Origin of the sequence: Nocardia wallacei (assembly GCF_029868745.1) — a bacterium.
GTDB lineage: Bacteria > Actinomycetota > Actinomycetes > Mycobacteriales > Mycobacteriaceae > Nocardia > Nocardia wallacei_B.
The window spans coordinates 1-56852 of the sequence record NZ_JARWOP010000293.1 but is presented as its reverse complement, the minus strand read 5'-3'; the positions used below and the strand labels follow the sequence as shown (position 1 = coordinate 56852).

Sequence of the window (56852 nt, the reverse complement as noted above, 5' to 3'; positions counted from 1 at the left end):
GCGAACACGGCGCCAGAGCAGCAGAACGCGACAGTCGCGACCAGACTGACGACGACTGAACCGCTGCCGGAATCGAGCGGTTCCGCAGAGCTGAACACTGTTCAGTCGGGTCCTTTCCGAACGCACTATGCCGCTGGGTGGGTTTCCGGTCGTGAGCGTCGGATGTGATCGGACCGGTGATTGCTGAATCTGTTTTCTTGCAGCATGTTTCAGCGGACGAGTGTGTTGGCGGCCCGTATCTCGGTCGGTTTGTTCGGTGCGGCCGGAAGCATCGGTCAGTGTCCGTTCCTATGTTCGATGTGCCCTGTAGGGCACGTAGGGGGAACGCTATCTGACCTGGGATTGGCCTGTCCCCACTGAATGAGACCGCTCGGTATTAGAGTCCTGTTGGCCCTGATGAGGGGCTGGAAGGGATACTGAGTGACATGGCAGGACGCAAGCGGCATTCCGCGGAGGAGATCGTGCGGAAGTTGCGCCGTGCCGATGAGCTGGCCGCGGCGGGCCGCTCGGGTGAGGAGATCGCCGCCGAGCTGGAGGTCTCGGCGGCCACGTTGTACAACTGGCGACGCCAGTACGGTGGCATGGACACCGACGCGGCGCGCGAGCTCAGGGAGCTGCGGGAGCAGAACGCGCGATTGAAGCGGTTGCTGGCCGATCCCGAGCTTGAGAAGGACGCGCTGCGGGAGATCGCGAAGGACGCTCCTATAGATGTCAAGCCGTCATCGCGCGGTAGTCGTTGCGTAAGGCGCGGAACACTTCTCGTGCGAGATAGCGTTTGAGGCAGCGCAGGATTTCGGGGGTGGTTTTGCCGTCGTGTTTGCGGCGCGCGGCGTATGCCTTGGTGTTCTCGTGGTAGCGCAGGCGGACGATGACGGCGGTGTGCAAGGCCTGGTTGGCTTGCCTGTCGCCGCCGCGGTGCAGCCGGTGCCGGGTGGTCTTGCCCGATGAGGCGGGGATCGGCGCGACGCCGCACAGGCGGGCGAACGCGGACTCGGAGGTGAGCCGGTCTGGGTTGTCGCCTATCGAGATGACAAGGGCCGCAGCGGTATCCGGGCCGAGTGCGAACACGCCAATGGTGCTTGGGGCGACCTGTTCGAGCAGCTTACCGAGTTGCTGTTTGAGCTGATCGGCGTGTACCTGCGAATCGGTGATGCGCTGCGCGAGTGACCGCAGTGCCAGTTTGGTCGCCTCGACCGGATCGGTCAGCCGGGCAAGGTCGGGGTCGAACGCGGCGCAGGCGGCGATCAGCCGGGCGCGGGGCATCTTACGCAGCTGGCTGCGTAGTTCTTCGGGGCTGGTGCCGATCAGGGCCCGTAACGTGTTGAGGGCGTTGGACAGTGCCTTGACCGCATTGTTGCGGGCCACGCGCAGGGCGCGGACGGCTTCGATGGCGCCGTCACGGTTCTTCGACGCGGTGACCTCCGAGCCGTCGAGCAGCCGGCGCGCGGCAGAGTAGGCGTCGATCGCGTCGGACTTGCCCTGGGCGCGGCGCAGCCGTCGGTTCGGCCGTGGCACTTCGGCGACATCGTAGCCGTGCCGGCGCAGCTGTCGGGCCAATTCCCGCTGGCGCGGATCCATTCCTCGATGCCCGTGTAACCGGTTGCGGTTGTGGGAAATTCGCGGTCGTCGAGCTTCTTGCCGTGCTCGTTGACGAGTGCGACGTGATGGGTATCGGCGTGGGTATCGACCCCGACGAAGATCGTCGGCAGCTCGGGGGTGGTCGTCAACTCGGTTGTGTCCTTCCTGATTGTCCTGGTGTCTGCCGCTTCCGAAGCCGGGAGCGGGATCGGACAGGCCAGTCAGGGGTCAGCGATCGTGCCGCGACATGCTCTTATCAGGTCACAACCCCGTGCAGGGCATCGGAGCTCTGCGCGGTCGGCGCTCCGCCACCGGCTCCGGTGGATCGACGGGTCCCTCGAAAGACGCGGCGTGATGCCGGTCAGGAAAATTCAGAGTCAGGTCCGTCGGGCCGGTGGCGGAACGCCCTCATGATCATGACTGGAAAATTCTGAGCCCGGCTACCAAGCGCCGCGCCGTGGACATGCTCAAACAGGTGAAGGGCTTGTCGGAGCGGTTCGCGTGCAAGGTAGTTGGGCTGCATCGTGGCACGTATCGTCGGCTGCCGGCGGCGCAGACCCCGGCCGATCCGGATGCCGGCCTGCGGGCCTGGCTGCGTTCGTATGCGACGAAACACCCGAACCACGGGTTCCGGCGCGCCTGGGCGGCACTGCGGTTCGACGAGGGCTCGCAGGTGAATCTGAAGAAGGTGCACCGGCTCTGGCGCGAGGAGAGTCTACAGGTGCGCGAGCATCACCCGCGCAAGCGGGCCGGTGTCTCGTCGATGCCGCCGATCGACGCGGATGCGCCGAAGGTGGTGTGGGCGTTGGACTTCCAGTTCGACTCCACCGTCGACGGCCGCGTGGTGAAGATCGCGTCGATGATCGACGAACACACCCGCGAATCGCTGCTGCATCTGGTGGAACGCTCGATCACCGCCGAGCGGCTCGTCGCCGAGCTGCAGCGCGTGTTCGCCGCCCGCGGCGGTCCGCCGAGGGTGCTGCGAATGGACAACGGGCCGGAAATGATTTCCCAAGCGCTGCAACAGTTTTGCGCCGGAAAAACTGGACTGGTCTACATTCCGCCGGGCACGCCGTGGAACAACGGATTCGTCGAGTCGTTCAACCGGCGGCTGCGCACCGAATGCTTGAACCGCAATCACTGGACCAGCCTGCTCGAAGCGCGCGTGGTGATCGGGGATTTCAAGGAGGAACACAATCGGCGGCATCGGCATTCGGCGCTGGGCTATCTGACCCCGGCCGAGTACTCTGCCCGCTGCAGCCACACCCACCACCCCGTGGCCTGCAGCATCAACTGAATCCGGACGAAACAACCCGGACTCCATTACCGGGTGGTCCCGTCATCGGGGACCGGTCAGGATTTCTCGAACTGGGAAACTTTGGGCTCAACTAAGAAATGCGCTGACCTGCGCAAATGCTGGCGCAGGTTTGTGCCCTCGGCGGGGCACTATAAGGATGGGACCGGCGCTGAACAGCGGTTTTCTTGGGGGACGCTGACAATTCAGGCTGGATTCGGTTTTCGGAAGGGGGAGTGATCCGGTTGGGTTGCTGCGGAGATGGGTATCGAAGATTGGATGATGTTGATTGTGGTACCTGCCTTTGAGCGCTCGATGGAGCGCGTTGGTGTTTCCTGGTGCGCTCTGGGGCAGACGAAGAAGTGGAGTGCGGCCTAGTTTGCTGTCGGAATCAGTCTCGAAGCGTGGGCTGAAATTCGCTCATGATGTCTTTCGCGGTTTTGGCTAGGTGTGGTCGGCCGTAGCGCTGGGGCGAGGAACACCACAGGGATCGGGATACCGTTGTGGCGCGCCACCACCATCCAATCATGGGTCGCTCGGTCCGGCGGCGCTGTTGCTCAGGGTGCTCGTCTGCTGGCGGTTGCCCGATGGACATGTTGTTGTCGCTGTCGTCGGTTACCGTTGCGCGGGTCTGGAGTGGCGGATTCGGGGAAGGGGGAGTGGGGATGGGGTTGATGCGGGCAAGCAGGTGGTTGGTCGTGTCGGTCGCTGTGGTGGCCGTGCTGGTGCTGCCGGTGGGTGCACATGCCGAGCCACCGGGCGTCCCGAGTCCAGGCGAGGCGCGCGCCATGCTGGGTGGGCTTGTGGTGGCTGCGGAAGGCGGCGCAAGCGGCTATTCCAGGCAGAAGTTCCCGCACTGGAGCACCACCTCGGGCGAGTGCACGACCCGGGAGACCGTGCTGCGGCGCGACGGTAGCGGTGTAGAGGTCGATGCGCTATGCCGCCCGACCGCCGGCAGTTGGCGCTCGCTCTACGACGACACGACGGTCACCGACCCGTCCAAGATTGACATCGATCATGTGGTGCCGTTGGCCGAGGCGTGGCGCTCCGGTGCCGACACGTGGTCGACCGAGGAGCGGGAACGGTTCGCCAACGACCTCGGCCATCCCCAGTTGGTGGCTGTCACCGCCGCGGTAAATCGGGCGAAGGGTGATCAGGATCCGGCGCAGTGGCTTCCGCCGAGCCTCACCTACCGGTGCACCTACGTGCGGATGTGGATCGCCGTGAAAGCGGTCTGGCGTCTGTCTGTCCAGCAGGCCGAGAAGGACGCTCTCGTAGAGGTTTTGGATGGTTGCTGATAGACATCGCCCGGGGGGCCTGCCGAGTCCTCGACATGTGAACCGGGCGGGTCAGGACGCCTTTGCGTGAGCAAAGTGAATAGATTCCCGGGCGTGTCGCGGTAACGTAGCAGGTCAGAAAGTGTGCTCCCCGCGTATGCGGGGATGATCCGTTCGCGCCCGGTCGGGACTCGCTGAAATAGCCGTGCTCCCCGCGTATGCGGGGATGATCCGGCCCGCGACTGCTGTTCGACCCGGATATCCACGTGCTCCCCGCGTATGCGGGGATGATCCGACCTCTGGTCGGTCGCCCACACCCAAGCCGCCGTGCTCCCCGCGTATGCGGGGATGATCCGCTGTGGCAGATGCCGCACCGGTATTCGAGTTCGTGCTCCCCGCGTATGCGGGGATGATCCGTATTTTGCTCCCGACCGGCGGAGGCTGGCGTCGTGCTCCCCGCGTATGCGGGGATGATCCGAACACCATCGAGCCCGAGCGGGTGCTGTCGTCGTGCTCCCCGCGTATGCGGGGATGATCCGCAATCCGCGCTCACTGTGGATGCCGCTGCGAAGTGCTCCCCGCGTATGCGGGGGATGATCCGTCGGGGAACTGGACGCTCACCGGAATCCGCCCGTGCTCCCCGCGTATGCGGGGATGATCCCAGCGCGGACCTCAAGTACGTGATGAACTCCGGGTGCTCCCCGCGTATGCGGGGATGATCCGCGACCGCACTCGCGGTCGAGGTCGCTGGTTCGGTGCTCCCCGCGTATGCGGGGATGATCCGCCCGCCGGTCTCACCCAGGACCAGTGGGAAGAGTGCTCCCCGCGTATGCGGGGATGATCCTTCGTGAACGCGCAGCCAGAGGGGCCGGATGCCGTGCTCCCCGCGTATGCGGGGATGATTCGGCCACCCGTATCCCGAAATGCGCCGAGCGACAGTGCTCCCCGTGTATGCGGGGATAATTTCCTACGGGTCGCAACGGTGCCGGACGAGCGATGCGTGCTTGGTCCGGGCCGTGGCGCGCCGGTCGGGCATGTTGTGCTTGTGTGGGGTCGAGCTGCGACGGAACGAGTTTCTGTTGGTCGGTCTGGGCATATAGTTCGAAGGCCAGGCTGGGTGCCGTTTGTTCGAGGGGAAGTCGATGATGTCTGATCTGCTTCGTGTTGATCCGGTCCGGTTGCGGGAGGCGGCGCGGTTCGCGGCCGATAAGGCACAGGCGATGCGGGACCGGTTGGGGCAGCTCGATGACACGATCGGTAAGCGCCTGCTGGCGGAGGGCTGGGACGGCACGGCGGCGGTGAAGTACGACGGCTCGTGGACGGAGTGGAAACAGGGCGCCGAGGCAATCATCGGCGCACTGGACGAGTCGGCGACGAAGCTGGTCGAGGCCGCGAATCTGTATGAGGCGCAGGAACAGTCGAACACGGCGGCGGTCGGTCAGGTGCGGTTGAACATGGATTCGTAGGGGGCGTGATGGCAGACGGGAACGAACGGTTCCGGGTCGATCTGGATCTGCTGGACGAGGCCGTGACGGCGATGCAGACCTTCGCCACGGACGTCGAAACCTGGCTCGGGGAGATCGACACCCATATCGCTGATCTGCATCTGTCGTGGGACAGCCAGGCCGCCGCCGAACAGCGCACGGTCCACGACGAGTGGATGGCCGGCGTCACGGAGATGCGCGAGAACCTGGACGATCTGCGTCGGATCGCTCGGCAGGCGCATGCGAACTACACGACCGCGGTGGACACCAACACGCGTATGTGGCCGAAATGACCGCGCCGCTGATCGTCGACCCGGGCGGGTTCACCCAGGCCGCCGAGGTCTACGCCCAGGTGCATCGCAACAGCCTGCTCCCGGCCATCACCGACCTGTCCAACGTCCTGAAGGACTGCGGCGGGTCGGCGGGTTCGGATAACGCCGGTCTGAAGTGGTCGAGTGACTACGATCCGGTCGCGTACGACACCGTCGACGCGCTCGCTGACCTCGCGCTGGCGGTCGGGCAGATGCATGATCTGCTGCAGGCTACCGCGGCCAATCACAGTAACGCGAATGTGCAGTCTGCGCCGGAGGCGAACCCGAACGCGTTGGTGTTTCCGCCGGGCTCGCTCACGGTGTGCAATCCGCCGGAGCCGCCGCCGACGTTCGGTGGCAGCGATCCCGAGCCGACGGGCTGGGATTGGGTGAAAGGCGCTGTCCAAGGCGAACTGTGGCCGAACGGTCACCCGAGCAAACTGCGGGGCGCCGCGGGCGCCTGGCGGCTGATGGCCACCAAACTCCGCATGGCCACCATCACTTTGCCCGGCGCCCGGCAGCTGATCGAATCACAGCAGACCCCCGAGACCCAGCAAGCCCTCGAGCAAGCCGATCTGGTCAAAGCTCAGTTCGACACCCTGGCCGGGGTGTGTGACGAGTTGGCGAAATCCTGTGACGCCTATGCGGATTCGGTCAGCCACACCAAAGGCCAGATCACGCAAGCCCTGATCGAACTGGCCGCGATCGTGGTGGTCGACCAAGCCTTCGGCTGGCTCGGGGCCGCGATGACCGGCGGCGGATCCGCCGCCGCGGCCCAAGGCGGCATGGCCCTAGCCATCTCGATCTACGGTGCCCGGATCGCGGCCATGATCCGCGCCCTAGTCGGCCTGACCGAAGCAGCGCGGGTGCCGATCGCGGTGTCGCAGGCCATTTCTCGTAGCACGGAAGCGTTGATCCCGCTGCTGCGGGCTCGCCCGGCCTTGGCGGGTGCCGATGGGGCGGTGGCGCCGGGCCCGTTCACGTCGTTCGCGGACTTGCGGCGGCCGAAGTTGACGCAGCAGACCAAAGACGCGATCGAAGCGAAGACCAAGAAATGGGGGCCGTCTGGGAAGCAGGAGGAGTTCTATGAGGTGGAGTCCGAGCCTGCGGTCAAGGTCCCGATCAACAAATCCTACGACGACAAGCCGTGGGTGACACAGCTGGAGAAATCCGACGACGGGAAGTACTACCTCGACCCCGCGAACCGTGCCCGGTACCCGGTCAATCCGAATTGGGAATACGGTCACCTGGGCGGGTTCGAGCACCGTCGCCTGCTGGCCGAGGCGCAAGGCAAAGGCATGAACCAGCAGGAATTCAACGACTACGTCAACAGCCACCCCGACTACTTCCACATCGAGGACCAGTACGGTAACCGCAGCCACAGACGGGAGCAGAAGTAAATGAGCGAACTGGACGAATTCGGCCGCTCACCACTGCATTACGCCGCGGTCGACGGCGACTTGGCCGCCGTGGAACGGCTACTGAACACCGAAGATGTCAACCTCGCTGATGCCGAGGGCTGGACACCGTTGCACTTCGCCGCTCGTTCGGCCGCCGCGCCGGTGGTGGAACGCCTGCTCGACGCCGGAGCAGACATCGACGCGGTCACCGAGAAGGGCATGCCCGCGATCTACTGGGCCGCCGTCGCCCGCAGTGGTGACCCGGTCCAGACGATCCGTGTGCTACGCGCCCGGGGAGCAGACCCGAGCCGCAAGACGATCAAGGACGACTACTTCCCGCCCGAAAGCCCGCTGTACTTCATCAGCCAATCGGGCACCGCACCCGAGATCCGCGCCGAGTTCGCCGACCTCCTCGACCAGGAACCGTCATGACCAGACTCGACGAATCCGGCCGCACCGCACTGCATTACGCAGCCCGCGACGGCGAACCGACGGCCGTCAACAGACGGCTCGACACCGAAGACGTCACCCTCACCGACCACAGCCGCTGGACTCCGCTGCATTTCGACTCCCAGGCAGCCGTACCCGAAGTCGTCACACAACTGCTCGACGCCGGCACCGACCTCGACGCCTCAACCGAGAAAGGCCATCCAGCGATGTACTGGGCGGCGGTCACCAGAATGGGAAGCCCGCAGGAACAATCCGCGTGCTGCGAGCACGAGGCGCCGACCCCACCCGGACACGACCATCGACCGGTACGGCCTGTTCCCCGCCAAAATTGTCCTCGACATCCTGCACTGCACCTGGCCGCCGCCGCGGCCCCGAAATCCTTGCCGAATTCCCGGATGTGATCAATGAGTGAATACCCCGACGTCGACGCGGGTCTCGCCGAAGTTCAGGCGAAAGCCGCACGCGTCCAAGCGAAGCTGAAGAAGGTCCGCGGCACAGGTACCGCCGCCAACGGCACGATCGTCGCCACCGTCGACTCCGCCGGACACCTGCGCGACCTCACACTCCCGCCGAACACTACAAGGTCCGGTAGCCAGCTCAGCCAACTCATCCTCGAGGCCACGGCCGCCGCAGAGAAGGACGCCGCCAGAAAATCCGCCCACGCCGTGCGCCCCCTCACCGCAGACGACCGTGTCCAGGCCGGCCTCACCGCTATCCGGGCAACGCTCAACCAGCACGACCGGGTTACGCAGCAACCCCGTGCTTTGACCGAGGACGAGATCCAGGCTGCCGACGACGCCTACTTCGAAAAGATGAACGGAAACGAATGGCTGCGACGGTAGACAAACCCGTCGCTACAGTACGACAACGAGAGCACGCGGCAGGCAGCCTGGACACGATTCAAAGCGTGAGCAAACCGAATCGATTCCCGGGCGTGTCGCGATAACACGCCAGATCAGCAAGTGTGCTCCCCGCGCACGCGGGGATGATCCGACCGCTGCCCCCGAGCGCCCGGCGCTGGCATCGTGCTCCCCGCGCACGCGGGGATGATCCGACCTCGGTGCCGCTTGCGCCGCTGGTGCGGTAGTGCTCCCCGCGCACGCGGGGATGATCCGTGGTCGCGGCAGGCCCGCGCGGTGGTGCGGGCGTGCTCCCCGCGCACGCGGGGATGATCCGTCGCCGAGGATGATCGCGGGCGCGCCGGAGCGGTGCTCCCCGCGCACGCGGGGATGATCCACTGATCGACGTTTCGACGCCGGATTCGCTCGCGTGCTCCCCGCGCACGCGGGGATGATCCGCCGTGCCGGTTGATCACCTCGGCGCCGTTACGGTGCTCCCCGCGCACGCGGGGATGATCCGCAAGAATCTGAATTCGGGACAGATGTCGCTTGCCAGCGTTAAGGGACCACCAGATTGCCAATCGTGGGACCACTGCCAGTACGCGATCCGGCGAGCGAACGTGTTCCAGATTTGCTGGTGCGGGTCAGCCATGGCGGCGGCAGCCGACGGCACTGCAAGTAGGCCGATGAGCGCGCAGCTCGCTTCTTAGGCGCAACCGAATTTCGCTATACAGATTCAAGGCATGCTCCACGCCGTCGCCCGCGCGGCGACACGTAACGCGCGCGAAAAGAGCCGCACGCGGCACGTCGACGTGTCGGCACCGCACACGAGGGCTTGGGGCCCAAGCCAGCCAGTCTGTAGGGCCTGTAGTCACCTTCAATCGTTGAGCAGTACTTCATCCACATGAACCAGCGGGGCACGACGCAGTTTGTCACGCAATTTAGTACCAACGAGCTTTTCCTTCGACCCAGCCTTCCCTGTTAGTCTTGAGAACCAGGCTCCTGCCTCAAGGTCTAGAACCTCGAGGCTTCGTTTTAGTCTGACGCCAGCATATTCACTTAGGTCGAGAATGTACGCCTCATACTTAACACCAGCCTTACTCTGATCGGAGAGGCTTGACTGGATCAAGTGCATGAAACGAAGATCTACCAATTGGGCAAGTAGTTTATATCCTGACCGGTTATTCTCTGCTATATCAACCCTGAAGTACGCATATCCCTCTCCTTTTACGAAGCTGGATACCCGTTCCAGCGCTGCGAGCAGAAGACCCGAAGCTTCCGAAGAGACATCTTGCTCCAGATCTCGCTTTTTGCTCTGAGACGATTCGTTGGCCGCCTTGGCAACATCTTCGCGCCCGATCTCCCTTGCTTGTGGACGCGATCCTCTTGCCACAACTATCGATGAGGCGAAGAGATTTAGATAGTCGCGTGGAACGCCACCAGAAGCGATCACTAACCGACTTAGCGCTTCTGGCTTTGCAATTGAAGATGGCTGCTTCACACCTGCTGTGGCGGTGTAGCTAGCTAGCACTGACTCAAGAAAATGCTGAGCAGCCCTCGGATCTTCCAACGTAATGTCAAGGTCTATTCGAGACGCATCATGTGGTATTTCCAAACCTGTCTTTGTCGAGGGTTCAAATGGTCGAGTAAGTCGTTCAATGCTAGCTACCTTTATCCACCCATCAGCATCTCGAAGCATGCCAAAAACATAATCCAAGAATTGTGGCTGAACGTCGGCTGGCAAGAGGTAAAAGTCATCCACAAACAGGTACAGGCGCAACACATCATAGGCAAGAACTCTGCGCAACCCCCGGTTGATGCTAGGAATAGCTCCAGCAATGTCGCCAGCAGTTAGCGACTCACCGCTTAGTTCTCGCAGCTTCGATCGCAAATTGCTTAGATCTTGAAATGCGGGAGAATTCGACGATCCTCCATGGTTAATCAGCGCCTCTAATACTGAGGCCGCAACCTCTATAAAGCTGCGAGTTGCGTCAAGCCGACGAAGGACGTGAGCGTTGATCCACACTGAAATATGTCCCGAATTTTCCGCAATGCGCTTCGCTTCTAGTAGCAAAGTGGTCTTTCCTACGCCGCGTCGACCATAGATCAAATGGTGACGAGACGCGACGACCGCTGCAAGACTGACTCTCGGATCTTCCACAAACGACAAACTTGGTAGAGCGTCTGATGTTCGTGAACGCGCCTCAAGAAGTTGAATTAACCGCGTCACGTCTTCACGGGCGAGACGCCCTCCATCGACCGCATTTTCTATGTTCTGGGCGATATCTGAAGGAACTCGGAAAACAACCGTAAATAGACTTGAGTCATTTGAAAATAGACTATTCAAGTGCTGCTCGATCGTGCCAGCCAGACTCTGGGCAACCGTAAGCGACTCCATTGGGACAAAGACAATGAGCCAGCGCTCGCCCGGAAACCTACGTTCGTCAACACGAATGACTTCGATATCGGCGTCACGAAGAAGTCGCCGCGTTTCATCTTCGATATCGGCGTCACGAAGAAGTCGCCGCGTTTCATCTGCGGGATCCGGCGTTGGCATTAAACATGTCCATTCGTGAGTGCGAAGTGTTCGAACGCGTTGACGAACTGAGCGGCCGTAACCGCCAGGGAGCGAGCTTCGACTTCCCAGCCCGCTTCATTTACTGGGTAGATATCGTAATCGGCTTGATTACGAAGCAGTCTGGCGTCGGTCAACTCGTTCTCGTATTGACTTACGTTTGACATACTCGGCGGTAAGTGCCGAGGCAAGACGCTATGTTTCTCGTAGTCGTCACCCTTTTCCTCGGCGAACACAACTGCTCGGGCTGCATGGTACATCGCGTAGTAGTGCCGACTGATCGCCGATCGATAGTTCCTACCAAGAATTAGTCGATCACCGTCCCTGAGACGATCCCCTGCCAGGATCAGTCTGTCTGAGACTACCTGCTTGATCAGGACCGCTAGGGGGAAAGGGTGACGGCTGCCACTGCTACTGTAGATCTGCAACTGCGCACTCTTCAGGGTGGAGATGTGCAGGCCAACCTGATCAGCTGGCGTCAAGGTCGGCACGGATAACTCCTTCGGCGGCAAACGAACACGACATCGTCTCACGCGACATGGGAATCCTTACCTCGGCACGCCGGTCATGTTCGCATCGGGCAGGCCGCGGCATCGCCATCGCTATGCGGGTTGCCGTTGGAATGACCGCCACCCAGACACGCTTGCTCGACGCTTTAGCTGAACGCGAAGGAGCCTGGCCCCCGCAGTGCACGCTCATGCCGCATTCCGGGTCGTTCGGGCGGGGGCTGTCAGCTAGTCAGCCGCGCGAGAACTGGTTCTACTTCTGCACTCCCGACAGTGGTCCCACGACTGGCAACGCGGTGGTCCCCCGACGCTGGCGATCGACAACAGATAAAGGAGAGTGCTCCCCGCGCACGCGGGGATGATCCGTGTCCACCAAGTCGTCCAGTTCACGCTTGGTGGTGCTCCCCGCGCACGCGGGGATGATCCGGAGGTAACCCCGTGTCCGATCCCATCGCCGTCGTGCTCCCCGCGCACGCGGGGATGATCCGAGGTTGCCGCGCTGATGAACGACCTGCTCAAGGGTGCTCCCGCGCACGCGGGGATGATGCGACGACTTGCTGGATGGGCCTGCTGCCACGCGGTGCTCGCTGAGGCCGGGGGGTGAACCCCGGCGATACAGGATGCCTCGCGAGGCGAGTGGACCGCCGGTGGGAGCGGAGGCGTTTCGTGGTGTGGTCGCGGTAATCGCTGGCCCGTAGGTGCTCTCGCGCAGTCATGGCAGCTGGGTCCATGCGCATGTGGGCTCGTTGGCGGCTGCAAGTTTTGTGTCAGGGATCAGTCCGCTATCAAGATCGAAAAATGTTGCTGTCGTAGCGATTTGGCGGCAGTCAGGTGTCGTGTCGTCTGTAACGTGTCGGTGGGTCGTGCGATAGTTCGGGCATTCTGCTGATCTGCGTCGGCATCGGGAGGGGGTTGCTTGTGGGGTTGAGTGGCGCTGCGCGTTCGGTGTGGGCGAAGTCGCCGAATGGCGATGGGGATTGGCTTCCTTTGTGGCAGCACATGGATGATGCGGCGGATGTGGCGGGGTGGTTGTTCGATCGGTGGTTGCCGGGGTCGGTGGTGGAGTTGCTGGCGCGGGATTTCGGGGGTGATGTGGTGGCTGCGCGGGCGGCGTTGCGGTTTCTGGCGGGGGTTCATGATCTGGGTAAGGCGACTCCGGCATTCGCGGTGCAGCACGATTTGCTGGCGCAGCGGATGCGCGAGTTCGGGTTGAGTATGCCGACGGGTAAGCGTGAGTTGCCGGACCGGGATCAGGCCCATCACACCGTGACTGGGCATCATTTGCTGGTGGCGTGGCTGGGTGAGCGGGGGTGGCGCCGGTCGGCGGCGCGGTCGTGGGGTGTGGTGGTGGGCGGGCATCACGGTGTGCCGTTGGAGTCGGACCCGGCTGATACGGCGCAGGTGTATCCCTATTTGTTCGGGCAGGGGTTGTGGCGGTCGGTGCAGTGGGAGCTGGCTGATCGTGTCGCGACGCGCACGGGTGCGGCGGGGTTTCTCGATCGGTGGCGAGATGTCAAGCTGTCGCCCGGTTTTCAGGTCGTGGCGACCGGCGCGGTGATCATGGCGGATTGGATCGCGAGCAGTGAGGAGTTGCTGCCGTTCCTGCCCGGCGCGCTGCCCGCAGTGAATGACGGCGACGGTGAGGGTCGGGCCGTGCGTGGGTTGCGGCGGTTGTCTCTTCCGGGCCCGTGGCGGCCGGATTCGGTGAATGTGTCTGTGGCGCAGTTGTTTGCGTCGCGTTTCCGGTTGCCGGAAGGCAGTGTGGTGCGTCCGGTGCAGGTGGCGGCGTGTGAGGCCGTGGAGGAGATGGCGGAGCCGGGGCTGCTGGTGGTGGAGGCGCCGATGGGGGAGGGGAAGACCGAGGCGGCGTTGGCGGCGGCGGAGTTGATGGCTGCCCGGTGGGGTGCGGGGGGTGTGCAGGTGGCGTTGCCGACGCAGGCAACGACGAACGCGATGTTCGATCGCGTGCTGGCGTGGCTGGACGCGATGGGCGCTGACGGCCAGCAGGTGGGCGCGGTGACCCTCAGCCACGGAAAAGCCCGGCTGCACCGGGAGTTCGACGGACTGGTACGCGAAGGCTGGTTGCCGCGGACCGGAATCGGTTGCGACGAAGAAGATTCCGCGAATCCGCGGCGTCGGGGGCGACACGCGGTGGTCGCGCATGCGTGGCTGGCGGGACGGAAGAAGGCGCCGTTGGCGAATTTCGTCGTCGGCACGATCGACCAGTTGTTGTTCGCGGCGTTGAAAGCGCGGCATGTGATGCTGCGGCACCTCGGGTTGGCGGGCAAGGTGGTGATCCTCGACGAGGTCCACGCCTACGACGCCTACATGAACTCCTATCTGTTGAAGGCGTTGACGTGGCTGGGCGCGTACCGGGTGCCGGTGATCGCGCTCTCGGCGACGCTGCCGGCAGATCGCCGCGCCGAGCTGCTGCAGGCGTATCAACGCGGACGCCTCGGCGCAGCACCGGCGCCGGTGGCGGTGGATGTGGGATATCCGTTGCTGTCGTGGACAGCGGGCGGCGAGGTCGGCAGCCGGGTCATCGAGCCTTCCGGCCGCACGACCAGCGTCGTGGTACAGGCGCTGGGCGGAGCGGTCGATGACGACCTCGATGAACTCACCGCCGTACTGAAGGACCAACTGTCCGAGGGCGGTTGCGCGCTGGTGGTCCGCAACACCGTGCGCCGCGTGCTCGCGACCGCCGAGAGATTGGAGGCGGAGTTTCCCGGCGAGGTGACCGTGACCCACGCCCGATTCATCGCCGCGGACCGGGCACGCAAGGACGCCGAACTGCTGGAGGATTTCGGCCGCGACAGCGGCCTGCCACAGCGGCTGCGGCGGCGGATCGTGGTCGCCTCCCAGGTGGTCGAGCAGTCCCTGGACGTCGACTTCGATGTCCTGATCACCGACCTCGCGCCCATCGATCTGATCCTGCAACGCATGGGGCGGCTGCATCGCCACCAGCGCGGCGACGGCCAATCGCAGCGCCCCGCGAAACTGCGACAAGCCCGCACTTACCTTGCCGGCGTGGACTTCTCAACAGCGCCACCGACGCTCGAAACTTCCGCGGCACGGTATGTGTACCGGGCGTATCCGCTGCTGCGGGCCGCGGCTGTCCTGCTGCCTCATCTGGGGTCGACGGTTTCGCTGCCCGACGACATCGCACCACTGGTGCAAGACGCCTACGGACCAGAACCGATCGGCCCCGACAGCTGGCAGGCAGCGATGGCCGAGGCCCGGCAACAATGGCACAGCGACATCGCGCGCCGTACCGACCGAGCGACAGCTCATCAGCTCGCTGACCCCGGCCGTCCCGGTAAGCCGATCATCGGCTGGTTGTCGGCCAACGTCGGCGACGCCGACGACGCCGCCGAAGGACAAGGCCAGGTACGCGACGGCGCCCCCAGCCTCGAAGTCGTCCTGATCCAAGCCATCGGCACCGGGGAATGGCAGACGCCGTCGTGGCTGCCCGACGGGGACGGCGCCCTCCCCATCCCGCGCGAGGTCGCCCCGGAGGATTCGACCGCCCGCGTGGTCGCCACCTGTGCGTTGCGGCTACCTCTGGAGTTCAGTACAGCGGACGCCGAAGAAGAACTGTGGCAGGCCACCCCGCCTGCCTGGGAATCCTCCCCGGTCATCTACCGCCTCCCGGTCCTGGCTGTTGACCAGGCCGGCGAGGGGACCCTCGCTGGCAAAACCATCCGCTACACACCACAGGTTGGATTGAGCGTTGCCGAATAGTGAGTCACCACAACATGTTCCGTCGTCGCCCATCCTGCGCGACGTCGCACCGACGCACATGTCCACCCCTGCGGCGGCCACAACTGTGTTCCTCCCAACGAGGCAACAGCTGTCGACACGGCAGCGCAAGGCGGATGACGAAACCCGAAGGTGCTCGTACGTTGTCAGTGCATCGATCCTTTCCAGACCATCGATCCTTGCTCAAAAGTCAAGCGCGCGCTACTGTCTCACTCGTTGCGGCACTCCTGCTTTCTCCCGGCGTCAGGCTGGGTTGACCCCGATCGTTGGACCGGAAAGGTACGCCGTCGCGAGTGATCCCCGCCTTCCGCGGGGCCGACCCGTGCCGCAGTCACGGCATGGGTCACGAAGAGGGGCGGTATGCCCGGCCGCAGAAATGTGTACCCGGGCATCCGCTGCGACAGCAGCCCGGCCTTCTTCCCCGGCCGACAACTGCTACCTCAGGGAAGACCGTGTCCACAGCACCGGAGCAGAATCGCGACGCCGCAGGCGACGCCCGCTCGCAGATACCGTTGCGTCTCATGGCGATTGCTGTCCCTTCTGCGGTGATCGCCGTCCTCGCTGGGCTACTAGCAGGTGCCAGCGTCTGGTCCGCAGCACCCGCAAGCCCCACTGCCGGGCTGATGTCTGTCTGTGCTGGCCTGCTGACCGCATTCTTCACAGGGCTCAAGGCATACAAAGAACTCAACCGACTCGTCGGCTAGGAATCGGCTACCCACCGGTGGCCTACGGAGGGGCGACACGATGAAGAAAGCTGATTCCGCAATGTTCAGTTTGCTGGATGAGCCGTGGATCGTGGTGCTGGGCCGGGATGGCCATGAACACGTGATGTCGATTCTCGAAATATTCGAGAGGTCAACGGAATTCATCGCAGTCGGTGGGGAGGTGCCGACGCAAGGGTTCGCGATCATGCGGTTGCTGCTGGCGTTCGCGCATCGTGCGTTGGCTGGACCGGTCGACAGCGACCAGTGGCAGGAGCTCTGGGAGCAGCCGGAGTTCCCAGTCGATGCGATCGTCAAGTACGGAGAACAGGTGCGGGATCGGTTCGATCTGTTCGATCCGGTAGCCCCGTTTTTCCAGGTCGCTGATTTGCGGACGGCGAAGGGGGAGGTGTCGGGGCTGGAGAGAATCGTGGCGGATGTGCCCAACGGGGAGCCGTTTTTCACCACGCGGTCGCGGCGTAACCTGCGGAGGATCACGGCGGCCGAGGCCGCGCGCTGGCTGGTCCACACCCACGCGTTCGATCCATCCGGGATCAAGTCCGGTGCGGTGGACGATCCCACAGTAAAGGCTGGCAAGGGGTATCCGATCGGGCCGGGCTGGTCCGGACAGATCGGGGGAGTGCTCCCGCAGGGCGCAAACCTACGAGAAACCTTGCTGCTGAACATGATCGCGTCCGAGGAACAGCGGTTCGCGCGGTTGGGCGCAGACGGGGATGTGCCGGTGTGGGAGCGTGATCCGGACGGGCCGGTGTGGTCGGAGCGGCCACCGGCGGGCACGGTGGAGCTGTATACGTGGCAGACGCGGCGGATCCGGCTGGTCGGGGACCGGTCGGGCGTGACGGGGGTGGTACTGGCCAACGGTGACCGGATCCAGCCGCAGAACCGGCACACCCTGGACCCGCACACCGCGTGGCGGTATTCCGAGCCGCAGACCAAGAAGGCCAAGACGGTGGTGTACATGCCGGTCATGCACACTGCGGAGCGGTCGATGTGGCGCGGCCTGAACGCTCTGCTGCCCTCGGCCGCAGCCCGCCCGGGACCCAATGGTGCGCCGCAGCGGTACCGCGCGCCGGGGGTGCTGGGGTGGATCGGCGAATTGTGCGCGGCGGGCGTGTTGCCGGGTTCCTACCGACCAGCGATCGGCGTGGTGGGTGTCGAATACGGTGCGCAGAATGCGACCTACGCCGAGATCGTGGAGGACGCCCTGCCGATGTCGGTGATCTTGTTGCGCGAGGACGATCCGGCGGCGGGGCAGGCCGCAGTCAACGCTGTCACTGACGCCGACCAGGCCGCGAGTGCTGTGTGGCGGCTGGCGGAGAACATCGCCCGTGCCGCGGGCGCAGAGCCGAAGGCCGGCGCGGGCGAGCGCGCGCAGGAGCAGGTGTACGCGGCGCTCGACGCACCGTATCGGCGCTGGCTCGCGGCCCTGGCCCCCGGCACTGATCTGATCGTCGCGCGCACCGAGTGGCAGCACACCGTTCGCCGTAGCGTCGTGGCCATCGCCCGTGACGTCGTGACGGCCGCGCCACCGGCAGCTTGGACCGGCCGTGAGGTCGACGACCGCATGATGACTGTGGCAGCGGCCCAAGCACGATTCGACGCCAGTCTCAGTGCGGCACTGCCATTGGCGCACAACATATCCCGAATGACTGACGCCGAGGCGACCGAGGGAGCATTGGCATGACGACATCCACCCGCGAGACCACCAAGGTCCAGCGCCGGTATCGCCTCGGCGATTTGGGCCGGTTCCTCGACCCGCGCCTGACGCAGCTACAGGACAACCTGTTCCGGGGTGTGCCGGCGGCGCGGGCGGATCTGGCGCGGTTGCGCCGCGGTGTCGGTAAGCCGGTCGGTGACGTTCCCGAGATCTGGAACCTCACCGTCGGAGACATGCCCGACCACATCCGCTGGAGCCGCGGCGAGTCCTACGCGGCCGTGCGAGATGACGCGACCCGCACCGAGCAGGCCGCCCATGCCGCGATGACGTTGTTCGCGGTGCACCAGCAGTCGATGACGGCTCGCGCGCACAAGCCGGGGACCACGTTCGGCACGGCTGTCGCCCAGCTGAAATCCCGCAAAACCGCCAACACCGAGGCGGTCACGCGGCGGTTCACCGCCCTGGCTACCGCCGAGACGGTCGAGGAATTCCTCACCCATGCCCGCGGCCTGATCACCCAGCTCCGCGGTGAAGGGCTGGGGTTCGACTACGCCCGTTTCGCCGACGATGTGGTCGCACTGCTGACGCCTGGCAGGCAGGTCACTGTCCGGCTGGCATGGGGCCGCGACTTCCACCGCACCACCACCGAATCCATCCCGAAAACCACCACCGAGGACTGAAACAGTATGGGCCGCACCATTTTCGACATCCACATCCTGCACACCGTGCCGCCGAGCAATCTCAACCGCGACGACACCGGCAGCCCGAAGACCGCGCTATACGGCGGGGTCCGCCGTGCCCGGGTGTCGAGCCAAGCCTGGAAACGCGCCACCCGCGTCGCGTTCGACGACTGCTTCGACCGCACCGAACTCGGCGTGCGGACCCGACGCGTCGTCGAACTTATCGCAGGCGAAATCACCAGCCGGGCACCAGAACTGGCGGAACGGGCTACCGAGCTGGCGAGCGAGACGATCAAGGCCGTCGGGATCACGGTGAAGCCACCGAAGAAGGACGCCACCGAGGAAGCGGGCTATCTGGTATTCCTGTCGCGGCGCCAGGTGGAGGCCCTGGCGCAGGCCGCGATCGACGCCGCGGGCGCCGAAGACACCGCGCAGGCGTTGAAGAACGCCAAGGTGAAAGACCTTGCCGATCAAGCGCATTCGGTGGATGTCGCGTTGTTCGGGCGGATGGTCGCCGATCAGGCCGACCTGAACGTCGATGCCGCGGTTCAGGTGGCGCACGCGATCAGCGTGCACCCGGCCGAGACCGAGTTCGACTACTTCACCGCGGTCGACGATTTCCTCGGCGACCACGAGAAGGGGGCGGGCATGATCGGGACGGTCGAGTTCAACTCCGCCACCCTGTACCGGTACGCGACCGTCGATGTCGACCGGCTCGCCGACAACCTCGGCGACCCGGTCGCCGCGCGGCGTGCGGTCGAGGCGTTCGTCGAATGCTTCGTGCGGTCGATGCCCACCGGTAAACAGAACACCTTCGCCAACCGCACCCTGCCCGAAGCCGTCGTCGTGCTGGCCCGCGATTCCCAGCCGATCAATCTCGTCGGCGCGTTCGAGCACCCGGTCCGCGAATCCGACCAGACCGGCCGGGTCAAACGTGCCGCCGACGCCTTGCGCGACGAGGCCCGCGAAGTCGAACGCGCCTACACCGAAACCCCCGTCGCGGCGTGGGTGACCCGCCTCGGTGCCGACACCGGCAGCCTCGACGACCTGGGCCGCAACGTCACCCTCGCCGAGCTGGTCACCGGGGTCGGTGAACTGGCCGCCCAGCGGCTGGCAGACCCGTCGTGAGCGTCCTCGCACTGCGCCTGGCCGGACCACTGCAATCGTGGGGCTCACGCAGCCGGTTCGTCCGCCGTGACACCGAAGACGCCCCCACCAAAAGCGGCGTCCTGGGCCTGATCGCCGCCGCCGAAGGCCGGCGCCGCAGCGACCCGGTCGAGGACCTGCTCGACCTGAGGTTCGGGGTGCGGATCGACCAGCCCGGCCGTCTGGTGCGCGACTTCCAGACCGCGCAACGCCCTCGCACCGAACGCGACGGCACCACCCGCTGGCAGTCCCTGCCGCTGTCCTATCGCTACTACCTCGCCGACGCGGTCTACCTCGCTGTCCTCGAAGGCGACCGCGCCCTGCTCGACGGCATCGACCACGCCCTGCACCACCCCCACTTCCCCCTCTATCTCGGGCGGCGGGCCTGCCCACCCGCCGGGCCCGTCGCCTGCGGCGTCTTCGGCGACACCCTCGACACCCGGCTCGCCACCCATCCTTGGCTGGTCAGCGAACGCACCCAGAAACGCACCCGCGCCACACAGGTAGAGCTGGCGACTGTCCGCGACGCCCGGCCCGGCGACACCGGTGCGGAGATGCTGCGCGACAACCCGGTCAGCTACGACCCGAACCATCGCGAGTACGCCTGGCGCCAGGTCGTGCGCGCGACCGTGCGCATCCACAACCCGCACGGCACCACCGATCCGGTCGACGAGCACGACCCGATGACCATCCTGGAGGCATGACCGGTGTTCCTCACCAGAATGGCGCTCAACCCCCGCCGCCGCGGCGCCCGCCCCTTGCTGTCCTCCCCGCAAGCCATGCACGCCGCCGTCATGAGCGGATTCGCCGACGCCGACCCCACCCGCCACGGGCGCGTGCTGTGGCGAGTGGACACTCACGCCAGCCACCGCGTCCTGCTCTACACCGCCAGCCCCGGCAAACCCGACTACACCCACCTCGTCGAACAAGCCGGCTGGCCCACCACCCACACCTGGGACACCCGCAGCTACGACACCCTCCTCGACACCCTCGCCCCCGGGCAACGCTGGCAGTTCCGGGTCACCGCCAACCCCGTGCACTCCGTGCGGCTGCGCGACTGGACCGACACCAAACCTGTCGGCCACGTCACCGCCGACCAGCAACGGCACTGGCTCCTCCAACGCGCCGCCCGCGCCGGATTCGACATCCTCCCGCTGTCCAACGCCCCCGGCGAGTACCAGCTCACCCTCGCCGAACGCCGCACCCACCGCTTCCGCCGCGGCCCCCATCCCGTCACCCTCACCACCGCCACCTACGAAGGCATCCTCCAAGTCACCGACCCGGACCTGTTGCGCCACACCCTCACCCACGGCCTCGGGCGCGCGAAATCCTACGGTTGCGGCCTGCTCACCCTCGCCCCGCCCCGGCCCGCGCACCAGCCATGAGCACGATCGGGCGCCGCCCCACCCGCGCGCAAGAACTCGTCCGCATCTCCGACCGGGTCTCGTTCCTCTACCTGGACCGATGCGTGGTCAACCGCGACTTCAACGCCATCACCGCCACCGACGAACGCGGCACCGTCCACATCCCCGCCGCGTCCGTCGGTGTGCTGCTGCTCGGCCCCGGCACCACCATCACCCACCAAGCCATCACCCTCATGTCCGACAGCGGATCCACCGTCGTCTGGGTCGGCGAACGCGGCGTCCGCTACTACGCCCACGGCACCACCACCGCACGCTCCGCGCGGCTGCTCGAACGACAAGCACACTGCGTCACCAACACCCGCACCCGCCTGCAAGTCGCCCGCGCCATGTACGCCATGCGCTTCCCCGACGACGACGTCTCCGAACTGACCATGCAACAACTACGCGGCCGAGAAGGTGCCCGCGTACGCCAGATCTACCGCCACCACTCCACCCGCACCGGCGTGGAATGGAAACACCGCCGCTACGACCTCGACGACTGGGACAGCGGCGACCCCGTCAACCAAGCCCTCTCCGCCGCCAACTCCGCACTGTACGGGGTCGTCCACTCCGTCATCGTCGCCCTGGGCTGCTCACCTGCGCTCGGCTTCGTCCACACCGGCCACCACCGATCCTTCGTCTACGACATCGCCGACCTCTACAAAGCCGACATCACCATCCCCCTCGCCTTCGACATCGCCGCCGACTAACCAGACGACATCGCCGCCACCACACGCCGCCGACTACGCGACACCATCTACAACGGCAAACTCCTCACCCGCTGCGCCACCGACATCCAACACCTCCTCCGCGACAGCGACGAACCCCCCGAACTCGACAGCCCAGAATTCGACATCATCACGCTCTGGGACGAACGCAACAACACCGTCCCCGGCGGAGTCGGCTACGGAGACGAATTTTGACCGTCATCGTCCTCACCGCGGTCCCACCAGGACTACGCGGCCACCTCACCCGATGGCTCCTGGAAATCAGCCCCGGCGTATTCATCGGTCACATATCCACCAGAATCCGGCAACTCACCTGGGACCGCGTCATCGAATACGTCGCCGACGGCCGCGCCATCATGGTCTACACCGCACACAATGAACAACGACTCGAATTCAAAGTCCACGGCCACGACTGGACCCCCGTCGACTACGACGGACTCACCCTCATGCAACGACGAACCGTCCCCGACTACACACCTGCACCTCGAAAAACCCGTACCACGCAAGACACACGCAGTAGCAGCGCACCACAACTGTCCGACGACACAGTGTGGCGCAGACGCGCCACCCGCCGGAAATTCAAACCCAAACAAACCGAATGAAATTCGCCCGCCACCTCCGCAAAGCCCCAGGTCAACAAGTGTGCTCCCCGCGCACGCGGGGATGATCCCGGATCGCGCAGCGTCTTCACCCCGATCCCGCGGTGCTCCCCGCGCACGCGGGGATGATCCGACTTTCCAGGACCCCGACGCCGACCCGATCGAGTGCTCCCCGCGCACGCGGGGATGATCCGGCCACAACCTCGTCATCCAGGCCGGAGCCGGTGTGCTCCCCGCGCACGCGGGGATGATCCGGCAGAGGTCGACCAGCTCGGCGAACCACACCCGTGCTCCCCGCGCACGCGGGGATGATCCGCCTGATCGGTCGTTCGGCACCAAGGACATGGTGTGCTCCCCGCGCACGCGGGGATGATCCGACAGCACCGCGGTGGTGGCCTCGGTGGTCGACGTGCTCCCCGCGCACGCGGGGATGATCCGGGCTGGGGCAAGGACCCGGTAGCGGCCACCCTGTGCTCCCCCCGCACGCGGGGATGATCCTCGGCCGAGCGCGGACGCGGTGCGTTCCTCGAGGTGCTCCCCGCGCACGCGGGGATGATCCGGCCCGTCATTACGAGACCCGCTGGGGCATTAGGTGCTCCCCGCGCACGCGGGGATGATCCGCTGGGTGGTCGGCAGATCCACCCACCCCACCGGTGCTCCCCGCGCACGCGGGGATGATCCGACCCCGGGCTGCGTGCATCCGCCGACGCACGGGTGCTCCCCGCGCACGCGGGGATGATCCGGCCAGGAAGTCCGCCGCTACCGCGACGCTCGCGGTGCTCCCCGCGCACGCGGGGATGATCCTCCCGGTGAGCTGTCCTGCTTGTTGGTCCACAACGTGCTCCCCGCGCACGCGGGGATGATCCCCCGCACGCGGGGATGATCCTTTGTCGGTACCACGCGCGACAATTCATCACGAGTGCTCCCCGCGCACGCGGGGATGATCCGACCGCCGCGCCCGAGATCGCGCGTGAGATCAGGTGCTCCCCGCGCACGCGGGGATGATCCGAACGCCTTGAAGATGGCCGAGGCTGTCGAGTCGTGCTCCCCGCGCACGCGGGGATGATCCGGCTACGTAGGTATAGGCAAGAGTCCCTGTACGGTGCTCCCCGCGCACGCGGGGATGATCCGCCCCGGGCCTCGCTCGCGGTCAGCCCCAGCAGGTGCTCCCCGCGCACGCGGGGATGATCCTTCGGATCCGGTAGGGGAGCGCTGGGCCGTAGCGTGCTCCCCGCGCACGCGGGGATGATCCGACACCAGGCCTCGCTCACGGATCTCGACCGCCGTGCTCCCCGCGCACGCGGGGATGATCCGCACTACTCCCGCTGGTACCGCACCGGTGATCCGTGCTCCCGCGCACGCGGGGATGATCCTCGAACAATTGCTGTCCGCGAGCGTCGAAATCCGTGCTCCCCGCGCACGCGGGGATGATCCGCCGAAAAGGTTGATGACCTCGCGAGTCTCGAAGTGCTCCCCGCGCACGCGGGGATGATCCGGGGCCAGAATAGTGGAACATTTGACGGCGGCGGTGCTCCCCGCGCACGCGGGGATGATCCGGCGTTGGGGTTGGACGTGATCAGCGTGCGGTAGTGCTCCCGCGCACGCGGGGATGATCCGCCGCAGTGTCTCGTCGATGATCCTGCGGAGGTGTGCTCCCCGCGCACGCGGGGATGATCCGGCCACGACGGCATCGAGCGGCGCCCGGTGGGCGTGCTCCCCGCGCACGCGGGGATGATCCCGGACTCCGCACGACCACGCCCACCACGATCCCGTGCTCCCGCGCACGCGGGGTGATCCGCACACCAACCGGCCCGAACTGGTCGACCGATAGTGCTCCCCGCGCACGCGGGGATGTCCGTAGTGCAGCACCTCGCCGCCGTATGCCGGGTGCTCCCCGCGCAGGCGGGATCTGGCCCAGCCGGAACATCACCGATCCCCGAGTGGCGGGTGCACCGCTCCCGGGGATGCGCGCATAGCGTGTTGCTGGTCGTCGAGTGCTCGCACGCTGTAGGCCAGCTTGCCGGCCATCCGTTCCAGCTGGTCGGGCGTGATGTGCTTGCCGAATGCTGCGGCGTCGAGGAGTTGTCGGCGGACGTCCTCGATCTGCTGCCTCGCGAACGTGATCGTCGGGCGTGCGGGCATGACCGGACTCTAACATTCCTCGAATGGGTGTTCGAATCGATGTTACGGTGCGTGGCATGGCTTGGGTGAGCGAGGAGCTGAAGGCGCTGGTGGCAGTCGCGATACGCGACGCGAAGCACTCCCACAACCCTGCCTACGGGCGCGCGCTGGTCATCGAGGAGCTGTTGCAGGCCGTCGAGGGCGAGCTGGCGGGCCTGCGGTACTCGAAACAGGAACGACGCAGCGCCCGGCAGGTCACCCTGGAAGCGATGAACCACGCCCGGCGCATGGTCCCGTAGCCAGGACCTCAGCCGAGCGCGCCTAGCCGAGGCGCGCCGAGGGAGTGGTTGCGGAACCGTTGCCGGACGGGTGGCGTCCAATCCGGGTATGACGCATGCGCACCGGCGCTCTGCTTCACCTCTGGCGCCCGCTCCCGACGACAGCTGCCACACCTACCACCGCCGCCACGACCACCAGTTCCATGCCGATCATGTTGCGGAGGTGGCGGCGTGGCGGGAGTGGGTGGCGCGGCGGCCGGGGCGGTGGCGTCGTGCGGGGATCCGGCGGTGGCCGGGCTAGGCGGTGAGGTCGACGACCTCGGCGGTGGGGGCGTTCTTCTTGATCGACTCGATGCCCTTGGCCGCGGCGGCTTTGGATTCGTAGGCTTCGCCGACGGCGATGACTTCACCGTTTCCGGCCTTGAGCCGGAACCTCACCTTGCCGGCCTTGTCCGTGTACAGCTCGAACTTCCCTGCCATGTCGGTACCTCCGGTTCTCACTTGAACGGGATAACACCTGATCAGAGAAGACTAAGCCGCAGAGCCGCAACATCCGGCCCGCCACGCACACGACCAAGCGGGCCGCGCGGCCCGACAGGTCGTCGAGCGGACCGCGGCGCGCGAGGCGGTGGAGCTATGGGCGGGCGCTGTCTGTCCGGTTACGTGTTCGGGTGTTCACACCTGTCCGGGCGGGGCGTCATTGGTCGTCTTTGAGCCAGCGCAGGACCGTGCCGAGTTTGCCGACGGCGGCAGCGTGGTCGACGCGCCCGTCGGCATGGGTTCTGGTGGCTTTGGTGATGCTGCCGCTGGCGGTGGAGTACCGCAGGTCGATGGCGATCTGGCCGCGGGTGAGACGGAGGCGGCCGTGGTCGTCGTCGCGTACCTGCCAGCCTCGGAAACCGGCCTCGGCGGCGATGCGCTGTGCGGGAGTCGCGCCGGCGGTGACCGGTCTGTCGGTGCGCAGAACGACGACCAGGTCGCTGCCGCCGTTCCACAGGCTGTCCGAGGAGATCCCGCCTCGGCCGATGGTGTGGCTGTGCCACTGTCCGTCGTCGCCGCGCTGGAACGGTCGGGGGCGGCCGGACTCGGTGATGGGGGCCTGGATGACGACCGAATCCGCTCCCAGGGCCTTCAGCTCGTCGACAGTGGACAACGACGTGGCTTCGCTCGCTGAGGCAGGCGCCGGTTGCGGCTCGGCCCGCTGCGCGACGAGTGGTGCTGTCGCTTCCGCCAGCGCCTTGCTCAGCACCGTCGAGTCCGCTGTTGTCCGCCCGATGGCGACGGTCGTCGACAAGCGGATCAGGCTGCTGTGGACACTGATCAGTCTCTCGCCCAGGGCTGTCGCCTGTTGTTCGAGAGGTTCCGTGGCACCTTGTTCGAGTAGCGCGTCGACCTGCGCCAGCTGCTCGGTCAGCCGGTGACGGGCTGCGAGGTAGTCGTGCACGGCAGCCTGTACCGGCTCGGCGGCTTGCCGGGCGGTGGTGCCGAGGCGGGTCGGCAATCGGGTCACATTGTTCTTCTTGGCCATCGCCGGGCTCGCTTCCAGACAGGTCCGGGCATACAGCGATGCAGAAGCAACGGGAGGGCGCACTCGCACTGTCGGCCGCACCACTCGTCGCCTTACCAGCAACCGATAGGTTACCTCCGCGTCTCGGTGTGCTGTTAGCGCTGGGACCGGCTTGGGCCGGTGTTCGGGGAAGAACGCGTTCGGGTAGGTGCCGGGTATCAGACCGTGCGCGGTGCGCGCTCGAGTGTCGAGCTGGTCGTACTGCTGGAGTAGTTGCACTCCGCGAATCGCGGTCTCGCGGTGGACGGTCAACAGGTCGGCGAAAGTGACTGTGGGATCATCGTTTCCGAGTATCTTCGCAGTGGCGTGTATCGCGTTGTTGCGGCTCGTGGACCATGCCTGGATGTCTTCGAGAACGGCACGGAACCGTGGATCTTGCTCGATCCCGGGGTTGGATTTCTTGTTATATCCCCTCAACAGGGCTCCGCCGATGGGCGCGGATGCCCGCCGATCGGACCAGACGATGCGCGCGAGAGCTGTGTCGCCATCAACGAAGTCGCCGAGATCAGTCCCGGGTGCGTTCGATTCCGCGTTCTCTTCCGCGGTCTTCGCGTCCGCCGCGGGTGGATCCGGCTTGTGGCGGCTCGCGGTGGGGAGGCGCGGCGCCTGGTGTGGCTCGTCCGACGATGAGCAGGTCGGCGATTTCGGGTCCGCCTCGGACCACCCGGCCTGCCGCGGTCGCTTCGCGTGTTTGCTGACGGAATGCAGCGAGCCGCTCGGTGGCCTCCCGCTGGCGTTGGCGTTCGGCTTTGTCGGCTGCTTCCCGTGCGCGCCGCGCCTCGGCGGCGTCGGCTGCTTCTCGCGCTTGTGCCCGTTCGGCGTCTCTGTTCTCGCGGTCGCGGCGCAGCACCTCCGGCAGGCGGAACTCGCGGGCAACCCGGTCGGCTACTTCGCGTTGTATTCGTTCCCGTGCTTCGCGTGTTTCCCGTTCGGTTCTGGCGCGGTCTTCTTTCGCTTTTGCTTCTCGCTTGCGCACGATCTCACGGATGTTGGCGAGTCGTTTGCGTGCGCGGTCGGCGCGGGTCAGCTGGTAGCTGCGGATCAGTTCCAGCTGTCGGGAGGCGAGGCTCTTGCCGAGTTCGAGTGCGCGCAGCGCGTCGGCTCGGGAGATTACTTCGTGGTGGAATCTGCCGGGGAAGTCGCGGGCCATCTGGTGGAGTTCGTCGCGGACGGTGCGCGGCATCTTCTCTCCGGCGACGGTTTCCCATCCGCTGTGGGTCAGCTGCCCGGTGCGTAGCGCGGCGCGTTCGCGGCGCAGCTGTTCCAGGGTTTCTCGTTCGTGTACCTGTCCGGATTTCCGTTCTCTGCTCCGGACGCCTCGGCCTTCGGTGCGGGCCGAATCCAGTCGGCGTATTTTGCCGCCGACCTTGATTTCGAACTGACGCACCCAGCCCTTCTCCGGGGTTTCTCCCCGGATGTGCGCGCGTCCGAGTTCGAAGTACAGGCCCCGCTCGTAGTTCGACAGATTCCGGCGCACGGCATCGTAGTCGTCCGGCACGCCACCCCCCTCTCCGATTCCGCCGTTTACACGGCGGTCCCGGCCTTCTGGATGCTGTAGACGACCATGCGAGGGCCGTAGTTCTTCAGGAAGAGTTCTTCGGCCAGCGAGGCCGGAGCTTCCCCCGCTCCGGACTCGGTGAACAGGACTACGGGCCCGAAATCGTCGTACAGTGGCGGGCAGGTGGCGTCTGTCGGCCGGTTGGCCCAGGTCATGCCGGGGTGCTGTCGGAGGCAGCATTCGCCCAGGAACCGCACGAGCTGATCCGCGCTCTCGCGATGGTCCGGGGACAGGAAACCAGCCCAGTCACCGAACCGGTCGAGTGCGGCGTCGAGGATGCGCAGCAGCAGCGGCGAGGTCCACCACGCATCGGAGGAATAGTCTGCGATGCCGGGAACCGTGTCGGTGAGAAATGCTCGAACCTTGGATTCCATCAGAGCGGGCTCGGCCCAATCGAGAAATGCTTGGGTCTTCTCATGGAACTCGATGGCAAAACCGAGCTGATCATCGTCAACCATGACGGCGTTCCCTTCTCCCGACAATTTCCCGCCGGGACAACGATATCCGGACGATCCGACAGGCCATGCCAGCCCACCAGGCGGGGCCGCGGTCCCGCCGCCCGCGTGATGGCCGGGGGATGGTGTGGTGGCGGGTCGGCGGCGGCCGGTCGGTGCCGAAGCCTGCCGGTGGGCGGCGACGCAGCGGGTGACCGACACCGATTCCCCGAGGCGCGCGTTCATAGATCGAATCTTCCGTGGTGAAGGTCGATGGTTCCGTGGTTGTCGCTGGGGTACGTGCCGCGTCCAGCACACAGCGGCAGGCGTGTTGCTGGGGTGTGCGGGGCGCGTCATGGTTTCCTCGCGACGGCGGCGTAGGCCCCGACCTTGGCGTCCAGGGTCGTGAGGGTGTCGTTGTCGGGGTCGTCCACGGCGAACAGGTCAGGCCGCCACCGGGGCAGCGGCACGACACCTGGGTCCACGAGGTCGAGTCCGGTGAAGAAACCGGTGACTTCCTCGTGGCTGCGGAATTGGCAGGGGATCTCGCCGTCGCGGTAGATGTCCTGGATTTTGGTGAAGGTGTCGGGGTCGAAATCCGGTGTGGCATGGGAGATCACGAGATAGCTCCCGGACGGGACGGCGTCGAGCAAGGTGGCGAGGATGTCATGGGGCTTGCATTCGTCGGGGATGAAGTGCAGCAGCGCGATCAGGCTCACTGCGACCGGTTCGCTGGGTCGGAGAGTGTTTCTCACCTCGGGGGCGGTGAGGATCTGTTCGGGCTGGGTGACGTCGGCGTGGAGGTAGGCGGTCCAGCCTTCGGGGGTGCTGGTCATCAGGGCGCGGGCGTGGGCGAGCACGATCGGGTCGTTGTCGACGTACACGATGCGCGCTTCGGGTTTGATCTGCTGGGCGACCTGGTGCAGGTTGGGTTCGGTGGGGATGCCGGTGCCGATGTCGAGGAACTGCCGGATACCTTCTTGGGCGAGGTGCCGGATGGCGCGGTGCATGAATCCGCGATTGTGGTGGGCAGCCAGGCGCACGGACAGGAAGACCTTCTCGACCTGTTCGGCGTGCTCACGGTCGGCCTCGTAGTTGTCTTTGCCGCCGAGGAAGTAGTCGTACATGCGGGCCGAGTGGGGATAGCCCATTCTGAGGTCCATGGTGTAGCTCCTTCCGGAATGGTCGACAGGGGGTCAGGGGGTCGTGTTGTTTGCTGGTGCGGCCTCCGAACGCGGCGGCCCACCGGACCAGATGCTCGGCCAGCAGCCGCGCCCACGCCGGTGCGTCGGCCGCGGCGAGTAGACGTGACCGACCTGGCGGGCAGACGATCCGGTCGGAGAATCGGCAGGCATCAGCGAGAAGTCCCTTCGATCGCAAAACCACAGAAAAGCGTTGAGAAGCAACGGATTCGACCAGGGGGCAGTCGCGGGCGTTCCGGGCTCGCCCCCATGGTCAGTGCCTTGCCCGGCCGCTGGCGTGGATGTCGGCGGTGACTGCGTCGGCCCAGGCCAGGAGGTGCTGGTACACCAGCTCTGCCGCCGCGGCCTGGTCGATGCTTGTGCGCCTGAGCACATCTACGGCGTCACGTAGGCTGCGTGCCGCCTGTTCTAGCTCGTCGTGATCGGCGAGGTCGCTCGCCCGGGCGAGCGTGAGGGCATAGTCGGGGCCGTACTCGCGCAACCGGGTCATGGTCACTTCCTCCGTGTGGACGGGATTGAAGAGGGCCACGCGCGTTTCTGGGGATGCCGGGAATATCATCGGTCGGAAGTCCTTCGTGTTCAGCAGGCTTCAAGCACTGCTCCAACGGCGTGGGTGGCAGCCTCAGTCCCAAAGGTCCGCGCAGGGCAGCGGCGGAAGATCCCGCCGTACCTTGTCGTCGATGGTCACCCGCAGGTCCAAGTCGGCGAAGGTACGCGCGAGTTCATCGGCGACGTGCTGTGCTTGTTCAGCGCTGCCTGGAAATCCAAGGCGAGGGCGCCGGATTCGATATGGATGTGCCGGATACCGTGTGGCGGTTGGGGTGGGGTGGCGGGTGGCATGGCTGGTCACACCCCGGGCGCCACTCGGCGCCATCGTGTGCTGGTGATGCTCATCAGCGTGTTCCTCCGTTGTGTGCGTGTTGTTGGGTGGGATCGGGGATGCGGCCGAGGCCGCACAGGATCAGGCCGGCCTCGGCCGGGAGCGGTGTGGCCGAGGTGAGCGGTGGCGGCCAGGCGGTGAGGTCGGCGATCCCGGGGTCGCGCAGTTCCAGGCCGTCGAAACACGCCGCGATCTCTGCCGGGGCTCGGAACCGGCCCGAGCCCAGCCAAGTAGTGAATTGCTGTTGCAACACGCTCGCGGTCTCGTGTGCGGGGCTGCGACGCCCGGGATCGGTGTAATGGCTGGCCGCAATCCACGACCCAGGGGCGAGCAGCTCGCGATAGCGGCGCACGATCTCGGCGGGGCCGGGATCGTCGGGGACATGCGACAGGGAGTCGGGCAGCAGCACAGCCACCGGTTTCGACCAGTCCAGGGGCGAGCCCGCGGCGCGGGACCGGTCGAGCACGGCGGCGGGATCGGCGAGGTCAGCCTGCACGGCGTGGACGTAGACGTTGTCGGCCAGCTCGGCATGGTTGTGCAGGCTGGCCAGCGGATCCGGATCCGCGTACACCACCCGCGCGGGCCGCTCACTCAGGTTCTGCGCCGCCAGCTCGTGCACAGCGATTTCACCGAGGACCGGGAACCCGGCATCGAGGACCAGGAACTGGCCTATGCCTCGTGCGGCGAGGTCACAGACCCGGTGGCGTAGCCAGGCCCGGCTGGCCCGCACCGCCAGCTCCCAGCCCGGCGCATGCTGGGCGAGGGTGTGGCAGGTGTCGCGGTCGATCTCGTAGTGATCCTTGCCGCCGTAATACCAGTAGCTGTACATCCGGCACAGGCTCGGACGCCCCGCGTCCGTCCCCAAGGGCTCAGCATCCGGGTCCGCCAGACCGGCCGCAGTCATTATGCCTCGCTCGGGTAGGCGTAGAGGCCGGTGGGCGGGCGAGACGCCGGAGTGAAGGACACCGGCAGCTGGGTGAGTGCGCGGTGGAACGGGCCCGGCCGCCACACCAACTCCTCAGCAGGGATCGCGAGGGTGACTTCGGGCAGTGCGTCGAGCAGTTGGTCGACTGCGTCTCCGGCGATCCGGAGGGCGACGTTCTGGGCGGGGCACAGGTGGGGTCCGGCGCTCCAGGCCAGGTGCGACCGGTTGCCGACGATGTCGCCCGCGCGGATGGCGGGGTCGTTGTTGCAGGCGGCGAGGCTGACCACGACCGGTTGATGCGCGGGCAGCCACGTGTGGTCGATGAGGACCGGTTGGCGGGGGTAGGTGGTGCAGAAGTTCGCCATCGGCGGATCGGTGAACAACACCTCGTCCAGCGCTTCGCGGGTGGACAGGCTCCCGCCGAGTAGACCGCCGCCGAACCTCTGGTCGGTGAGGGTCAACAAGATGGTGTTGGCGATCAGGTTCTGCAACGCCTCGACTCCGGCGCCGTAGAAGCTCATCAGCTGCGCGACGACTTCCTCACCGGTCAACCCGGTGGGATGGGCGAGCATGATCGAGGCCATATCCGGGCCCGGCTCTACCTGCTTGCATTCGACCAGGTCGGTCAGCGCCCGCTGCAGGACGTGCATGCCCTCGGCGGCGTCGGCGCCGGAGTCGAATCGAGCCGCCATTCCTTGCGCGATCTTGTCTCCGATCTGTTCTGGACAGCCGACGAGAACGTTCAGGATCCGCACGACCAGCGGGTGCGCGTATTGGCTGATCACTTCCACCGCGCCCGCGCCGAAGAACACGTTGATCAGCGGGACGGCGACTTGCTCCACGAGGGCGTGCAGGGCATGCAGATCCACCGCGTCGATCGCCGCCCGCGACGCCTCCCGATAGCGCTCGTGCGCGCGACCGGTGTTGTAGCGGGCAGCTGGGTGATAGCCCATCATCGCCAGCAACGGCGAATCAGCGGACACCGTCTGCTGCCAGGTGCGCGGGTCGGACGGGAAATGGCGCTCGTCGTGCAAGACCTCCACCGCGGTCCGGTGCCCGAGCACCAGGGTCGCCGGCACACCGGGTGCGAGGTACACCGGCGCCAGTGACCCGAACCGTTCTCGCATCGCCTTGTAGGCGGCGTGCGGGTCTTGCGCGAAAGCGGGGTCGTGCAACGGGATTCGCTCATCGGCGGTGTCGACCGGCGAGCCGTGCCCGAACGGGCAGCGGCCGGACTCGGTCGGATGGCGAGCAGGCGGAACAGAGGGTGTAGTCATCGGAGACAGCTCCAGAAACGTTGGGCAAGAACAGGGTTCGTTCGGCGTCGAAGCGGTTCTTTGTCAGGCTGCTTCGGCTTCGATGACCGACAACGCGCCCACTGCCGGTGGGGTGATACCGACGAGCCGCAGCCCTGCCGTGTGCAGAAGGTGCTGGAATTCCTGCCGGGTGCGTTCACGGCCGGTGACGATGGAGAGCATGACGATGTCGAGGACCTTGGACTGATCAGGCTCGTTGCCGGGCGGCACGAGCATGTCGTGGATGAACACCCGCCCGCCGGGAGCCATGGCCCGCCGGCAGTTCCGCAGGATCTCGACGCAGTGCTCGTTGTCCCAGTTGTGCAGCACGTACTGGATGACATACACATCCCCCGCAGGCACCGCCTCGAAGAAGTTGCCGCCCACCACATCCCAGCGCTCCGCATCTTCTAGCTCCCGCAGCCGGTGGTTCTCGACGACCTGGGGAAGGTCGAACAACACGCCGCGCAACCGCCGGTGTCTTTGCAACAGCATCAGCAGCAACGTGCCCTGGCCGCCCCCGACGTCCACGACCGTGCCGGCCTCGGGCAACCGGCATGCACGAACGAAGTTCTCGCTCTCGATCACCGAATACCGGCCCATACCGGTATGAAATTCCGACCCGTCGGCCGGATGAGAACCGAAATAGTCGAACAGCGACTCACCGAACACCTGCTGCACCGCAGGTTCGCCGGTCAGCACCGCGTGCAGCAGCTCACCACCCGCGCGGTAGATCGCCGGGGTGGTGGCCGCCAAGATCCCCTCCCGCACCGAGAACCGCGAACCAGACCGCAGCGATGCCCCCAGGTCCATCAGCACGAAAACCCTTGCCTCTGTTTCGCGGACAATCCCCCTGGTGGCCAGCAGCCGCAGCACACGGTACAAGGCATCCTCATCGGCACGGACACGCTCGGCCAGACCTCCGACGTGCACAGGACCGTCCGCCAGCAGATCGGCCACACCCAACTGCGCCACCACGCGCAGACAACAGGCATACACGTAACTGTTCGCCGCCGCGGTGAGGAACCTGGCCGATTGCCGATCCCGCGACAACGCCTCCGCCTGCGCTTCCTGTATCCCCGGCACGGGCGTCGAATTATGCAGCAATCCCTGAGAGCGCCGCCCCGAGAAAATACCCATATCACTAATTCCTTTCCAAAAGACGCCGGTGTTGGAGGCAGCACGCATCCGCTCCCGGCAGGGACGAGACGATCGGGAGTTGCATTACTGCGGAAGCTATTTCAGTGTTCTATCGCAGGACATCGGGGCGGGACGGTCACGGCTGCCAAGCCCATCCGAGCAGAATGCCGCGCTTCCGGGCGGTCGCACCCAGCGCGCTCCTATGCATCGGCCGCCCGATTAGCTCGGCTGTCTGCCGGGGACTTTGGGGGTGTGGGCCACTGAGGGTGGTTCAGGACTGTGGTTGCTTATTCATGTCGAATCGGCTCGATCGGTTTGAGGGGCAGTGGTTGTGCCGCGCCGCCTCGGCTGCTGCGGCGTGGGAGGTGGAGGGGGACGACGGTCTGATCGCCGACTTCGACGCTAGAAGCTATGCTGCTGTGCTCACAATGAAGTTGCTCGAGGTTGCTTGAGATGTCATACTCAAATCCTTGTGAGCTGCTTGTATGCAGCTCATTAGAGCTACATCGAGCGAGATGGGACTCATATGCAGATTCGTCTACTTGGCGGGCCTACCGGGGGCAACGGCTCCCCGCGGGTGTGGGCAACCGATCGAGGTACAGATCTTGTCCAGGGATGGCCCGCTGGTGAGGCCGGTCGGATTGAGATCCCTCACCAGCTGCTCGGCTACCTGGAACTCGGTACGTTCCTCCGGGCGGACTTGCGCGATACCGGGCAGGGCACCTTCACTCTGGTAGGAAGACCCGTCACTGACCCGGATGTGCTGGCGACGATGGCGATCCCGGCGCATGAGGCAGCGATCGAAGTCGACGTCGAGAAAGCGAGCTACCCGTATGCTCTATCGCCCCAAGTTCGATGATCTCTACCTTGCCCACAGTCGGGCGTTCCATCTCGAGGTTGAGGACTCGTACGGCGTCGCCTCCGAGAACGAGCAGCTACAGCGCTTCCTGAAAGGCGAAGAGACCGGCTACCCGGATGACTGGCAGCAGTGGGACGCATTCGTACACGAGGTGACCGACGCAGGCACCAGCATTCAGCGACTTCGAGTTGTGACGGAGCCGCACACCGATTACACGCGCTTCCTCCTGCGGCATACCGACCGTAACGTCACGGCGGGCGAGCAGGTCCGCTACCTGCCTCGACACAAAGTGAGTGCCGACGCCTACACAGTCGATGACTGGTGGCTATTCGACGACAGCGTGCTGGCCTTCTCGGTATTCACCCCGGAAGGCGAGTGGGCGGGCGGTGCGATCACCGAGGATCCGGTGATCGTTTCACGGTGTGTCACGATCCGCGACGAACTGTGGCCGATCGGCATTCCGTTCGAAAAGTATCTCCGTGACCAGAGTCGATGACGCGCGGCAGGCACTCGGAGGTCGTCTACGCGAACTCCGGGTGTCTGCCCGGCTAACCGGGCGCGGCCTAGCAGCTGCCGCAGGCTGGCATCCGACCAAGGTTTCGAAAATCGAACACGGCAAGACGGTGCCGTCCGAAGAGGATCTGGCCACGTGGTGTCGACTTACCGACAACAAGCTTGCACTGCCAGATCTGATCGCCACGTTGCGGAATGTCAATGCCGCTTATATGGAATGGCGGCGAATTACAGCAACAGGGCATGCGCACCGGCAGCGTCAAAGCATCAAGACCGAGGGCGCATCGACACTTGTCCGAGGCTTCGACTGTCTTATACCGCCTGGGCTGCTGCAAACACGTCACTACGCCGAAGTAGTGCTCAGCCGATGCATCCGGTTCCTGGACGCTCCAGATGACATCGGCGCAGCATTGGCTGCGCGCATGGAGCGTCAGCAAGTGCTTCGCGCGCCAGGGCACCGATTCCATTTCATCATCGGAGAATCGGCACTCTACACATCAGTCGGAAGCGAAGAGATCCGACGCGCACAAATCGAACATCTACTCAGCTCGATGCATCTTCCTCGGCTGCGTATCGGTGTGCTTCCCAATTCGGCCGAGTTCTTCTACGAGACCACAAATTTTCTGCTATACGACGACAAGATTGCTCAAGTTGAAACCATCAGCGCCGAACTGACTATCCGGCAGCCTCGAGAACTTGTTCTCTACGAGCGTGCATTCAAAATACTTACCGAGCAGTCAGTGTATGGAAATGATGCTCGCGACCTTATCTTGATGGCTATCGATAGGTAGCCGACTTGTGTATGTCTTCCCAGAAGCAGCGGGCAGTAACGTCTGTGATGGAGCCGGGACATTATCCGAGGATGCGACCCGGTCTGGCTCACGAGGACCCGACCGGTGGCAGGCGAATGTCTTGCGTGCCGAGGAGTTGGCGTTGTGTACGTGTCCGGAAGGCATTCAATGTTTCGCACGGCTGGAAACAGCTAGCTGGCTGGGAGGTCGTGTTCTGCGAAGACGCCTCCTACGAACCGGTCGGGAAGTGGTTCGCCGGTGGTGTGTTGGTCGGTCCGGTCGGCTGGCTGGTAGTCGAGGCTGTCCCAGCCGGTGCGCGGCCACCATGGCTCGCTGGTGTCGGAGGTGCCGTAGATGGTGAGGAATGGTTGGGGTAGGGGGTGTGTGGCGGCGTTGTAGAGGAGGGTGGTGGCGTCGCGGGGGCTGAGCCAGGTGGCGTGGTGGCGGGGTTCGCTGGGTTGCGGTCGGTAGCTGCCGATGCGGATGGCGACGACGGTGAGGGCGGTTTTGTGGGCGTAGAGGTAGCCCAATGCTTCGGTGGTGACCTTGCTGACGGCGTAGAAGCTGTCCGGTGCCAGCGGCGATGCTGGGCTACCGATCGGGGTGAGGCCGGTGACGTGGTGGCTGCTGGCGAGCACGACGCGCGGTACGTGTTGGCGGCGTGCTGCTTCGAGTACGTGGTGGGTTGCGGTGATGTTGTGGTCGATCATCTCGGTGAAGGGGCCTTCTTGGGTGATTCCGGCGAGGTGGATGATCGCGGAGGTCCCGGCGGCGGCCTGTTCGACGGCGGGCAGCTCGCGTAGGTCGGCCTGGATGGTCTCGGCACCGGCCGGAGGACGCGGGAGGGGGCGTCGGTCGAGCAGGCGGAGGGGGACGCCGTGGTCGGTGAGGGTGGTGGCGAGGTGAGTGCCGATGGTTCCGGCGGCTCCGGTGATGAGCAGGGTCATGGTTGGTGGTGGAGCATGGTGGCGACGCCGTTGTCGTTGGGGGTGTAGGCGATGCCGCGCAGGATGGCGACGGGGGCGCCTCGGCCGCGTTGTCCGAGGATGATGCCTGCGGCGGCGGCGATGAGGTCGGTGAAGGTTTCTTCTTGCCGTTTGCCGTGGTGCTCGGTGACTCGCAGGGGGGTGATGCCGGCGGCGCCGAGGGAGATGACGGTGGCACCGCGGCGGTCGGCGCGGCCGTCGGAGTCGGCGATGATCACGGCGACGGCGGCACCGGTTGTGGTGGTCAGGGCGTCGCGCAGGGCGCGGGCGGAGGCGTCCGGGTCGGCGGGCAGCAGCCAGGCTCCGGTGGTTCCTGCGCGGTCGATTCCGGCGGAGGTGAGCTGGTAGCCGAGGGTGTGGGTGGCGATGATGGGGCCTCGGTCGGTGGCGAGGAAGTAGTCGATGGAGTTGTCCAGGATGAGTTGCACGATCGCGGCGGGTTTTCCGGTCGCGGCGGCCAGTTCCTGGGCGCGGGTGGTGGGGGTGATGGTGGCCAGGTCGATGTAGCGCTGCTCGGCGATCGAGACTGCCTTGCTGGCGACGACGATGATGTCGCCGTCGGCCAGCTCGGTGCCGGTGTGTGCGAGGACGTCGGTGATGGCCTTGGCCAGGTTGTCACCGGGGCGGATCTCGGGGAAGGGCTCGAGTGCGAAAGCGGTGAACCTGGAGGTCGGTGCGGCGGTCAACGGGGGGCTCCTGTGTGGATGAGTGCGTGGAGTCGGGTGTGGGCAGCAGCGAGCGTATCGGCCCGCTGCCGAGCAGACAGGTGCTGCCCGTGGGTGAGCCAGTCGCGCACGCGGCGCAGGTAGTGCGGCCACAGCTGGCGGGCGGCCTCGGCCGCCGGTGCGCCGGAACAGACTGTGCGCCAAGCCTGTTCGAGCGGTTCCGGCCACTGTGGCGTGTCTCTGACGGGTCGGGGCGTGACGGTGTCGAGTGTGGTGGTCATGGTGTGCAGGCGCGCGGCAGTGAGTTCCCGGTCGGCGGTGCGGTAGTGCGCGGGTGCGGTTGCGGGTGCAGCGGGTGCTGGCGGCCAGGTGGCGCACAGGTGCAGCAGCACGGGGACGGCGTGGTGGTAGATGGCGGGCAGGTGGGGGAAGGATCCGGCGTGCTGTTTCGGTTGCTCGACGCGGACGCTGGCGAGGGGGCCGGTAGCGGCAGCGGTCAGCAGGAGGAGGGCGTCGATGCCGTATCCGGCGGCACCAGCCGTGAGGTCGGCGGGCAACGCGGCGGTGGCGTGTACGGCGGCGGTGAGGGCGCGATAAGAGACGGCGAGGTCGCCGGCGAGGGGTTGGGGGATGTCGTGGCCGGTGGTGGCGGCGATCAGGGGTCGGGCGAGGTGGTTGGTGAGGTTGGCTTCGTCCCAGTGGCGCGGGTAGTCGGCGATGGCGAGAGCCGCGCCGTCGCGCACGCGCTGGATGAGGGCGTGGTAGAGGCGGGGGTCGGGGTTGCGGGTGTCGGTGTCGGCGATCAGTACCACGTCGGCGGCGGCGGTTTCGGGTCGGCGGGCCGCGGCGAGGATCTGGGCGCCTTTGCCTCGCGTCAGCCCGGTCAACGGCAGCGTCGCTGCCCGGGTCGCCGTGCGGGCGAACCGTTCGGCGGTCGTGGGGGTGTCGGAGGAGTCGGCGTGCACGATGACCGCGTCGTCGTCGAGGGCGGTGTCGACGGCTTCGGTGACGGCGGTGATGGTGGTGGCTTCGTTGCGGCTGGGCAGGATCGCGGCGAGGGTCATGCGGCGTCGGCTTCCTGGGCGAGGAGGTCGGCGGCGTGGCCGGGGTCCGGTGCGTAGAGGTAGTCGAACCGGCAGCGGGTGAGCCGGGTCAGCAGCTGGCTGCGCCAGCGGGCCAGCGCCGGGGTGTCGAGAGGCCATACCGGCCCGTACGGGATGTCGGTGAGGCCGCTGATCGGGGTGGGCAGTCCGGAGATGTAGCGGGCGAGGTTCTCGTGCAGCCGCAGTTGCTCGTTCACCGACACCGGTGTCGCCGTGGTGAGTGACGTGGCGGTGAGAGCTGGGTGTACGGCCAAGCGCACGATCCATGCCAGGGGTGCGGGGCCGGTGGCGAACGGTTCGAGGGGGTGCTGGGGTTTGGGGTCGAGGGGATGGTGCGGGTCGCGCAGGGCGGCGGTGGGCTTGCCCGGCCACACCGTCACGCTGCCGCTGTCGTCGTCGCCGAGGACGACCAGGTCATCCCCGGCGTGGATCCAGCCACGCGCGGCGAGCGCGAAGGCGGTAGAGGTTTTACCGGCACTCTTCGCGCCGAGTAGCAGCACTGCCCGACCGGCGGGGGTGTGCAGGGCGGTGGCGTGCACGGTGACCCTGTGCTGCTGCTGGCGGACGCGTTCCAATGCGGTGTAGGTGACATACGCCAGGGTGTCCGACGCTGCGGCGACGGCAGGCAACCGGAGATGGACGGTCCCGCGGTCGGTGGTGACCTCGGCGGTGCCGAGGGCGATCGTGACAGCGACCGGGCCTATGTGGGTGACGTCGTCGTGCAGTGACCAGCCGCCCGGCAGGTAGCGGTGGGTGTGGCGAGCTGCGGTCGTGTCGGTCCGGTCGGGCACCGCGACGGGGGCGGACACGTATCCGGTGGTGAGATGCTGGGTCGTCATCCGGTCACCGGGCCGAGGTCGTCGAGGAGCTTGTCGAAGGGTTCCACGTGCGGCAGGTAGCGGCCGGTCAGGAGGTCATCGAGCCAGTCGGTGCGGGCCAGAGTGGTGCGCACCAGCTCCTCGGTGTCGCCTGCCGGTGCCGGGCGGGTGGTGGTGATCTGGATCGAGGCGGGCTGGTCGTAGGGTGCCCCGTTGCGCCACAGCAGACCGATCCGGCACGGCCCGAACCTGGCCGCGATCGCGGCGGCGGCGGTGTCGGCGAGCCAGCCGCCGACCTTGCCGACGTGGTAGACAGGGTTCTTCCCGAACGTCGCCTCGTTGCCCGCCCCGTGCGCGCCGCTGATCACGCCGGTGCGGGCGTTGCCGCGTCCGACGAGGCCGTCCTCGCCGTAGTCCACGGCCGAGCCCGACAGGGTGAAGTACTGGCCCGACAGCGGGCCGATCCGGCTGCCGCGCGTATTGCACACCACCGACACCCGGCCCGGCAGCCGCTGCTCCAAGAGGGTGGTCAGCTCTGCGGCGGCGGTGGTGACGGCGTCGTCGAACTCTGCCGCGGTCGTCAGATGCCCGGCGAGTGCGGGCACGCACACTGTCACGGTCCAGTCCTGGTCGCGGCGGACCGCGAGAGCTTTGATATCGCTACCCGCCCAAGGGGATTGGCGGAAGAACGCTTCGGTGAGCAAGGTGATGGTTTCGGTCGCGGTGCGTGGTGCGGTGCCGACGAGGTAGGCGGTGTCGTTGGAGAACGCGCGGGGCCGCTCGGGCAGATCGGCCAGCGAGCGCGGCGCGAACCAATGCGGGAACTTGCTCGAATCGGTCGTCTCGTGCCGGAACTCCACCCGCATCCGGTCGAACCCGGGCAGCGCGGCACGCAGCTGGTCGACGGCGGCCTGTTCGAGGATCTCCTGCACCGGTAGCAGCTGTCCGGCGAAGCTGGTGGAGGTCCGGCCGCCGAACACCACCCGCAGCGGCCGGTCGTAGACGCCGTCGGTGTCGGTGAAGACGGCCCGGCCACCCAGCACGGCGACCTTGTCCAGGTTGTGGTGCAGCACCGCGCCCGCTACGGACAGGCAGTGCTGGCTGTAGCGGATCGAGGCGAGTTCGGCGATCGCGTCGGCGAGGGTATCGGGGTGCCCGACCCCTTTGCGTTCGACGACCTCGACGGGCGCCTCAGCAGCCAGCGGCACTCGCGGCCCGGATGACATGGGCGTCGCGGTAGACATGGTCGATCACCTCCAACGGACGCCGCAGCGCCGACAGCGGAAACAAGCACGGGTGCGCCGGGCGGCCGGCAGCAGTAGCGAGGACCTCGGTATACAAGCGACGCCGCAGCTGCTGGTGTGTCGGCGCGGCGCTGATCGCGCCGACACCGGCTTCGAGGTTGCGGCCTCGCACGCACACGCGCTGCCCGTCGGCGTAATGCAGGACGACCTCGTGGGACGGCGGACCGTGGTAGTCGACGCGCGCATCCACCTTGATGGTCTGTCCTCCCGCGAGGACGATCGAGGCGAGGACATGGTCCTCGGTGTCGGCGAGGCCGCGGCGATGGACCACGCGTGCGTCCACCGTCTCCACCTTGCCCGGCAGCAGGCGCAGCGCGAGCGCCAAGCCGTGGATGGCCTGCTGATGCAGCACCCCGCCCGCCGTGGCGAACCGTCGCCGCCACCCACGGAAATACGCCGGGTCGCGGCGCACCGCCAGCGACACCTCCGCTCGCACAACGTGTCCGGGCCCGGCGAGCAGGTCATCGAGACCGGGTGCGAAATGCGGTTGAAAGGCCACGAAGACTCGCTCGTCACCGGCACGAGGTTCCAGCACTTCCGCATCGATCACGACCGGTTTCTCGACCACCACCGCGGCCCCGGTCGCCGCCGCGCCCCGGGCCGCGACCAAGGCGATACCCGGCGGTGTCGCCACCACCACCAGCTCCGCCGCCACCACCTCCAGCGCCGCCTGCCACGACTCGAACAGCGGTACCCCGGCCGGAACCGCAAGTCCCGGTGCAGGATCGGCCACACCGACCACAGTCACCCCGGGAGTCTCGGCGAGTGCCGACAGATGTTTGGCGCCGACCTCGCCCGCACCGACAACAAGCACTCGCGTCACTCCGGCCTCCCCGGCACCGCCGCACGAAGGAACGCGGCTCCCGTGGCCAGCGCCTCGGCTGGGCGGTCACGCACGTGGGTCTCCAGCGCATACGGCAGCCGGTCACCAGCACCGCGCAACACCGGCAGCACCTCACCGTAGGGGACCACCCCCGTCCCGGCCGGACAGAACACCCTGCCGCCGTCAGCGTCGAGGCGGTAATCCTTCACGTGCACGTAGCCGACGTATGGTGCCAACGCCTGCACGGTCTCGGGCGTGGTCTGACCGACCTCGTGCAGGTTCGCGATATCGAGCCACAACCCGAGCCCCTGCTCGTGGTAGCGATCCAGGACCTCCAGCAGGGGCTCGGCGTGGGCGACCGTGCACACCGGTTCGTTCTCCAGCAACAAAGTCCGTCCGGCCCGCGCAGCCATGCGCAAGGCGGCAGGCAACAGTGGGTCCCCACCGAATTGCTCGGTCGCGTACGCCTCCACCCGCAAATGCGAGAAGATCCGCACGATCGGCGCGCCCAGAAGCGTGGCCGCCTCGATCGCCCGCTCGACCCACGCCAGCCGATCCGCGTGCGGGACACGGGTGGGGAAACCGAAGCTGTCCACCCGTCCCGGCGTCGCGTCCGGACGGCACCACTTCCACAACGGCGACGCCAACGCCGCCACTCGCAAACCACGCTCGTCGGCCAAAACCCGGATACGCCGAATCCGTTCGGGCGGAAGCGTTATCGCGTTGGCACCCTCAGCAGTACGGATCTCCAGCCGGTCGATACCCAGCCGCACGGCCAAATCCATACCCACACTCGGATCCGGACCGAGCTCATCCGGATTGAGCACCACCACCACCGGCGCCGAGCGAGTCTCCACAGTCGATCCCCTCCTTCGAAAGCCGAAGCCGCGCATGCTGGTTCCAGGCTTGCGCGGCCCAATCCAGGAACCCGAATAGAAGTCCCCCGCAACGCATCTCCCACATGAACTGCGATAAGAGATACACCAGACCACCGACAACATCCCGGAACTGCACACGCGCTCAGCCGCGGTACCGGAACATCCGCAGATCAGCCGGACGCGGCCCCGTGCGAACGATGGTGCGCCGGGATTGCTGACGGAACAGGGCTCACTTCAGAGCTTTCCGGCCGTAAGCTGACGGCTCAACTCCAATCACGCGGGCGGGGGCGGAAGCGTTGGCCGATGATGAAGAGACGCGGCGTTATTGGCGGACTGCGGGTGCTGTTGGTCTGCTCTCGGTCGCAGTCGCGCTCGGCGTAGGGATCTACAACCATCCACCGAGTGGTGATTCTGCTGCGAGTGGCCCCCACGGTACCGGTGGCGGGGTGACCGCCAGCCCGACCGTGGGGGCCGCCGCCACCGTTGGATCGCAGGATGATTTCGTCGCGGCCCTCCCGAGTCGGCTCCGGAACTCGACAGGATGCAGGCCCGGGTCGGAAGCTCCCGCTACCCTTTGTGTCATTCAGACGACGCCGGACACTGACCGCCTGTTCACACAGGCTTACCCGCGCATTCGAGTCTTCGCCGGGCACCTGCTGCCGAATCAGCCCCCACTTCAAGCGGACGACTGCGGTGGCGGCAAGGCATCTGCCCGGGGTGCAGACGCGGAGACCTGCTTCAATGCGGCTGAGAAGCATCTCCGGTACTACAACCGCCGTACTGGATTGAGTCTTCTCATTGGGGATTTCGACGACGAGAGCAATGGCCTGGCCTATCTGACATGGGCCGGACTCTGATTTCATCTGCCGCGCCAGAGTCACCGGGATGCCTTTTCGTTCAGTTGGCTTCATCGAGTTTGCTGGTGAGCCAGCTCAACGCCACCCGGGCGCGCATCCTCCCCGACTGCTGGCTCTGCGCCACAACTATTCTCGTCTAGCTAGCTTCAACTAGCATCGGCCGCGCGGTGGCCGCCTTCCGCGATTTCGGATCGGCTTCCGCCTCTGCCTAGCTTCGAATTGGAATTAGCGGCCCATTCGGATCGGCATGGGTGCGCCCGGATCCGTTCGTGTAGGGTCTCAAAAGTCGTGGCCACTGCCAAGCCGCTGACCTGCAACTTCTAGGCAGTCTCACATGGTGGCCATCGCGGTCTGTCTCAGAACTATGGCCAATCCTCATGCCGCACACGATGATCGGGTCACCACGCGGGGCCGCTACCTGCGGAGTCTCACGCCGGTGGCCAACTGGCCAAGTCGTGGCCAATCATTCTGAGATTTGGCCACGACTTCTGAGAACCTACAGTTCGGGAGCGGTTGTATCAAGCTGCGGCGAATTCGCCTTCTCGAACTCCAGCGGTGAAGGCGTCCCACTCGTCCGCCGTAAAGGTGAGTGTGGTGCCGTCCTGGGCACGCACGGACACCTGCCCGGTCGGGTGCCGAAGGATGACAGGTTGATCGCTGCGGGCATCGGCCTTGTCGACGGCTGCGGCCGCGAGGAAGCTGTCCCAGTACTCAGCCTTGAGCGTGATCAGAGGCTGTGCGGCTGGATCGTTCGCGGGGTCACGGAGGTACTTGCTGTCGCGCAGGTGAACGAAATCGCCGTCGAACCGTACCTCGACACAGTTGGGGCCGTCGTTGGACTTGGACGACTTGAACCAGCCGTGTCGCGGGCTGTTGACGGTGTCGGTGACGCTCATACTTTTCAGGCTATCCCATCTGCTTTTTGCTGAATGAGGCTCAAAGACTCAGCTCGGCTCAGTGCCTCTTCGTGCTGCTGGCCGTAGATGATACGAAGCTCGCGGACCCTGGTCGGATCTTCGATGATGCCGTGGGTGGCAACGGATTCGTGCCAAGCCAGCGTGGGCAGCACGGGGCTGGCGAAGTCGATCAGGTGGAACGGTGAACCGCTGAGGATGGGGCGTTTGGTCGCGGAGAACGGCACGATGCGGATGTCGACCTTGGCCTGATCGTCCTGGGTAACCCGGATGAGGTGGTGCAGCTGCTCGCGTAACACTTCGGGCCCACCGGTTTGTTGGACGAGGGCAGCCTCGTGGATGACGGCGGTGAGCTGAAGGGCGTCTTCCCCGGTAAGGCGTTTCTGCCGGCGCATCCGCGCCTCGATGTACCGTTCGGCGTCGACGGGGCGAATGCGGGCTATATCCGACGTCATCACCGCCCGTGCGTAGTCTTCGGTTTGCAGCAGACCCGGGATGAGTAGTCCTTCGTAGCTCTGCACTGCCTGTGCTCCGTGTTCGAGTCCGAACAGTCGCCGGTTCTCGTCGCTGAACAGACCGGAGTACTCCGACCACCAGCCACGGCCACGGGCCTCGGCTCGCAACGCGCGCAGGTCTTCCTGCTCGTCCGGGCTGATTCCGAACAGCTTGAGCATCGCATCGAAGTGGTCGTCGGTCAGGGCCCTGCGGTCGCTCATGATCTGCCACCAGTGGTTACGGGAGATCTTCAACGCCTTCGCCGCGGTGTCGACATCGATCCCGAGGTGCTTGCGCCACTCGTTGAGCCGGAGGGTTAGTTCCCATCGGGCAACCGTGGGTGACGTGGGTGCCATCGAGTGCTCCTTTCGCCGAGTTCGTTGCGATCCTACCGCTCTGACGGGTGAACAAAGATTGTGCATGGGTGTTGTTTTGACAACTTGTCAGATGTACCGTCATCCGTGTATTCGGTCATGTTTTCAGACAGGTACGAAACACAGTACGCACGGGAGAGGGTCTGCCCATGTCCGTACAGGTAGAAGGCACGCGAGCCACGATCAGCGACTCGCCCCGGGCGCCCAGCCATGCCGCATCGCGATGCGGTCGCCGGGCCAACAAACACGCCATGCCGCAAACCTCGCGTCTCGTTGTTCGACGTTCCGTAGATGACTCGTCCACGACTGGAGAGCGGTCATGGAATGTCACATGACGGTGCAGCTCGACGAAGGCGAGCCCCTGCATTTCCGTGCCGAGCGGGCGGTGGCCGAGGCATTCGCTGCGGCTGCGGCGTATCTGGCGCGGGTGAGCATCGACGACCGCGTCGATGCCTGGATGCCGTTGATGCCCTACCAGCAGCTGTGGCTGTAGCCGCCGTAGCCTCCCGTGCCCCTGTCCCGAGGCCGGGTGTTTGTCGGAATCGAGTGAGGAGAAAGTAGATGAGTACTACCACGATGATGTCGCATGCCGAGGCGGCTGGGCTGGCTGAGCAGCGGTGCGGCGTGTATCGAGATCAGCTGGGCTGGAACACCATTCGCGACAGTCAGACGGGCGCGATCGTGTTGCGTGCGGATCGGCAGTGGGCGGTTCTCGTCCCGAAAGCCCTGGGTGTGCGGGTGAGAACGCGGTTGCGGGAGCGGCCCGCGCCGGTGTTCTCGATCGATCGCACGGTGTGGGTGTTCATCACCGGTGTCCCGGGCCGGTGGGTGGATACGGCGGAGGTGTCGGTGTCGTTGACGCGGTTCGGTGCGGTGCCGGTGCTGCCCGGGTCGACGGTGGCGTTGCCGACCCCGGGCGATCGCCGCCGTTGCTGGCTGGACGTACCGGGCCCGCCACGGGTGCTGCCGTCGTTCGGCGTGGTCGTCGACGCGGTGCTGGCGGCGGGGGAGGCGGGGAGGTGGCCATGACCGATCCGGTGGGCCGGTCGACGATCAACTGGCAATTCGAGCCGCCGTGGCTGGAATGGGTGACCCGCAAAGACGACCGCCTGGAGACTTTTCTCGCCGACGATGTCGCGGCGATGCCCGCCGATCTCTGGTCGAGCACCGGCCTGCAGCACGCCGAACGCACTCTGCTGCAACGGTTTCCCGGCATCACTGCCGATGCCGATACCGGGGACGAGGTCCTGACCCGGTTCGGCTGCTACCTGGGCGAGGTGTTCGTGCGTGCGTTGCAAGGCTTTTGGCTCAACGACCCGTTCCCGTATGCGAGCCCGCGGGCGACGGTCCGGTTCGTGTACACCGATGCCCGCATCGCGGTCTACGACGAGGTCGTCCTGGCTCTGCATCACCGCACCGGCACCCGCTGGAGCGACCTGCACACGGCGCTGTCCGGGCGCTGCGCGGCCTGGTGGGAATCGGGCCACAGCAGCCGATAAACCCGGCCTGATCCATTCCACCGCGCGCTGATCATCGTGATCTGCACGTACCCCGCCCATGCCTATTAAGTCCCTGGAAATCGAAGGAGAAGGAGGCGACGGACTCGTGAACGAGGGAGTCGTGAAGTTTTTCCATCAGCAGAAGGGTTACGGGTTTATCCAGCGACCCGGTGAGCCGGATTTGTTCGTGCATTACACCGGGCTACGGGACAAGGACCCGTCCTGGATCTGCACGGGCCAGCGTGTCCGCTACGGGATCAAAGACGGGCTCCGGGGACCTGTCGCGGTTGACGTCCACCGCGCCGAGGCACCGCCAACCTGACCCTGTGACCGGTGGAAAGGAGGTGATCTGGGTGGATTCCGCTGCGTTCGTGCATGCCGACGGCTTGCTGGCCGAGGTGCTGTGCCGGGCCCGGTTGATCGGGCTGACCCCGTCACGCGCGGAAGAACTCTGCTGGGTCCACCGCAGCCATCCTCCCGACGAGTGCCTCGTCCGTCTCGCTGCCCTGGTTCTGCTCGACGAAACCCACCAGCAATAAGCCCGGTCGGCTTTCGCCGTTGATATTTCCCGGTCACTTCTGCCTTCCCCGGAAAGGATTCGATACCGATGCAGCCTGTCTATTCGTCCCCGGTGTATGAAGCGCGATTCGGTTTCACACCGAAAGGCACATTACTTCTTCTGTTGTCGGCTGCGTGCATGATCGCGGCGGTCGCGGCGACGGGAACGCCTGCGCTGCTGCGGGTTCCGATGTTCATGCTGGCCGCGTTCGCGACGCTGACTGCGGCGGCGACGATGACTTCGCCGCTGGCAGCGTTGCGTGTCGATGCCGAGGGCATCATGCTGGGCGGCAACCCGGTGTGGCGCTACCAGGCGAGCACCGTGATCGTGCCCTGGAGCGAGATCACCGGCATCGTGCTCTACACCCCACGACTCCGGCCACGCGGCACACCCTCCTGCATCAAGGTCCTGCACGACCGGACCCCGGCCCCGGACCCGGGTGCCACCATGCCGCCGTCCGAGGCGGCACGGCGGGAGTGGGTGACCAGCCGCCGGGTCACCGGCTGGCGACTCGACCGCGCCCGATTCGTGACCGTCCTCGCCTGGCACGCGCCGCACATTCCCCTCGCCGACAGCACCTAGCCCGCCAGAACCCGCCCCACATCAGCGCCCAGGGACCGGGCCGGACGCTGGGAATCGCGGTGTATTCGAGTTGATTTCGAGGAGTCGACAGTCGATGACCCATCCTGCCCGCAGCGAACAGCAGCACCGCACCCGTGTGCTGGCTGCCGCCCGTACGGAGTTCCTCCGCCACGGCTACACCAATGCCAGTCTCGACGCGGCGGGCCGCGCGCGCCGGGCTGACCCGCGCCACCGTCTGGGCCCGCTTCCCATCCAAGGCCGCCCTCTACCTGGCGGTCCTCACCGACCACGCCGACGCCGCCTTCCAAGGCTTCGGCACGAGTGCCGGCGTGCCTGCGGACCTCGCGAGGACTTCTGGTGAGGTGGTGCGGCACTGCTCATCGGCAGCCACTGAAACTCGATGCGTGCCCGTGTATTTCGCGATCTCGACGGTGTAAGGCAGCCGCGAACGTCCGTGTCTGCAATGCCCTTTGCCTGCTATCAGACTGTCTGTGATGGGAATTGGTGAATCTTCGATGCCATCCACCTGCTCCGACCACATCTATGAAGTCCGCTTCGGGTGCACTGCGTCCGGCGTTCTGGGCGTCGTCGGGGCCGTGGCCGTCGCGGTGGTCACGATGGTCGGTGAGGCAGTACCGATGCGGTGGTTGATCTTCGCCTGCGCCGTGTGCGTCGCGGGCATCTTCCTGGCGATCATGCTGTCGCGGCAGGTCGCTTTGCGCGTCGACAGCGAGGGCATCACCCTCGGCGGTCGCGCCTTCTGGCGGTACCGCGCCACCACGGTCACGGTGCCGTGGCCCGAGATCATCGGCGTCGTGGTGTATTCGCAGTACCTGCCCTACGGTGCCCGGTTGTCCTACCTCGGCATCCAGCGACACCCCCGAGACACCGGCCCGCATGGTCGGCTGCAGGCTGCCGCCGTGCGGATTCTGGGGCTTGGTGGCGGACTGGATGCGGTGGCCGTGAGCAGGCCGATCATCGGCTGGCGCCTCGACCATGACCGGCTCGCCGCTGCCGTGCGCCACCACGCACCCCACGTAGCCGTGACCCTCTGACCTCTGGTCTTCGAGCGGGCTGGATTCCTCGAACGCCTCGCCGATCTCGAGCCTGCCCTCGGCCGCAGGATGGCCGAATCCGCGAGTACGACGAGCTGTTGCCGAGCCTGCTGGTGGTGCCATCGCGCACTGGGCGGCCCGAACCGCAAGGGAGAGTAGTGATCTGGTGACTCGTCGTGGCCCGGTTGGAACAGGAGTGGGTGAGGGCGGCAACGCTGTCGCCGCGTTGATCGCAGCGTCGTTTGTGGGGAACATCGTCGGCGAGCCGCTGTGGCGGCACTGCCCGGCGTGCCGCTGAGCCGGTGCACCACGTCTTCTGCATGGAGTCGGGGTCAGGCCCGTCGATCGACAGGCGTGATCCAGCCGAGCAGTCGGCGGGCCGACCGGCGGCAGCCTGTCCCGTGCAGGGGCGTGGGGCCGGTCTGGCGCGTGCCGTCGTCCCGAGAGGAATCGGTGACGGCGGCACCGCGCCCTGGTCAGGCCCCGGTCAGGTCGGGCGGTTGCAGGTGTGGGTCTTGGGTGCGCCAGGCGAGGAAGCCGCGGATTTCGGGGATGTCGCTGATGGCGGTGGTTTGCAGGGTGAATGCGTTGGGTTCGCGCGCGGTGGGGCAGCGCAGGCGGAGGGGGCGCTGTTCGTCGCGGCCGTAGGCGACGTCGATGCTGGTGTTCATGTGGTGGGTGAACAGCGGGTTGAGTGAGAGCTGGTGGTAGAGGCGGATCACCTCGGGGCTGGTGCGGTAGCGGGCGATCGTGCCGCGGAGCATGCCGACGAGCCATCGTCCCTCGCCCACGGGGTCGGCCAGCAGCGGCTCGGCCGGCGAGGGCGCGGGAGCGGGCGGCAGCGCCCATCGCGCGACGTTGCTTTCGGGGTGCAGGCCGGTGTCGGGCAGCATGTCGTAGAAGGTGTGGGTGGCGACGAGGATGTTCCAGGCCGGGTCGAGGAAGACCAGGGCCATGCCGTTGCCGCTGAGCTGGTGGAGCATGTGAAGCCGGTCGAAGGTGGCGGTCCGGTCGCGGAGTTCGGCGACCGACGGCAGCTGCACGGGCGGCAGCCACAGATCCCAGGTCATGCGGGCCTGCGCGGCGTCGAGGCGGTAACCGTCGATGAGCAGCTGCAGGGCTCGGCGGCTGGGGTGTAGCGTGCCGTACTCGATCTTTTTCAGAGAGTCGTAGCTGATGCCGGTGGTCTGTGCGCCTTGGAGGCGGGTCAAGTTGTGGTATTCGCGGACCTGACGGACCCAGCTGGCCAGGGTCATCAGGGCGTCGGTCTCGGGGTGTACCCCGTCGCGCTCGTGACGCTCGTCCGGGGCACCGGACCGATCGGAAGTGGTGTTCACTGTGGTCAAACCCCCTACAAATTGAGTCTTCCGCCCAGGATCGCCGGGCAGATAGGATGAAAGGTTGGTCCCCCCGAGACCACCTCATGATTATCAGACCTAGATCGCTGATGCAACGCTATTCCGGTTGAAACTTTTAGTAGCTGCTCCGTAGCCGAGTCGGCTCGATTCTGCTGCTTTGTGACGTGTCGCATGCGGTCGTCGTCCGGTGGGAAAAAATTTGCGTTGGTACTGCTGTTACCAATTCGTGGACAACGCGCAGGTCAGCAAATGTGCCCTCGATGGTGATTGCCCGTTGGTGTAGAAAATACCAGTTCAAAGGGCTAGCGCGGCAAGGGCTTCCGTGTATTGGATAGAGGTGTTCGGTTACTCACGGAAGGAATAATCTTGTGGATCCCTTCACTATCTTGTCGTTGATCAATATCGGAACATCGATCGCGGCCAACGTGGTCGCACTGGCGAACAACGCGATCGCGTTGATCGCTCCGCTCCTGCCACCCCTGTAATCAACTCCTCCTCATTGGTGGCTTCTGGCTGCGCATTCGCGCGGCCGGGTGCACCGCCCGGCGTGGAATGAACGCGCCTTCCCGAACTATTGCCGCTTTCCTGGAAAGGGCTTATTTGTCGTGCCGAAAACAGAAATTACCCCGTCATATTCGAGGTTGATCAAGCCTGCTGCCGGACTATCCGGGAGACGGTCTTCCCCGCGTCTTCCGGCCGATCGGAAACGGATGTTGTGGGTCCGGGTGATGGTCGCCGGAGCAGTGCCGGTGGTCATTGTCCTAGCGGCCCCCGGTGTCGCGTCTGCTGCCGATTCCGGGCCGGTTGCCAACCAGCCCGGGGTGACTGCGCCCGCGCAGCCAGGCACCCCGACCCCACTGCCGCCGCCCCCGGCGCCCCCGGCGCCGGAAGCGTATGTCGAGCAACCGGCCGCGGTGCGTAATGGGCCCGCGCCGAGGCCCGCACCGTCGCCGGATCCGGTGCCGCCGGTGCGGGTGGAGGAGCTGCATCTGCCGGTGCCGGTGGAGCCGGTCGCGCCGATCTCCGCGCCCCTTGACGAGATCCGGGTGGGGCAGTTCGCGGTGCCGTCTCCGCCGTGGCTGCCCGGCGAGGTCCGTGACGCGATCAATGGCACCGCCGCCACCGCCGAGGCCCAGGTCGCGACCGCGCTGGACTCGGTCGGGATTCCGGCGGGCCGCTCGGACCGGGTCGCCGGAGCCACGGCGGCCGGTGCCGGGATAGGTGGCGTGATCGGCGGCGCGGTCAGCGCGGCTCCGGCCGCAGCGGTCGGTGCCGTGGTGGGTGGTCTGGTCGGGGGTACGGTCGGCGGGATCGCCGGTGCCGCAGTGGGAACGGTCGTGGCGGTGCCCGTGATCGGGACCGTCACCTCGGGTGTGGCCGGGACCGCGCTGGGCGCGGCGGCCGGGGCGGCGGCGGGTGCGCTGATCGCCGGGTTGCCTGCGGCGGTGGCCGGGGCAGTGGCCGGTGGCACGGTGGGTGCCGGGTTCGGTGCCGCTGTCGGGGTCGACCAGCGATGAACATCCCCGAGACCAGTACCCCGGTCACCGCGGAGACTCGCGAGATCGTCGTGGGGCCCGGTGCGGTTCGCACCGGCACCGGTCTCGTAGGCCAGGAGCCCGAGCATGCCGGCGGTGGGCTAGAGGACGTGGCGAGCCCGGCCGGGACCCCGTCTGCGGCCCCGTGGCCTCGGTTGTCCTCGGCCGATGCCCGGGAGCTGACCGACCGGATCCGGATCGGCGTCGAGCCGGTGTGGGAGCTGGTCAAGCAGGCGTATGTGTCGCGGGCGTGGTCGGTACTGGGCGACGACTCGTGGGACGACTACTGCACCCGGGAATTCGGGAACAGCCGGTTGCGGCTGTCACGCGAGGAACGGTCCGACGTCGTCGCCTCCCTGCGCGAGATCGGCATGAGCACCAGGGCCATTTCGGCAGCAACGGGGAGCGGTGCCACAACGGTGCGGCGGGAGATTTCCGGTGCGCCGAATGGCGCACTTGGAACGGTCACTGGATTGGATGGCAAAGCGTATCCGCCGAAACCGACTGCGCGGCAGCAGGAACAGGTGGGCAAGCGGGGGCCTGAATCGCGTCCGGCTCGGCGGCGTCCGATCACGGATGCGCTCTTCGGCGCTGCCTACACCTTGGCCCGAGACACCGTGCGCATCGCGTGCCTGGCTGCCGACGCCCGGTTCGCGAAGAACTCCGGTCGAATCGCTCGCATCCATCTCAATGACCTGGTCCACGCCCGCGACGCGGTGCAGCAGGTCATCGATCGACTGCCCCGAAGAACAGCGATGGAGCCCCCTGAGCCCGAATCGGCGCTACGCACCGAGGTCGCCGCCGTGGACGCGGCGGCGAAGCGGTGGCTGCTGCGCAACCTCAACAATCGCGTTTGCAACTGCCCCGAAACGCGCGCTCACCCGCGCCAGCTTCCCGAAACCGAAATAGGCACCTAACGCACTTGCCCTGTCCCCGTACATATCTCGCGGGCACTGGCCCTGCGGGTCAGAACAAAGCCGCCGGGCGCGCAGTACCGGCGGCCTCGATAAATCACCCATTCGCAAGGAGCACAGCACTATGGCTGACGAGATCGAGAAGATCGTGACGACCACACTGGTCCCGGTTATTGGGGCTCCGCCGCTGATCGTGCGCGATGTCAGCGAGAAACCGAAACGGCAGAGCCTTCAGGCGCAACACGGTCCGAAGCCGCCCCGCAACATGAGTGATCGGCAGACCGAATTCGCCACTGTCGCAGTCGATCACGACAACGCCATCGACGACACCGAGGTGCCGCGGTGAGCACCTCCCGGTCCCGCACCCGCCGCGCCGCAGTGTTGCTGACAGGTCTGGCGGTCGGCGCCGTCGTGTCCGGACCGGCCGCAGCCGCACCGCCTCCGGCCGATCCGGGATGTCCGGTGCTGTGGGTGCTCGCGGTACAGGGCACCGGCCAGTCCTCCCCGGCCGCGAGCCGCACCGACGACACCGGTGTCCTCGGCGCACTGCTGGGCCCGGTGACCGCGGCGGCCCCGGCAATGGTGCAGCACACCTACATTCCGTACCAGGCCGGGTTCGGTGGTCTTCCAGGTGCCGGTGGTGGGCCGGAATCGTATGCCGCCTCGGTCGCTGGCGCGGTGACCGAACTCGGCACCACCGCCGCACAGATCGTGGACCGGTGTCCGGCCACCGAGCTGGCGATGGTCGGGTATTCCCAAGGCGCGCAGGTCATTTCGCAAGTTGCGCGAGCTATCGGTGCCGGGGACGGGCCGGTCCCCGCCGACCGGGTCGCCGCGATCGCGCTGTATGCCAACCCCGAACGCCGCTCCGGCACTCAAGTGTTCCCCGGGCGGCCGGGCCAGATCACACCGGACCCTGTTCCGGGCAGCTCCGGCAGCGCGGTCTCGACGGTGCAGCTCACGCTCGCGCCTGCGTCCGGGAGCGGTATCGCCGCCGACGACGCCGAGTACGGGCCGCTGACCGGGAGGGTGGCCGACATCTGCGTCGACGGGGACCTGGCGTGCTCGGCCCCCGAGCACACGGCACTGCTGCGGGCCGGCGCGCTGCTCGCCGCGCAAGCCGACCTGTCGAACCCGGTCGCCGCCGTGGCCAGTCTGCGGCAGGCCCTGTCGTCGGCGTTGGGTTCGGCCTGGACCACCGTGGTGCTCGACGACGTCACCGTCAACTCCGCCACGGTCGACTACAGCCCTCAGGCGCCGTTGTCACAGCGGCTGATCGATGCCGCCGACCCGCGTATCCCTGCCCCGGCACCCGAACGGGTGCACGAGGCGCAGACGCACTGGAACCAGATCGCGGCCACCGTCACCGCGCACCCGGGTGAGCTGGTGAAGCTGGCGGGCCAGTTGTCTGCGGCCTGGGGGCTGCTGGTCGCCGACAACGGCGACCTGGCGGATCCGGCGGTGTGGGCGCGCATGGCCGCCACGGCGGCCTTCCATCAGGGCTATGCCGCCACCGGCCAGCTCGCCTCCGGCATCGCCTGGCTGGTCGCCCTCGTCCACGACCTCAGCGAAGGACCACGATGACGAAGAACTCCACCACCACAACAACTTCCGACATCACCACCGTTGCTACGACGACCGACGTCGGCTTCTACACTCCGCCCGCATTGACGAGAAAGCATCGGCTCGGGGAGATTCTGCGCCTGCGTCCCACCGCGACCCCGAATCTCCAGGGCGCGGGCGCGGCCTGGCAGATCCTGTACGTGTCCCGCGACTCCCGGGGCAATCCGATCCCGGTGTCGGGCACCGTGATCACTCCCGACGGCGCCCGGGACCTCGGCGAGGGGCCAGTGCTGCTGTACTACCCGAGCTTCCACGGCCTCGGCGGCAACTGCGCCCCGTCCCAGTTGCTCGCCGCGGGCACCGAATTCGACGCTGGGCAGATCAGCGCGGCCCTGGCCCGGGGCTGGGCGGTCGCGGTCGTGGACGGGGAAGGGCTCGGGGTGCTCGGGCAGGGCCCCCACACCTTCCTGGCCGGGTGCGCGGCCGGGCAGATCATCCTCGATATGGCCCGTGCCGCTGTCCGGATCCCTGCGCTGGGTGCGGTCGGCGCGCCGATCCTGGTGTGGGGCTACGGCGACGGAGGCCGCGCCGCGTGCTGGGCCGCGGGCCTGCAGCCCCGCTACGCGCCGGAACTGGACCTGCGCGCGATCGCGGCCGGGGCCGTAGTTACAGATCAAACCCAAAGCATCTGTGCCACAAGACAATCTGTCCGATCTTCACGGAGGTTTCCCATGTCCGACTTCTACAGCGCACCGGTCCTCGCGCCGAGTTGCCTGCCCGGGGATCTGCTGCGGAGCCGCCCGACGTTCGTGCCGCAGCTGGCGGGCGCGGGAGCGGCCTGGCAGATCCTGTACGTGTCCACCGACTCCCGAGGCCGGTTGATCCCGGCCTCGGGCACGGTCATCCTGCCCGACACCGACATCAGCACCGACACTGCCGGTGCCGATTCCGCGGTGGGTCCGGGTGCGGGTGGGCTGCTGGTGTATTACCCGGTCTTCTACGGTCTCGGGGGCCGGGCGGCCTCGCAGATGCTGGCCGTGGGGGACGAGCCCGACAGTGTGGAGATCGCCGCGGCGCTGGCGCAGGGCTGGATCGTGGCGGTACCGGACGGGGAGGGCCTCGGGGTCACCGGCTCCGGCCCGTACACCTTCCTCGCCGCGCGTGCCGGTGGGCAGATCGTGCTCGACCTGGCCCGCGCCGCCCACAACGTCCCCGACCTCGACTCCGGTGGCCGCGAGGCGCCGTGGATGCCGGTGGTCGCGTGGGGGTACGCCGACGGCGGCCGGGCAGTCGCGGCGGCGGGCGAACTGCACCGGCGGTACGCGCCGGAGCTGGACCTGCGGGGCATCTGCGCGGGCGCGGTCGCCTCGGACCTGGCCGCGCTGGCACCGGCCACCAGCAGCGGACAGTGCGGGCCACTGGGGCTGGCCGCCCTGATCGGGCTGTCGCGGGCCTACCCGCACCAGCGGCTGCGTCACCTGCTGACCGACGAAGGCCAGCAGGCCGCCGCCGACGCTGAAACCCTCGGCGACGTCGAGCTTTTCGACCGCTACCCGCAGCCACTGTCGCACTGGTGTGTGCGTGTGGATCCGTGGAACGACCCGATGTGGCGCACCGTGCTCGACTACGAACGCCTCGTCCACGCCGCCCCCACTGTGCCGCTGCACCTCTACCACGGCCACACCGACCACATCGTCCCGGTCCGCGCCGGACTACGCACCCTCATCGCCTACCGCCGACGCGGAGCCCACGTCACCTGGCGCGAGTACGACTCCGGACACGCCGGCACCGCCCTCGCCGCCATCGACGACGTCCTCGACCGCCTCGCCCACAACCTGATCCGCGTATCGAACCCCGGCCCCGTGATCGACGCGCCCGCGCCCACCGTGCAGTCGTGACCGGCCAGATCGCTTACGCCACTGCACTTTTCGATCCCCCTGCGCAGGGAATGCTCGACGAGCCGACCATTCACCCATAGACCCCTTCGGGGGACCCTGCCCGCGCTCCGCTAACCCCGACCAGCGGACGCGGGCAGGCCCCGAAGCACAACCAGCAAAAGTGGAGGTGAAACCAGTTGCCTCACAACATGTCCGGCGAAGGCGACATGTGGGACCCGCCCCGCGACCCCTCGGACGCTGACCAGCCCGTCGAGGTCGATCTGGGTGCGGGCAGCGGCGGTGCACCCGAACCGGCTCCCGGCACCGCGTGGCTGGTGAGCCCGCCTTCGCCCGGCGACGAGCCGAGCCTGCCTCCCGGGCGCAGGCCCGGCGGGGTGCGCCGGGTGCCGCTGCGGGCCTGGGCCGGGCTCGCCGCGGTCGCGGCGGTGCTCGTGGGTGTGGTGGCCGCTGTGCACGCCCCGCACCGCCCAGTAGGCGGCGGCACCGGCGCGGTGACCGCCTCCACGGTGGATTCGGCGGCGTCGGTCGCTGCGGGGGCGTGTGCGGGGCTGTCGGGCACAGTGGTCACCGACGACCCCGGGGACCCTGCCACGGTGGCCCGGGGGGTGGGGGCGGTGGGGGGGGGGGTATTAACCCCCCCCGCGGCCGCGGGCGCCCAGAACGGGATAGCCCCCCGAGCCCGGGTGACCCCCCCAACGCCC

The 56852-nt window shown here is 66.5% G+C and carries 59 protein-coding genes and 3 CRISPR repeat arrays (1 of these 62 running past the window's edge); of the genes, 35 read left to right on the top strand and 24 right to left on the bottom strand.

Going from position 1 to position 56852, the window contains the following annotated elements; all coding sequences use genetic code 11:
- Positions 1–59 carry the end of a helix-turn-helix domain-containing protein gene (locus QH470_RS26980; RefSeq protein WP_280275166.1) on the top strand. Its footprint begins 4021 nt before the window's first position, so the window shows 59 of its 4080 coding nt (coding positions 4022–4080); the start codon falls outside the window, past its left edge; it ends in the stop codon at positions 57–59.
- A gap of 366 nt (positions 60–425) precedes the next feature.
- Positions 426–779 (top strand): transposase, encoded by a 354-nt coding sequence (locus QH470_RS26975; RefSeq protein WP_280275165.1) that lies wholly within the window; start codon positions 426–428, stop codon positions 777–779.
- On the opposite strand, the gene QH470_RS26970 is transcribed toward QH470_RS26975, so the two are convergent.
- Positions 712–1578 carry a transposase gene (locus QH470_RS26970; RefSeq protein ID WP_280275164.1) on the bottom strand — a complete coding sequence of 289 codons (867 nt, stop codon included), beginning with the start codon at positions 1576–1578 and terminating at the stop codon, positions 712–714. The genes QH470_RS26975 and QH470_RS26970 overlap by 68 nt on opposite strands.
- 394 nt (positions 1579–1972) lie before the next feature.
- Between QH470_RS26970 and QH470_RS26965 the strand changes: the two genes are divergently transcribed.
- The 8 genes from QH470_RS26965 to QH470_RS26930 all read left to right on the top strand — a co-directional run bounded on the left by QH470_RS26965 (position 1973) and on the right by QH470_RS26930 (position 8636).
- Positions 1973–2875 (top strand): IS3 family transposase, encoded by a 903-nt coding sequence (locus QH470_RS26965; RefSeq protein ID WP_342228467.1) that lies wholly within the window; start codon positions 1973–1975, stop codon positions 2873–2875.
- Positions 2876–3459: 584 nt separating this feature from the next.
- Positions 3460–4170 (top strand): HNH endonuclease family protein, encoded by a 711-nt coding sequence (locus tag QH470_RS26960; RefSeq protein ID WP_280275162.1) that lies wholly within the window; start codon positions 3460–3462, stop codon positions 4168–4170.
- 122 nt (positions 4171–4292) lie between these two features.
- A CRISPR array of direct repeats spans positions 4293–4688; the repeat unit is 30 nt; unit sequence CGTGCTCCCCGCGTATGCGGGGATGATCCG.
- A 603-nt stretch (positions 4689–5291) separates the two neighbouring features.
- On the top strand, positions 5292–5615 hold the full coding sequence (locus QH470_RS26955) for a WXG100 family type VII secretion target (protein ID WP_280275161.1): 324 nt from the start codon (positions 5292–5294) through the stop codon (positions 5613–5615).
- An 8-nt stretch (positions 5616–5623) separates the two neighbouring features.
- Positions 5624–5926, top strand: coding sequence for a WXG100 family type VII secretion target (locus tag QH470_RS26950; RefSeq protein ID WP_280275160.1), 303 nt, complete (start codon positions 5624–5626; stop codon positions 5924–5926).
- Positions 5923–7344, top strand: a complete 1422-nt coding sequence (locus QH470_RS26945; RefSeq protein ID WP_280275159.1) for a WXG100-like domain-containing protein — start codon at positions 5923–5925, stop codon at positions 7342–7344. The genes QH470_RS26950 and QH470_RS26945 overlap by 4 nt, the downstream gene beginning before the upstream one ends.
- Positions 7345–7776, top strand: a complete 432-nt coding sequence (locus QH470_RS26940; RefSeq protein ID WP_280275158.1) for an ankyrin repeat domain-containing protein — start codon at positions 7345–7347, stop codon at positions 7774–7776. It abuts the gene before it with no gap.
- Complete coding sequence (locus tag QH470_RS26935; protein WP_280275157.1) at positions 7773–8195, top strand: ankyrin repeat domain-containing protein; 423 nt, start codon at positions 7773–7775, stop codon at positions 8193–8195. The genes QH470_RS26940 and QH470_RS26935 overlap by 4 nt, the downstream gene beginning before the upstream one ends.
- A gap of 3 nt (positions 8196–8198) precedes the next feature.
- Positions 8199–8636 carry a YbaB/EbfC family nucleoid-associated protein gene (locus QH470_RS26930; RefSeq protein WP_280275156.1) on the top strand — a complete coding sequence of 146 codons (438 nt, stop codon included), beginning with the start codon at positions 8199–8201 and terminating at the stop codon, positions 8634–8636.
- A gap of 122 nt (positions 8637–8758) precedes the next feature.
- Positions 8759–9153: direct repeats of the CRISPR family, unit length 29 nt; unit sequence GTGCTCCCCGCGCACGCGGGGATGATCCG.
- A gap of 357 nt (positions 9154–9510) precedes the next feature.
- On the opposite strand, the gene QH470_RS26925 is transcribed toward QH470_RS26930, so the two are convergent.
- Complete coding sequence (locus QH470_RS26925) at positions 9511–11190, bottom strand: P-loop NTPase family protein (RefSeq protein WP_280275155.1); 1680 nt, start codon at positions 11188–11190, stop codon at positions 9511–9513.
- Entirely contained in the window at positions 11190–11699 is a 510-nt protein-coding gene (locus QH470_RS26920; protein WP_280275154.1) for a HEPN domain-containing protein, read from the bottom strand. Before QH470_RS26920 ends, QH470_RS26925 begins: the two co-directional genes overlap by 1 nt.
- Positions 11700–12632: 933 nt before the next feature.
- Between QH470_RS26920 and cas3 the strand changes: the two genes are divergently transcribed.
- The 8 genes from cas3 to cas2e all read left to right on the top strand — a co-directional run bounded on the left by cas3 (position 12633) and on the right by cas2e (position 22411).
- Positions 12633–15455 (top strand): CRISPR-associated helicase Cas3', encoded by a 2823-nt coding sequence (gene cas3 / locus QH470_RS26915; RefSeq protein ID WP_342228466.1) that lies wholly within the window; start codon positions 12633–12635, stop codon positions 15453–15455.
- A 762-nt stretch (positions 15456–16217) separates the two neighbouring features.
- The gene (gene casA / locus QH470_RS26910; RefSeq protein ID WP_280275153.1) at positions 16218–17879 is read left to right on the top strand and encodes a type I-E CRISPR-associated protein Cse1/CasA; all 1662 of its coding nucleotides are present in this window, start codon (positions 16218–16220) and stop codon (positions 17877–17879) included.
- Entirely contained in the window at positions 17876–18532 is a 657-nt protein-coding gene (gene casB, locus QH470_RS26905) for a type I-E CRISPR-associated protein Cse2/CasB (RefSeq protein ID WP_280275152.1), read from the top strand. The genes casA and casB overlap by 4 nt, the downstream gene beginning before the upstream one ends.
- Positions 18533–18538: 6 nt before the next feature.
- A complete protein-coding gene (gene cas7e / locus QH470_RS26900) occupies positions 18539–19660 on the top strand; it encodes a type I-E CRISPR-associated protein Cas7/Cse4/CasC (protein WP_280275151.1) in 1122 nt (373 codons plus the stop codon).
- Positions 19657–20382, top strand: coding sequence for a type I-E CRISPR-associated protein Cas5/CasD (gene cas5e / locus QH470_RS26895; protein WP_280275150.1), 726 nt, complete (start codon positions 19657–19659; stop codon positions 20380–20382). Before cas7e ends, cas5e begins: the two co-directional genes overlap by 4 nt.
- Positions 20383–20385: 3 nt before the next feature.
- Positions 20386–21063, top strand: coding sequence for a type I-E CRISPR-associated protein Cas6/Cse3/CasE (gene cas6e, locus QH470_RS26890; protein WP_280275149.1), 678 nt, complete (start codon positions 20386–20388; stop codon positions 21061–21063).
- Positions 21060–21791, top strand: a complete 732-nt coding sequence (gene cas1e, locus QH470_RS26885) for a type I-E CRISPR-associated endonuclease Cas1e (RefSeq protein ID WP_280275148.1) — start codon at positions 21060–21062, stop codon at positions 21789–21791. Before cas6e ends, cas1e begins: the two co-directional genes overlap by 4 nt.
- Before the next feature lie 209 nt (positions 21792–22000).
- Complete coding sequence (gene cas2e / locus QH470_RS26880) at positions 22001–22411, top strand: type I-E CRISPR-associated endoribonuclease Cas2e (RefSeq protein WP_280275147.1); 411 nt, start codon at positions 22001–22003, stop codon at positions 22409–22411.
- A 40-nt stretch (positions 22412–22451) separates the two neighbouring features.
- Positions 22452–23722: a CRISPR direct-repeat array (repeat unit 29 nt; unit sequence GTGCTCCCCGCGCACGCGGGGATGATCCG).
- Between the two features lie 612 nt (positions 23723–24334).
- Here cas2e and QH470_RS26875 read toward each other — a convergent pair.
- Positions 24335–24550 carry a DUF6374 family protein gene (locus QH470_RS26875; RefSeq protein ID WP_280275146.1) on the bottom strand — a complete coding sequence of 72 codons (216 nt, stop codon included), beginning with the start codon at positions 24548–24550 and terminating at the stop codon, positions 24335–24337.
- A gap of 56 nt (positions 24551–24606) precedes the next feature.
- Here QH470_RS26875 and QH470_RS26870 point away from each other — a divergent pair, with 56 nt between their 5' ends.
- Positions 24607–24828: a hypothetical protein gene (locus QH470_RS26870; RefSeq protein WP_280275145.1), complete on the top strand. Its 222-nt coding sequence runs from the start codon at positions 24607–24609 to the stop codon at positions 24826–24828.
- An 88-nt stretch (positions 24829–24916) separates the two neighbouring features.
- On the top strand, positions 24917–25108 hold the full coding sequence (locus tag QH470_RS26865) for a hypothetical protein (RefSeq protein WP_280275144.1): 192 nt from the start codon (positions 24917–24919) through the stop codon (positions 25106–25108).
- On the opposite strand, the gene QH470_RS26860 is transcribed toward QH470_RS26865, so the two are convergent.
- The 9 genes from QH470_RS26860 to QH470_RS26820 all read right to left on the bottom strand — a co-directional run bounded on the left by QH470_RS26860 (position 25105) and on the right by QH470_RS26820 (position 33808).
- On the bottom strand, positions 25105–25287 hold the full coding sequence (locus QH470_RS26860; RefSeq protein ID WP_280275143.1) for a YegP family protein: 183 nt from the start codon (positions 25285–25287) through the stop codon (positions 25105–25107). The genes QH470_RS26865 and QH470_RS26860 overlap by 4 nt on opposite strands.
- Positions 25288–25504: 217 nt before the next feature.
- On the bottom strand, positions 25505–26335 hold the full coding sequence (locus tag QH470_RS26855; protein WP_280275142.1) for a hypothetical protein: 831 nt from the start codon (positions 26333–26335) through the stop codon (positions 25505–25507).
- Between the two features lie 544 nt (positions 26336–26879).
- Positions 26880–27872 (bottom strand): hypothetical protein, encoded by a 993-nt coding sequence (locus QH470_RS26850; RefSeq protein ID WP_280275141.1) that lies wholly within the window; start codon positions 27870–27872, stop codon positions 26880–26882.
- A 26-nt stretch (positions 27873–27898) separates the two neighbouring features.
- On the bottom strand, positions 27899–28390 hold the full coding sequence (locus QH470_RS26845; RefSeq protein ID WP_280275140.1) for a hypothetical protein: 492 nt from the start codon (positions 28388–28390) through the stop codon (positions 27899–27901).
- Between the two features lie 329 nt (positions 28391–28719).
- Positions 28720–29529 carry an SAM-dependent methyltransferase gene (locus QH470_RS26840; protein ID WP_280275139.1) on the bottom strand — a complete coding sequence of 270 codons (810 nt, stop codon included), beginning with the start codon at positions 29527–29529 and terminating at the stop codon, positions 28720–28722.
- 292 nt (positions 29530–29821) lie between these two features.
- Positions 29822–30058 (bottom strand): hypothetical protein, encoded by a 237-nt coding sequence (locus tag QH470_RS26835; protein ID WP_280275138.1) that lies wholly within the window; start codon positions 30056–30058, stop codon positions 29822–29824.
- Between the two features lie 403 nt (positions 30059–30461).
- Positions 30462–31352 (bottom strand): SAM-dependent methyltransferase, encoded by an 891-nt coding sequence (locus QH470_RS26830; RefSeq protein WP_280275137.1) that lies wholly within the window; start codon positions 31350–31352, stop codon positions 30462–30464.
- Positions 31352–32650 (bottom strand): cytochrome P450 family protein, encoded by a 1299-nt coding sequence (locus QH470_RS26825; protein WP_280275136.1) that lies wholly within the window; start codon positions 32648–32650, stop codon positions 31352–31354. Before QH470_RS26825 ends, QH470_RS26830 begins: the two co-directional genes overlap by 1 nt.
- Positions 32651–32713: 63 nt before the next feature.
- Positions 32714–33808 (bottom strand): methyltransferase, encoded by a 1095-nt coding sequence (locus tag QH470_RS26820; RefSeq protein WP_280275135.1) that lies wholly within the window; start codon positions 33806–33808, stop codon positions 32714–32716.
- A gap of 833 nt (positions 33809–34641) precedes the next feature.
- On the opposite strand from QH470_RS26820, the gene QH470_RS26815 reads away from it, so the two are divergent.
- The gene (locus tag QH470_RS26815) at positions 34642–35163 is read left to right on the top strand and encodes a DUF6879 family protein (RefSeq protein WP_280275134.1); all 522 of its coding nucleotides are present in this window, start codon (positions 34642–34644) and stop codon (positions 35161–35163) included.
- A complete protein-coding gene (locus QH470_RS26810; RefSeq protein WP_280275133.1) occupies positions 35147–35971 on the top strand; it encodes a helix-turn-helix domain-containing protein in 825 nt (274 codons plus the stop codon). Before QH470_RS26815 ends, QH470_RS26810 begins: the two co-directional genes overlap by 17 nt.
- 191 nt (positions 35972–36162) lie before the next feature.
- Here the strand turns inward: QH470_RS26810 and QH470_RS26805 are convergent, their stop codons facing one another.
- The 9 genes from QH470_RS26805 to QH470_RS26765 form a co-directional block, all read right to left on the bottom strand.
- Entirely contained in the window at positions 36163–36918 is a 756-nt protein-coding gene (locus QH470_RS26805; protein WP_280275132.1) for an NAD-dependent epimerase/dehydratase family protein, read from the bottom strand.
- The gene (locus tag QH470_RS26800) at positions 36915–37643 is read right to left on the bottom strand and encodes a coenzyme F420-0:L-glutamate ligase (RefSeq protein WP_280275131.1); all 729 of its coding nucleotides are present in this window, start codon (positions 37641–37643) and stop codon (positions 36915–36917) included. The genes QH470_RS26805 and QH470_RS26800 overlap by 4 nt, the downstream gene beginning before the upstream one ends.
- Positions 37640–38686, bottom strand: a complete 1047-nt coding sequence (locus QH470_RS26795; protein WP_280275130.1) for a glycosyltransferase family protein — start codon at positions 38684–38686, stop codon at positions 37640–37642. Before QH470_RS26795 ends, QH470_RS26800 begins: the two co-directional genes overlap by 4 nt.
- Positions 38683–39564: a hypothetical protein gene (locus tag QH470_RS26790; protein ID WP_280275129.1), complete on the bottom strand. Its 882-nt coding sequence runs from the start codon at positions 39562–39564 to the stop codon at positions 38683–38685. Before QH470_RS26790 ends, QH470_RS26795 begins: the two co-directional genes overlap by 4 nt.
- Positions 39561–40787 (bottom strand): methionine adenosyltransferase, encoded by a 1227-nt coding sequence (locus tag QH470_RS26785; RefSeq protein ID WP_280275128.1) that lies wholly within the window; start codon positions 40785–40787, stop codon positions 39561–39563. Before QH470_RS26785 ends, QH470_RS26790 begins: the two co-directional genes overlap by 4 nt.
- Complete coding sequence (locus QH470_RS26780; protein WP_280275127.1) at positions 40735–41670, bottom strand: Gfo/Idh/MocA family oxidoreductase; 936 nt, start codon at positions 41668–41670, stop codon at positions 40735–40737. Before QH470_RS26780 ends, QH470_RS26785 begins: the two co-directional genes overlap by 53 nt.
- The gene (locus tag QH470_RS26775) at positions 41667–42527 is read right to left on the bottom strand and encodes a sugar phosphate isomerase/epimerase family protein (protein WP_280275126.1); all 861 of its coding nucleotides are present in this window, start codon (positions 42525–42527) and stop codon (positions 41667–41669) included. The genes QH470_RS26780 and QH470_RS26775 overlap by 4 nt, the downstream gene beginning before the upstream one ends.
- A gap of 1396 nt (positions 42528–43923) precedes the next feature.
- A complete protein-coding gene (locus tag QH470_RS26770) occupies positions 43924–44301 on the bottom strand; it encodes a DUF397 domain-containing protein (protein ID WP_280275125.1) in 378 nt (125 codons plus the stop codon).
- A gap of 5 nt (positions 44302–44306) precedes the next feature.
- Positions 44307–45170: a helix-turn-helix domain-containing protein gene (locus QH470_RS26765; RefSeq protein ID WP_280275124.1), complete on the bottom strand. Its 864-nt coding sequence runs from the start codon at positions 45168–45170 to the stop codon at positions 44307–44309.
- Between the two features lie 349 nt (positions 45171–45519).
- Here QH470_RS26765 and QH470_RS26760 point away from each other — a divergent pair, with 349 nt between their 5' ends.
- The 8 genes from QH470_RS26760 to QH470_RS26725 all read left to right on the top strand — a co-directional run bounded on the left by QH470_RS26760 (position 45520) and on the right by QH470_RS26725 (position 48883).
- Entirely contained in the window at positions 45520–45681 is a 162-nt protein-coding gene (locus QH470_RS26760) for a hypothetical protein (RefSeq protein WP_280275123.1), read from the top strand.
- A gap of 68 nt (positions 45682–45749) precedes the next feature.
- Positions 45750–46217 carry a hypothetical protein gene (locus tag QH470_RS26755; RefSeq protein WP_280275122.1) on the top strand — a complete coding sequence of 156 codons (468 nt, stop codon included), beginning with the start codon at positions 45750–45752 and terminating at the stop codon, positions 46215–46217.
- Positions 46214–46687, top strand: a complete 474-nt coding sequence (locus QH470_RS26750) for a hypothetical protein (protein WP_280275121.1) — start codon at positions 46214–46216, stop codon at positions 46685–46687. The genes QH470_RS26755 and QH470_RS26750 overlap by 4 nt, the downstream gene beginning before the upstream one ends.
- A gap of 106 nt (positions 46688–46793) precedes the next feature.
- Positions 46794–47009, top strand: coding sequence for a cold-shock protein (locus QH470_RS26745; RefSeq protein ID WP_280275120.1), 216 nt, complete (start codon positions 46794–46796; stop codon positions 47007–47009).
- A gap of 4 nt (positions 47010–47013) precedes the next feature.
- Positions 47014–47226: a hypothetical protein gene (locus QH470_RS26740; protein WP_280275119.1), complete on the top strand. Its 213-nt coding sequence runs from the start codon at positions 47014–47016 to the stop codon at positions 47224–47226.
- A gap of 158 nt (positions 47227–47384) precedes the next feature.
- A complete protein-coding gene (locus tag QH470_RS26735) occupies positions 47385–47828 on the top strand; it encodes a hypothetical protein (RefSeq protein WP_280275118.1) in 444 nt (147 codons plus the stop codon).
- A gap of 182 nt (positions 47829–48010) precedes the next feature.
- Positions 48011–48265, top strand: coding sequence for a TetR family transcriptional regulator (locus QH470_RS26730; RefSeq protein WP_280275117.1), 255 nt, complete (start codon positions 48011–48013; stop codon positions 48263–48265).
- Positions 48266–48343: 78 nt separating this feature from the next.
- A complete protein-coding gene (locus tag QH470_RS26725; protein ID WP_280275116.1) occupies positions 48344–48883 on the top strand; it encodes a hypothetical protein in 540 nt (179 codons plus the stop codon).
- Positions 48884–49359: 476 nt separating this feature from the next.
- On the opposite strand, the gene QH470_RS26720 is transcribed toward QH470_RS26725, so the two are convergent.
- Positions 49360–50220 carry a helix-turn-helix domain-containing protein gene (locus QH470_RS26720; RefSeq protein ID WP_280275115.1) on the bottom strand — a complete coding sequence of 287 codons (861 nt, stop codon included), beginning with the start codon at positions 50218–50220 and terminating at the stop codon, positions 49360–49362.
- An 842-nt stretch (positions 50221–51062) separates the two neighbouring features.
- On the opposite strand from QH470_RS26720, the gene QH470_RS26715 reads away from it, so the two are divergent.
- The 5 genes from QH470_RS26715 to QH470_RS26695 all read left to right on the top strand — a co-directional run bounded on the left by QH470_RS26715 (position 51063) and on the right by QH470_RS26695 (position 56151).
- Positions 51063–51758 carry a hypothetical protein gene (locus QH470_RS26715; protein ID WP_280275114.1) on the top strand — a complete coding sequence of 232 codons (696 nt, stop codon included), beginning with the start codon at positions 51063–51065 and terminating at the stop codon, positions 51756–51758.
- 230 nt (positions 51759–51988) lie between these two features.
- Positions 51989–52693, top strand: coding sequence for a hypothetical protein (locus QH470_RS26710; protein ID WP_280275113.1), 705 nt, complete (start codon positions 51989–51991; stop codon positions 52691–52693).
- 121 nt (positions 52694–52814) lie between these two features.
- Complete coding sequence (locus QH470_RS26705) at positions 52815–53036, top strand: hypothetical protein (protein WP_280275112.1); 222 nt, start codon at positions 52815–52817, stop codon at positions 53034–53036.
- On the top strand, positions 53033–54274 hold the full coding sequence (locus QH470_RS26700; protein WP_280275111.1) for a cutinase family protein: 1242 nt from the start codon (positions 53033–53035) through the stop codon (positions 54272–54274). Before QH470_RS26705 ends, QH470_RS26700 begins: the two co-directional genes overlap by 4 nt.
- Positions 54271–56151, top strand: coding sequence for a lipase family protein (locus tag QH470_RS26695; RefSeq protein WP_280275110.1), 1881 nt, complete (start codon positions 54271–54273; stop codon positions 56149–56151). Before QH470_RS26700 ends, QH470_RS26695 begins: the two co-directional genes overlap by 4 nt.
- 181 nt (positions 56152–56332) lie before the next feature.
- Here QH470_RS26695 and QH470_RS26690 read toward each other — a convergent pair whose 3' ends face one another.
- A complete protein-coding gene (locus QH470_RS26690) occupies positions 56333–56719 on the bottom strand; it encodes a hypothetical protein (RefSeq protein ID WP_280275109.1) in 387 nt (128 codons plus the stop codon).
- Positions 56720–56852: the final 133 nt, after the last annotated feature.

Coding starts and splice junctions, on each gene's coding strand:
- QH470_RS26975 (WP_280275165.1), top strand. CDS start 426: ATGGCAGGACGCAAGCGGCATTCCGCGGAGGAGATCGTGCGGAAGTTG.
- QH470_RS26970 (WP_280275164.1), bottom strand. CDS start 1,578: ATGGATCCGCGCCAGCGGGAATTGGCCCGACAGCTGCGCCGGCACGGC.
- QH470_RS26960 (WP_280275162.1), top strand. CDS start 3,460: ATGGACATGTTGTTGTCGCTGTCGTCGGTTACCGTTGCGCGGGTCTGG.
- QH470_RS26955 (WP_280275161.1), top strand. CDS start 5,292: ATGATGTCTGATCTGCTTCGTGTTGATCCGGTCCGGTTGCGGGAGGCG.
- QH470_RS26950 (WP_280275160.1), top strand. CDS start 5,624: ATGGCAGACGGGAACGAACGGTTCCGGGTCGATCTGGATCTGCTGGAC.
- QH470_RS26945 (WP_280275159.1), top strand. CDS start 5,923: ATGACCGCGCCGCTGATCGTCGACCCGGGCGGGTTCACCCAGGCCGCC.
- QH470_RS26940 (WP_280275158.1), top strand. CDS start 7,345: ATGAGCGAACTGGACGAATTCGGCCGCTCACCACTGCATTACGCCGCG.
- QH470_RS26935 (WP_280275157.1), top strand. CDS start 7,773: ATGACCAGACTCGACGAATCCGGCCGCACCGCACTGCATTACGCAGCC.
- QH470_RS26930 (WP_280275156.1), top strand. CDS start 8,199: ATGAGTGAATACCCCGACGTCGACGCGGGTCTCGCCGAAGTTCAGGCG.
- QH470_RS26925 (WP_280275155.1), bottom strand. CDS start 11,190: ATGCCAACGCCGGATCCCGCAGATGAAACGCGGCGACTTCTTCGTGAC.
- casA (WP_280275153.1), top strand. CDS start 16,218: ATGAAGAAAGCTGATTCCGCAATGTTCAGTTTGCTGGATGAGCCGTGG.
- casB (WP_280275152.1), top strand. CDS start 17,876: ATGACGACATCCACCCGCGAGACCACCAAGGTCCAGCGCCGGTATCGC.
- cas7e (WP_280275151.1), top strand. CDS start 18,539: ATGGGCCGCACCATTTTCGACATCCACATCCTGCACACCGTGCCGCCG.
- cas1e (WP_280275148.1), top strand. CDS start 21,060: ATGAGCACGATCGGGCGCCGCCCCACCCGCGCGCAAGAACTCGTCCGC.
- QH470_RS26875 (WP_280275146.1), bottom strand. CDS start 24,550: ATGCCCGCACGCCCGACGATCACGTTCGCGAGGCAGCAGATCGAGGAC.
- QH470_RS26870 (WP_280275145.1), top strand. CDS start 24,607: ATGGCTTGGGTGAGCGAGGAGCTGAAGGCGCTGGTGGCAGTCGCGATA.
- QH470_RS26865 (WP_280275144.1), top strand. CDS start 24,917: ATGACGCATGCGCACCGGCGCTCTGCTTCACCTCTGGCGCCCGCTCCC.
- QH470_RS26860 (WP_280275143.1), bottom strand. CDS start 25,287: ATGGCAGGGAAGTTCGAGCTGTACACGGACAAGGCCGGCAAGGTGAGG.
- QH470_RS26855 (WP_280275142.1), bottom strand. CDS start 26,335: ATGGCCAAGAAGAACAATGTGACCCGATTGCCGACCCGCCTCGGCACC.
- QH470_RS26845 (WP_280275140.1), bottom strand. CDS start 28,390: ATGGTTGACGATGATCAGCTCGGTTTTGCCATCGAGTTCCATGAGAAG.
- QH470_RS26840 (WP_280275139.1), bottom strand. CDS start 29,529: ATGGACCTCAGAATGGGCTATCCCCACTCGGCCCGCATGTACGACTAC.
- QH470_RS26835 (WP_280275138.1), bottom strand. CDS start 30,058: ATGACCCGGTTGCGCGAGTACGGCCCCGACTATGCCCTCACGCTCGCC.
- QH470_RS26830 (WP_280275137.1), bottom strand. CDS start 31,352: ATGACTGCGGCCGGTCTGGCGGACCCGGATGCTGAGCCCTTGGGGACG.
- QH470_RS26825 (WP_280275136.1), bottom strand. CDS start 32,650: ATGACTACACCCTCTGTTCCGCCTGCTCGCCATCCGACCGAGTCCGGC.
- QH470_RS26820 (WP_280275135.1), bottom strand. CDS start 33,808: ATGGGTATTTTCTCGGGGCGGCGCTCTCAGGGATTGCTGCATAATTCG.
- QH470_RS26815 (WP_280275134.1), top strand. CDS start 34,642: ATGCTCTATCGCCCCAAGTTCGATGATCTCTACCTTGCCCACAGTCGG.
- QH470_RS26805 (WP_280275132.1), bottom strand. CDS start 36,918: ATGACCCTGCTCATCACCGGAGCCGCCGGAACCATCGGCACTCACCTC.
- QH470_RS26795 (WP_280275130.1), bottom strand. CDS start 38,686: ATGACCCTCGCCGCGATCCTGCCCAGCCGCAACGAAGCCACCACCATC.
- QH470_RS26790 (WP_280275129.1), bottom strand. CDS start 39,564: ATGACGACCCAGCATCTCACCACCGGATACGTGTCCGCCCCCGTCGCG.
- QH470_RS26785 (WP_280275128.1), bottom strand. CDS start 40,787: ATGTCTACCGCGACGCCCATGTCATCCGGGCCGCGAGTGCCGCTGGCT.
- QH470_RS26770 (WP_280275125.1), bottom strand. CDS start 44,301: ATGAGCGTCACCGACACCGTCAACAGCCCGCGACACGGCTGGTTCAAG.
- QH470_RS26765 (WP_280275124.1), bottom strand. CDS start 45,170: ATGGCACCCACGTCACCCACGGTTGCCCGATGGGAACTAACCCTCCGG.
- QH470_RS26760 (WP_280275123.1), top strand. CDS start 45,520: ATGACGGTGCAGCTCGACGAAGGCGAGCCCCTGCATTTCCGTGCCGAG.
- QH470_RS26755 (WP_280275122.1), top strand. CDS start 45,750: ATGAGTACTACCACGATGATGTCGCATGCCGAGGCGGCTGGGCTGGCT.
- QH470_RS26750 (WP_280275121.1), top strand. CDS start 46,214: ATGACCGATCCGGTGGGCCGGTCGACGATCAACTGGCAATTCGAGCCG.
- QH470_RS26735 (WP_280275118.1), top strand. CDS start 47,385: ATGATCGCGGCGGTCGCGGCGACGGGAACGCCTGCGCTGCTGCGGGTT.
- QH470_RS26730 (WP_280275117.1), top strand. CDS start 48,011: ATGCCAGTCTCGACGCGGCGGGCCGCGCGCGCCGGGCTGACCCGCGCC.
- QH470_RS26725 (WP_280275116.1), top strand. CDS start 48,344: ATGCCATCCACCTGCTCCGACCACATCTATGAAGTCCGCTTCGGGTGC.
- QH470_RS26705 (WP_280275112.1), top strand. CDS start 52,815: ATGGCTGACGAGATCGAGAAGATCGTGACGACCACACTGGTCCCGGTT.
- QH470_RS26695 (WP_280275110.1), top strand. CDS start 54,271: ATGACGAAGAACTCCACCACCACAACAACTTCCGACATCACCACCGTT.